This is a genomic window from Rufibacter radiotolerans (assembly GCF_001078055.1).
In the GTDB taxonomy this organism is placed as follows: Bacteria; Bacteroidota; Bacteroidia; order Cytophagales; family Hymenobacteraceae; genus Nibribacter; species Nibribacter radiotolerans.
The window spans coordinates 1-57,671 of record NZ_CP010777.1; the positions used below are offsets into that span (position 1 = coordinate 1).

Below are 57,671 nucleotides of genomic sequence, written 5' to 3' on the forward strand. Positions count from 1 at the left end.
TGGCAAGGTTAAGCGTCTCAAGACGCGGAGCCGCAGCGAAAGCGAGTCTGAACAGGGCGCACAGTCAGGGGGGGTAGACGCGAAACTTTGTGATCTACCCTTGGGCAGGATGAAGTTGCGGTAACACGCAATGGAGGTCCGAACCAGTTTCCGTTGAAAAGGATTTGGATGACCTGAGGGTAGGGGTGAAAGGCCAATCAAACTGAGAAATAGCTCGTACTCCCCGAAATGCCTTTAGGGGCAGCGTCGAGGTTGAGTCTCGTGGAGGTAGAGCTACCGATAGGACTAGGGGGAGTCAAATCCTACCGAATCCTGACGAACTCCGAATGCCACGTGACATACTCGGCAGTGAGGCTTGGGGTGCTAAGGTCCCAAGCCGAGAGGGAAAGAACCCAGACCATCAGCTAAGGTCCCTAAATCTATGCTAAGTTGAACAAAGGAGGTCCAGTTGCCCAGACAGCCAGGATGTTGGCTTGGAAGCAGCCATTCATTTAAAGAGTGCGTAACAGCTCACTGGTCGAGCGACAGGGCATCGATAATAATCGGGCATCAAGCATAGTACCGAAGCTATGGATTGTATTTATAATACAGTGGTAGGGGAGCATTCCCGTCTGCGTAGAAGGTACCTGGTAATGGGTATTGGAGCGTCGGGAAAAGCAAATGTAGGCATAAGTAACGATAATGCGGGCGAGAAACCCGCACACCGAAAGACTAAGGTTTCCTGATCAACGCTAATCGGATCAGGGTTAGTCGGGTCCTAAGGCTGACGCGAAGGCTAAGGTCGATGGACAACTGGTTAATATTCCAGTACTAGCGTAACCCAGTGATGCGGTGACGGAGTAGTGAAAGGCCCGCCTGGTGACGGAATACCAGGTTAAAGCACGTAGTTATAGAGACGGTAGTCAAGTACGCCGACTTTGATGAAATGCGATAGTACCCCAAGCCCCCGGGCGAGGGGATAGCGGCCCTAATCAGACTTCCAAGAAAACCCGCTAAGCGTTTAAGGTTACGCTACCCGTACCGCAATCCGACACAGGTAGTCGAGGAGAGAATCCTAAGGTGCTCGAGTGAATCACGGCCAAGGAACTCGGCAAAATGGCCCTGTAACTTCGGGAGAAGGGGCGCTTCCTCCAGCGATGGAGAAGCCGCAGTGAAGAGGCCCAGGCGACTGTTTAACAAAAACACATGGCTATGCGAAATCGAAAGATGAGGTATATGGCCTGACACCTGCCCGGTGCCGGAAGGTTAAGAGGGGATGTTAGCCGCAAGGCGAGGCATTGAATCGAAGCCCCGGTAAACGGCGGCCGTAACTATAACGGTCCTAAGGTAGCGAAATTCCTTGTCGGGTAAGTTCCGACCTGCACGAATGGTGTAACGATCTGGGCGCTGTCTCAGCCGTGAGCTCGGTGAAATTGTAGTCTCGGTGAAGATGCCGAGTACCCGCTACGGGACGGAAAGACCCCGTGCACCTTTACTATAGCTTAACATTGACTCTGGGCAACTCATGTGTAGGATAGGTGGGAGCCTCTGATCCGGCGTCGCTAGGCGTCGGTTAGGCAACGTTGAAATACCACCCTTGAGTTGTTTGGAGCCTAATCCCTGAGCGGGAGACATTGTTTGGTGGGTAGTTTGACTGGGGTGGTCGCCTCCAAAAGAGTAACGGAGGCTTTCAAAGGTACCCTCAGCACGCTTGGTAACCGTGCGCAGAGCGCAATAGCAGAAGGGTGCTTGACTGTGAGGCCCACAAGCCGAGCAGGGCCGAAAGGCGGATATAGTGATCCGGTGGTTCCGCATGGAAGGGCCATCGCTCAAAGGATAAAAGGTACGCCGGGGATAACAGGCTGATCTCCCCCAAGAGCTCATATCGACGGGGAGGTTTGGCACCTCGATGTCGGCTCGTCACGTCCTGGGGCTGGAGAAGGTCCCAAGGGTTGAGCTGTTCGCTCATTAAAGTGGCACGCGAGCTGGGTTCAGAACGTCGTGAGACAGTTCGGTCCCTATCTGTAGTGGGCGTTGGATTTTTGAGGGGACCTGTCCTTAGTACGAGAGGACCGGGATGGACGAGCCTCTGGTGGACCTGTTGTGGCGCCAGCCGCAGCGCAGGGTAGCTACGCTCGGATGAGATAAGCGCTGAAAGCATCTAAGTGCGAAACTCACCCCAAGATGAGAAATCCCTTTAAGGGCCGTGGGAGACGACCACGTCGATAGGCGGCAGGTGTAAAGGCGGAAACGTCATAGCCGAGCCGTACTAATTGCCCGAGAGCTTTCCCGCCGAACCAAGGCGCGTACCCTACTTGTTCTCTTTCTTCCCATGTATATCAAAGCACCCCCCGACATCATTGAGCACGCGTAGCGATACCGTGCGGTAGGCAGAGATGCCTCAAGGCAATGGTGGCTATGTCGCGGGTGTCCACCTCTTCCCATTCCGAACAGAGAAGTTAAGCCCCGCCGAGCCGATGGTACTGCGGTCACACGCGGGAGAGTAGGTAGCCGCCAACCCCCAACAACCCCCGAGGGCCCCCCAGCGATGGACGGGCCCTCGAGGCGTTTTGGGGAAGGGGAACGGGGTAAAGAGAGGGTAGATGGGAGCTGTCATTGATGTCTTAGACTTACATCAAAGCAAAACAAATTAGTTAAATGCTTGATTATAAAAAGTAAGAGGCCCGGTTATCTTATGTAACCGGGCCTCTTCTTTTGGAAAGTTCTCTAACTGCGCAGGGGGATTCAAAAGCTTTTGGATTTTGCTTCAATAAATCAGTGGGTTTATTTTTTAGGAAATGCTACCCAGTGGTTAGTACTTTCTTTGCCCTTTGATAATTCATTTATCTATAAGCTTTAATTAAATTGTGAGTCCAATTATTTTAGCGGTTATGATAGCTGACTTCCGGAAAGATGAAGGCTCCTCATTAGCTTTCTTATATGCTAAATATTTAACTTTAAATAGTGAAAGGCTATCAGCTTGAATCTACTTTTGCTTACTTATAATTTAGAATTGTTCATGGCAATCTCTTTAAGCTAAAATGCCTTGGCTAATTATTTAACCAAGGCATTTTAGCTTAAAGAGATTAAGTTATACTTATCCCTTAGGTGTTCCGCCCGTTACTACTTTAAAGAAATCCTCTTCGGAAAGGTAATTTTTGGCTGCCTCCTTTAATTGGTCAGCGCTTAGGCTTTGAATCTCCTTTAATAGGTTTGTGTAAAAATCAGCAGGGAGTCTTAGGAGTACATTAGATTTATATTTATCCATTTTGTCAAACAAAGTGGCATGGTCTGATAAGAACTTTCCGGCAAGGTGTTTTTTAACAGTGGTCAGTTCCTCTTCTGTCACTTCCTCCTGCTTTAGCTTATCCAGCTCTTTAGAAATCTCCTCTAGTGTTTCTTCTATCTTGTCTCCTTTGATATCTGTTCCAAGGGAAAATAGGGAGTCATGCTCTTTCTGGGATAAGGAAGAATAGACGCCATAGGTATAGCCTTTTTCTTCCCGTATGTTTTTCATTAACCTAGACCCAAAGTATCCGCCTAAAGTATGGTTAAGCAAGTATAGTGCAGGGTAATCTGGGTGAGTAGGTTTAATGATAGACTTCCCAACTCGTATAGCGGCCTGCATCTGATTAGAGGTTGGATCAATAATCAACCTTGGAGATAATGCCTTGGCCGCTATAAGGGGTTCTTCTAAAGTCTGAGATGATGAAGCGTTAAGCTTTTCTAGTATTGCAGAAAAGGCCTGGTTATTTATATCGCCGGTAATGAAGACCTCCGCCGTTGAATAATTATAGGCCTTTTGATGGAAAGATGCTAAGCTCTCTTTCTGGACCGCTGCCACTTCTTCCTCTGACGTGAAGGTGGCGTAAGGATGGCCTTTCCCATAAATAGCCGTCGTGAAAGTCTCTGTGGAGAGGTAGCTGTTCTTTTGCTTATCAACGGCTAAGGATTGTATGATCCTTTGCTTTAATAAGTCAAACTCTTCCTGCGGAAAAGACGGCTGTTCAATAATTTCAAACGTGAGCGGCAAAAGATCAGGAAGGAACTTAGAGAGACAGTACAAGGTCACCGTGGTTCTGTCAAAGCCATGAGAGACTTCCAGGGAGGCCCCATAGAAATCAGTGATATCCGCAATCTGTTTAGCAGAGTGATGGAGGGTGCCTTCTTTCAGCATTTTAGCCGTTAAGGAAGCAACGCCAGGAAAGGGCTGATACCATTTACCTCCTTTGAAGACAAACTCAATTCTGATGACCGGTTGCACCGAATTTTGGAACACGTGTAAACGTGCGCCTGAAGGAGTAATTAAAACTTCAGGGTGAACAGATAAATCACTTGAAAGCTCAGCAATAGCTGGAGCTACGGTACGGATCAAAGTCATAAATGATTATTCGGCTCCGTCTAATTTAAAGTGAAGCGAGAAACGGATGGTTTGCGCTAATGGGCTGTTTTGTTCATTAGGTACCATATAGGCTGCATCTACGCCAAATTTCTGATATCTGATACCAAGGCCCATGGCCAGAAACTGACGACCTCCTTTAAGCTCATTCTCAAAGAAATATCCTGCCCGTGCCGCAAACATGTTATCATACCAGTATTCTAAACCGGTAGAAAGGGTCACTTCCTTTAACTCCTCGCTGCCACCGCCCGGGGCGTCTGTAAAGGATTTGAAAATACCTGAGAAGACATTGGTTTGGTCATTGGCTGAGGCATCATCTGGTCTTGAATAAGGTACCAGTAATTTATTACCATCAATGGCCAGGGTGAGTTTGTTGTAAGGATCAAGCTCCATAGTAATGGCAGTACCCAAGCGAAGATTGGTAGGCAGGAAATCTTTACGGCCAGCGGTAGAATAAGAAATCTTAGCGCCCACGTTAGAGATATTTCCACCTAAGGCCAAGTTGTAGTTCTTGCTACCTAAGGCAAGATCTTTGGTGTAATAGATACCTAGGTCTACAGAGGCAGAATTACCAGGCGTTGACTCAAAGTTGCCGCTGGGGCTCACCACATTGGTATTACCAGCTAAGTTAGATCTAATATACCGGGCTCCCACGCCAAGGCTTAAGTTCTCGCTCAGTTTTTGGCCATAAGAAAGGTTAATGGCATACTCCTTCGGGTTGAAGGGCTGGAAGTCATTGCCGGTCTGTGAAAAAACAATTTCTCCCAAATCAAAATACAGCATAGACAGCGCTATAGAGGAGTTAGGGCTTAGTTTCTTATGGGCAGACAGGTACGCCAGGTACATATCATCTACTACATTCCGTAACCAGGGAGTGTAAGACAAGGAGGCTTCAAAGTCTGACTCTAGAAAGCCAAGCTTGGCCGGGTTCCAGTGAGGGGAATTAACATCTGGTGATGTGGCCACACCTGCATCTCCCATCGCTGCCGCACGGGCATCTGGGGCTACTAATAATACTGGAACAGCAGTGGTAATAGGACGGTAGTCTTGGTTCTGACCAATGGAGTTTTGTGCCAACGCCGAAAGGCCAGAGAAAGAGACTAACAGAATACCCAGAATAGTAGATCTGATAAAGGTGTAGTTCATGTGGTAGAAGTTGATGTAATAGCAGATACGTTATTTTAGTAAAACTAGCTTTTCAAAACGGGAAGTTGTTGCTCCATCCAATCGAGAACGAATATTTACTTTATAAATATATACACCTTTCGCTAAATTATCATGGTGGTCATCTTTACCGTCCCAGGTAATGTCAGAAAAGTGGGTATTTCCGTTGCTGAACCCATGCAACGTTTTAACCATTTTACCAGAAACGGTGAAAATCTGAATAAGGATATCTAATTCTTGCCCCGGCCGGTTATGGTCAAAATGGAAGGTAGTTTTGTGTAGGAACGGGTTAGGTATATTGTAAACATGGTCTAACGTAAGCTTTTCAGAGGATGCCACAATAAACTCCAGTTTACTGGTACTGGAGTTGTTATGGGTATCCCAGGCCTTGAGGGTAAGGGTGTGCGGCCCCGGCGTTAAGTTCTTGAGCGCATAGCGCACCTTCCCAGATTGGTAGGAATCCACATCTGCCGTATAGAACTCATTCAGGACAATAGGGTTTTCCGTTTTCTCATCCAGAATGGCGATAATCTCATGCCCTATGCCTGCCCCAGCCGTATTGATTCCGTTCTCATCAAATAAATGCGCTAAAAAAGTGGCCTCAGTGCCGGCCAATCCCCCTGATACAAAGGATTCATCATTTAGAAACAGCTTCAGCTGCGGAGGCGTGTTATCTGCTGATACGTTAGCATTTGCACCCCCAACCGGCACTGGCGTAGCACCATGCGCGTCTGAAGAGGGGGAGAAGGCATATAAGTGGATGCTTCCGGCCCCAATCTGATAATTAATGTCCTTAGGCACCACCATGGCTATTTCAAACACGCCGTTCTTCACCGAAGCCAGACCGTCATATAATACATTGTTTCGGCTGAGTACTTGGCGTTTTGGGTTCTGGTCTCCCAGCGTGGTAAGAGGCGCTCGCTTGTCATACACCGTTACCTGAACCTGCCCCTGGAAGTCTGTAGCTACCTGCTGCTGGCTGTTTCTTACATAACCTTCCAGACGTACCGTAGAAAGCGCCTTAAGCGTATCTGAGGCGGCGGCAGAGAATGGTTTGCCATTCAGTTTGGAAAGCAGCACCTCCTGCGCCGGATAGGCCAGCCGCATGGAAGGGTCACCCAGCAAGGCGAAGTTCCGGTTGTTTACCCCAAACAAACTGGCATTCTTGGTTTGGTTCATGAGCACCCCCAGCGTAGGCATAGCACCGTTCGCAAGCGGCTTGAACAGGAACTGAAAAAAATTGGTATTCAAGGCCCGGTTGCCGTCTGAGTACACAGGGCGGGTAGTCGTAAGAAGTCCCACGGCCCCACCATCCGGGTGGAAAAGGGCGGTTTCAGCACCTGAGTTGCGGCGTGGGTCATCATAGCGCCCAAACTCACAGGTAGCGGTCAGGAAAAAGGTGAGGCGGTTGGCATTCTTCCAATCCAGTATTTCAGGTATGGTCACAATCTGCTCATCTGCCAGGCTTAAAGCATTACCGTGGCCTGTGTAATTGGTCACCAGCGCTCCCTTTTCAATGGCTTCGCGCAAGGCCTTATTGGTTTCTGGCGACCGCTGCCCGTTAGGCACGGAAATCTGCGGGTACAGATCTAGGTAAATCTTTTGGGGCAGATACGCGGGGTAATTTCGCTCTACAAACTCGGCCAGGTAATCGGCGTCATTTAGGTGTTCGTTGGTGTCCCCGTCATCGGCCAGGAAAATGAGGCGCTTCCGCCAGTTGCCCAAGGCTTGCTCGCTTTCATACCGGATGATCTTATCTATGATCAGGTCTGCTTCAGCCGCAGACTTAACTGGAAGCCTGCCAATGCCCACATCCAGCAAGTGGCTAAGCGAAAAATTCACCTCAGACCATTCGCCTTCCTCCTCATCCAGAAAACCGATGTAGTCATCTGAAGAGTAAGACGTGATAGGGTCCAAGGATTGCCTGGACTCATAAATGGGAATGAAGTTAGTGTTCTGCGGGAGCCGTCGCTTGGGGTCAAAAGAGGCATCGCCCAGCAGAATCACCTGCAGCAGGTCATCACCCTGTTTATTGCTGCGGGTATGCAGCATCTTTAAAAAATCGCGCAAGGCGGTAATGTCCGGTTTACCCGAAGAGAACTCCTCATAGATTTTAGAAAGCTGCACCACCTCCACCTGCAACCCGTTCCGGCTACTGCGGTGGCTGGCCAGACGCTGGGCCTGCGCGGCGAAGGCGGCAGGGGTAATGATCACCACGTCCAGTTTGCCGTCCAGGTTCAGGCTGTGCAGGTTCTGGTTGGCTACTTTGCCGTGCAGGCTGGGAGCAGGAAAGGTGTTCCACTGGAACACGACATATTCCTGCAGTAGCTGGCTGGCCGCCGAAAAAGAAGCTATACTGTTGTTGATAGAAAGCGCTTGCCTGTAAGGTTTGAGCGGGTCGGTCACGTTCCACACCTGCGCCTCTGCAGAGACGCCACTGATCTGAAAAGTGCTGGCAGGATTCTGCCGGCTGGCCAGGGACCGGAACCCGGTTTGGTTCCCGTACAGCTTCAGTTGCCGCTGCGAGGAAAGCGTGAAGTAATTCAGGTAGCCCGTAGCCGAGGAAGAGCCGCCGGGTTGATAGGTATAGGAAACCGCCAGGTCATTGGTATAGCCCAAAGAGCCCAAGGCTGGAGAAAACTGCAGGACGTGGTTCACGCCTTCGGGGTGATAACTAAAAGAACCCCTGCCTGAGATGTCATGGATGCCTTGCACGGCCCCGTTCAATCGCACCGTAAAGGAACTGTTCAAAGGAGAGTTGGCCATTACCGCCGAGGTAAGCCAAACGGTGCTGTTAGAAACGAGGTCTGAGGCCGGAACCGTGAAGTTTTGCTGCGGGGCAAAAGAAGTGAATTCCTCGCCGTACCATTCGCGGCCAGAGTTGACCATGTTGCGCAGGTCTGCCTCATGGAACCACCGCTCATCATACGAGGTAATGACCGGGAAAGAGCCTGCCAGGGAAGCCTGTTGCCCCACCCGTAGTCCCGCTGTGGAGCCCACGGTGACATAGTAATAAGTGGTATCTGTATACAGGTTGAACGAATGGAGGAACGGGTTTTGCCCGGTCACGTTATTCACTGCCCAGGTATGCGGCCCTTGCCCATAAAACAGGAGGTAGTCATTGGCGTCAAAGCTGCCGTCCTGCTCGCCTTCTACCCAAATGGCATTCTCTACCAGGTCATCGGGGCGGGGAGCCGCATTGGGTTGGGGAAGCATACCGCCCCCGTTGCCATACAGCTTGAGGTTGCGTGGGTTCAGGCCCTGCAGGTTAACCCCCAAGGACTGCAGCGCCGCCCGGTCCAGTTTATAGAGGCCATTGGCAGGCACGCCAATCTTAAACCAGTCGCCGGTGCTTAAAACAGAGCGAGAGGCATAGGTGCGAAGCGGAGCGGATTGGCCCGGCGCTTTTCTGGCAGTACTGCCGGAAGTGGAAAACCTATACCCAAAAGAAAGAAGCTTTTCAACGGCCCCGGTCTGCGGGTTTAGCCGGAAAGGCTGAAAGGCAACTACGGAATGAGGGACCCGGTTAGAAATACCCGAACTTATAGAAAAAGAGATTTCCGTTTTAAGCCCGTTTTTTGGAAAAGAGCGCAATTCTGGCTCTGTTAAAGGGGCAAACTCTACTTGGGTAAATTCAAAAGAACGGACGCTTGTGTTGGGGATAGGCAGCAGCAGGTAAGGAATTTCTTCCCGGTTCAGAAAGGCGGCCTCCTCAAAGGTGGGCATTACCGAAGCTACGGGAGCACCGGCCGCCGGGCTAGCCGCAACTGCTTGCCACCGCACGGTGTAGGTAGCCTCAGATTGGGCCCAAGCGGCAACAGCCATCACCCAAAAGCTTACGGCAAGCAGAAACGTTCTTACAAGATGCATGTACGCGGGTAAAATAACTCACTTCGCAACATAGTACCACACGCTTAGGTTCAGGCGGCAAAGCCTTAGAACCTGGTGGGTATACTTAATTGGCAGTGAGGTGATAAGATAAGGATTCAGGCTCATTTTTGCCACTCCTTGCATCAAAAACCTGGCTCTGGCCTAAATGTTCTGCTCCCCACCTGATTGCTTCCCGCTGGGGCATGATTTTATGCTGGGCGGTAAGATTTAAATGGCAGAGGGTTTCAAGAAGGATAACAGAATGTATAAACCAATGATAAGCGGAATGGCGGTAACATTAAGCCCTATCAGAAACAGAACCGCAAGGCCTAAAAAAATAAACCTGATCTCATTTCCCTTCCAGGCGAAGCTTTTGAACTTAAGCGCAAACAGGGGTAACTCCGCTACCAGCAAATAAGAGAAAAGCAGCGTAATGCCCAGCAACACATAAGGGTTCAGAATCACGCTTGTCAGCCCGAAGGCGTCATAGCCCAGAATAAGCGGCAGGGAGATGACAAAGAGCGTGGAGGCCGGCGTGGGTACTCCAATGAAAGAGGACGTCTGGCGGGTGTCAATGTTGAACTTGGCCAGCCGCAGACCAGAGAAAATGGTGATGATGAACCCGGTAAACGGGAGCCAGAAAGGCAAATCAGTGCCCGCCGGTGATTCCTCTAAACTTCTGGTCATCAACTGCAGCATCATGGCGCCGGGCACTACCCCAAAAGACACCATGTCTGCCAGTGAGTCCAGTTGCTTTCCTATTTCTGAGTAGGCATGCAGCACGCGGGCAACCATGCCGTCCATGAAGTCAAGCACAGCTGCCAGCACCACCAGGTAAGCGGCAGTGGTCAGGTCATTGTGTTTGAGGATAAAGTAGATAGCCAGACAACCACAAAGCAGGTTCAGGCAGGTGATAAAGTTGGGGATATGTTTCTTCATAGAGGCGGGTAGAGCGTTTTGAGCCTGTTTTCCTGAAATCAGCGCAAAAACGGATTGCTGGCTTTTTCTTCCCCAATAGTGGTGGAAGGGCCGTGCCCAGGGTGTACGGTCACCTCGTCTGGCAGGATGAATAATTTAGTTTTGATGCTTTGGATAAGGGTATCATAATCGCCGCCCGGCAGGTCTGTGCGGCCAATGCTGCGCTGGAACAGCACATCGCCGCCCACTACGTTCTGGCTTTCTGCGTGGTAAAACACCACATGGCCCGGCGCATGGCCTGGGGTAAGGAGCACTTGCAACCTGGTGTTCCCAAACGCCACGTCCTCCCCTTCCTTCAGAAACTTCTCAGGCAGAATTTCCTGGTACTGCGGAAAGCCATAGGCCACCGAATAGGTAGGCACTGAGCGCAGCACCGGCAAATCGTCTTCATGGATTTCCAGCGGTACGCCATAGGTATCGGCCACGAATTTGTTGCCCAGCACATGGTCAATGTGGCAATGGGTATTGAGCAAGCGCACCACTTTCAGTTCATTGGTTTTGATAAAGTCCTGCAGTTCCTGCTGCTCGGTTTTGTTGGAGCAGCCGGGGTCAATCACCACGCACTCCTTGGTGTCATCATACAACACGTAGGTGTTCTCTGAAAACGGATTAAACGTGAAGCTTTCTATCTTAAAGGTGGTGGCAGGCATGGGCGTATTCTCTTATTTTGATGGAGCTAAGTTACAGATTTCAGCGGCACAAGCCGTACCTTGCCGCATGATTTATGATTATCTGGTAGTAGGGCACGGCCTGGCCGGTGCCATTTTAACCTGTTTTCTGGAGAAGAACGGAAAAACGGTGCTGGTGTTTGATGTGCCTAAAGAAAACGCCGCCTCCAGAGTGGCGGCCGGGCTTATTAATCCGGTGGCTGGCAAGCGCTTTGCCAAAAGCTGGCAGGTAGACGCCTTTCTCCCCGCCGCCGAGAACTTCTACCAGGAAATTGAAGAGCGCTACCAGACCCCTTTGTTCCACCGCAAGCCTATCTTAAAGCTGTTCTCCACCCCTGAGGAACAGAACAACTGGATGGGCAAAAGCGCAGACCCCGCCTGGGACGGCTACATAGAAACCACGCACCTGCAACTCCCGTCCTCTGAAAACGTTCATCAGGAACTGGGCGGGCTACTCATTCAGAAAGGCGGGTACGTAGCCCTGCGGCCGTTCCTGCAAAACCGGGAAAACGACCTGGCCCAGCGGGGACTTTTGCGCACAAATTCGTTTGATATTTCACAGTTGGAGGTGTCGCCGGAAGGGGTGAAATACCAGGATGTGCAGGCCCGTAAAATCATTTTCTGCGAAGGGGCGCAGGCGGCTCAGAACCCGTATTTCAGCTGGCTTCCTTTTTCTTTGAACAAAGGGGAGATTTTAGACATAAATGTGCCTGATTTTGAGGCTTCTTATATCTATAATAAAGCCGTTTACGTTGTTCCTTTAGGACAATATTCCTACCGCATAGGCGCTACGTACAATTGGCGCGAAGTAAACGAGGACATCACCCCGGAAGCCCGCGAGGAACTAACGGAGAAAACAAAAGACATCCTGAAAAAACCGTTTACCGTGACAAAACAGTATGTAGGAATCAGGCCGGCGGTGAGGGACCGAAAACCTTTGATAGGCCTGCATCCGGTGCTGCCGCAGATAGGGGTTTTCAACGGGATGGGGTCTAAGGGAGTATTGATGGCGCCGTTGCTGGCCCAACAGTTTGTTTCTGCCCTGGAGCAGGAAGGGCAACTGTGGCCAGAGGTGAGCATTGCCCGGTATTTTTCTTTATATTTAGCATCTACGCCAAACACATGAGTCAACTCTCTACTCGCTTCTCACACGTGTGCCGGTTACTGTTGTTGCTCCTGGGCCTGGGGGCACCTGCCTCTGCTTGGGCACAGACCACCGCGCCAGATGACTTTGGGCAGAACCGTATCCAGTACAAGCGTTTCAACTGGGAATTCTACAGCACTCAGAATTTCAATATCTACTACTCGCAGAACGGCAAGGAACTGGCCCGCAATGCCGCCGAGCACGCCGAGAAAGAACTCAAGAGAATCACCTCACTCATAGGGTATTATCCCTATTCCAAAATCACCATCATTGTCTACAACTCTGTTTCAGACATGAAGCAGAGCAACATTGGCCTGATTGATGATCCCTACAAAGGCGGCAACGATGCCCTGTTTGTGAAGAGCAAGATTGAGGTGGCGTTTGAAGGCGCGCAGACCGAGTTCAAGCGCCAGATGACCTACCGCATCTCAGAGCTGCTGCTCTCAGACATGATGTACGGCGGCAGCCTGAAGGAAGTAATCCAGAGCAATTACCTGCTGCGCCTGCCCGAATGGTTTGTGTCTGGGGCCGCGGCCTACCTCTCTGAAGGCTGGAGTGTGGAGATGGATGACTACATGCGCGACATGATCCAGAAGACGGGGGGCAAACGCTCAGAACCATTGTTCGCGCGTAACCAGCGCCTTACCGGCCAGGCCATCTGGAACTACATCACAGAGCGCCACGGCACCGCCGCCATCCAGAACATCCTTAACCTCACGCGCATTACCCGTGACATTGAGATAGGCATTGCCAGCAGCCTGAACATGCCCTACAAGCGGTTTACCCGCGACTGGTTCGCCTACTACACCCAGATGAACACCTTCGCCGATGGGTCTATGCCCTCCCCGGACAAAGACCGCAAGGTGAAGAAGACCAACGGCCGCAATTACCTGTACTCAGAGCCCGCCTTCAGCCCCAGCGGCCAGCAGCTGGCGTATGTGATTTATGACCGGGGCGCCTACAAAGTGATGGTGCGCAACCTGGCCAACAAAGGGCACCGCATGGTGTACCGCGGAGGGTATAAAATGCCTAACCTGGCGGTTGACCACACCGTGCCGCTGGTTTCCTGGCGCACCGAGTCGCAACTGGGTATCTCAGATGTGCGCAGAGGCAAGCTGCAGATTAAATTACAGGCTGCCACCGCGCGGTATTTCCCGGGAGTGGCTACCATCAAAGCCCTGCTGGGCGATAATTCCAACATCATCCCACTGGGCGCCTATAGCCAGGTGGCCGGGCTAGACTTTTCTGAAGACGGGCAAATGATGGTGCTAAGTGCCGTGAAGAATGGGCAGAGCGATCTGTACCTGTACCGCGGCAGCCGCCTGTCTCAGCAACTCACTAATGACATCTATGATGACCTGTCTCCGTCGTTCCTGCCGGGTACCGGTAACCGACTGGTGTTCAGTTCTAACCGGTTGCCAGATTCATTGCAGTCTAGCCGGGGCAAGTTTGCGAATGTGGGCAGCAATTATGACGTGTACCTGTATGACCCTACCAATACCCACAGCCGTTTCTGGCAGTTAACCTACACTCCCGCCAATGAAGGGCAACCCATTGGCCTGTCTGAAGACGAGATCATGTACGTAGGCGAGGAGACAGGCATTAAATCTCTGTACCGTCATAACATCAAAAACGGGCAGATAGACCGCGTCACAGATTTCCGGCAGAACATCAAGTCTTTTGACTACAACGTGCGTACCGGCAACCTTACATTTGTGGCCAATGACCGCGCCAAGGAATACCTGTACTGGTACCCTAATAACCCGTTGCAGCCCATAGCCAACACTGGCTTCAAGACCAAGCGCCAGCAGGTGCTGGAGGCCAATCTGCAGCGTCGCCTGCAGCAGGAACGTGACCGGATAGCCGCGGCCCTGGCAGCCAAAGCGGCGGCAGATTCCCTGGCGGCCATTCAGGTGCCCCAGGACTCGCTTGGCACGGACAGCACGGCTGTTCCGGCTCCAAAACCACCCGTGGCCGCCCCTAGGGCAAAAAGGGTGTTGGCCATGGCCACGCCAGACTCGCTTATCTTAAACTATCCTAAGCCCTATGACCTGCGCTTTGGGGTGAACAACATTGTCTCTTCCATTCACGCAGATCCTTTGCTGGGCTTCGGGTTTGTGATGGAGGTAGGCATGGCTGATCTGTTTGAGGATTATCGCATACGTGGCGGCGTGTTCGCGCTTACAGACCTGGAGACCAACAATTTCTACGCTGAGTATTCCAACCTCAAGAACCGGTATGACTATCGGATAGGCTACCAGAAGCAAAGCATCCGTCAGGGGTCTAATACAGGCATAGAACGGCGGTTAGGGAAGCATGAGATTCTGCCAGCCCTCAGCTACCCTTTGACCAATGCCTTAAGCGTGAAGTTTTTGCCCCGGTACGCTAACCTACGCTACACCATCATTGAGCGCTTTGACGTGCCAGACGTGGTTATGGACTTTGCCGGTATTGGAGGGGAACTGGTGTTTGACAACTCGGTGGTGACGGGCATGAACATGCGCGAAGGCACCAGAATGAAAGTGGGCATTACGCGCATGTACGGACTGGGCGCCAGCGAGACGGGCTTCGGGAAATTCTACGTAGACCTGCGGCATTACCAGAAAATTCACCGGCAGTTTGTCTGGGCCAACCGCCTGAGCTACGGACATTCCTTTGGGCCATCGCCTAAGAAATACCTGCTGGGTGGGGTAGACAACTGGATCAACGCCGAGCAGGACAACACCCAGATCTGGGGCGATGACCTGACCATAGATACCTATCCGGCCGAGTTCTTCTACCTGGATTACGCCATGCCGCTGCGGGGCTTCAACTACAACGCCCGTAACGGAAGCCGCTATGTGCTCTGGAACACCGAGTTGAGGTTGCCGCTCTTCCAGTACCTATTTGAGGGCCCTATCAACTCCGGCTTCTTCCGGAACCTGCAGATGGTGGGCTTCTTTGACACCGGTACGGCCTACAACAGCGGTAACCCCTTCAGCGATGATAACTCCGTGAACACGCAACCCGTGCCACGCCCGCCGTTTGAGGTGATTGTGCGTAACTTCCGTAACCCTTTCATGTACGGCTACGGCTTTGGCGCCCGCACCACCTTGCTGGGCGTTTACGGCCGGTTTGACATGGCCTGGGGCGAGAAAGACCTCAAGCGCGAAGGACCTAAATTCTACTTCTCCATGGGCTATGATTTCTAACCGAACGCTTAGCCTGTTTTAGGGCTGTTTTCACGAAAACTGCTTCAAAACGGAATCGCCGCCTCTTATTGAAAAGAGGCGGCGATTTTTGTTTTTATTGGGAGTATAAGCCTGAACTGCACCAGAGCAGAAAGCCGTTTCAGGCCCGTTTTCCGGAAAATGGCCCTGAAACAGAATCTCTTGGCCAGGCACAGGCTTCTATCCCCGGAGGCACAGCTGCCCCACTATACTAAGGTCCGGACGCTGCAAGGCAGCTTGGTTGGAGGTAGAACCCGAAGAAATTACTACTTCAGATGTGTGACCCAAAATTCTTCCGGTGAGTGAGTGCTCCTGACCCAAGGGCATTAGTACTTAAGATAGGGAGACTGGCCCTTTTTTGTTAAATTTACTTTTTACCACTTTATCCCTGACGTATGTTACTATCCATGACCGGTTTTGGGTCCGCCCAACTGGAGACCGAGGCTTTTACCCTGAGCATTGAGCTGAAATCGCTGAATTCTAAATCCATGGATCTGAGCCTGCGCATTCCGCGGAGCTTATCTGACAAAGAGCTGGAAATCCGCAACATCATCAGCAAAAGCCTGGTGCGCGGCAAGGTGAACCTGACCATTGAGGTGAGCCGCAACAAAGGGGCCGCCGGCCGCAGCCGAATCAACATTGAGCTGCTCACGCAGTATTACCAGGAAATGGACCAAGCCGCCAAACGCCTGGGTGCGCAGTCACCAGATTTATTCAGGTTGGCCCTGCACATGCCAGACGTGATGCAGACAGACGCCACCGAAGACACCAAGACCGAAGACGTGACCTGGGAGCAGGTGCAGCCGCTCTTGATGGAGGCCATTGAGAACTTTAACACCTTTAGGGTAGACGAAGGCAAGGCGCTCACCAATGAGATTATCTCCTATATAGATCGTATTAGAATCCTGCTGGCCGAGGTGGACAAATATGACCCCACCCGCGTAGAGAACATCCGGCAGCGTATCCAGAGCCACCTGGAGGAGATCTCTTCTTCTGAGTCTTTTAACCAGAACCGGTTTGAGCAGGAGATGATCTATTACATTGAGAAACTGGACATTGCCGAAGAGAAAGTACGCTTGGTCAACCACCTGCATTATTTTACAGAAACCGTGTATCTGCCTGAACCAACCGGCAAGAAACTGGCGTTCATCTCGCAGGAGATAGGCCGGGAAATCAACACCATCGGCTCCAAAGCCAATGACTCTACCGTCCAGCACCTGGTGGTGGAAATGAAAGAGGAACTGGAGAAGATAAAGGAGCAGCTCAACAACATTCTGTAGGCTGGTTTTCTGTTTTGGGTCTCTTTTCGCTAAAACACCGCGTAAACGCACGCCTTATGATAACACGAGTACTTGCCTGCCTCTTTCTTCTGGTCATAGGAATGAGCGCCGCTGTAGCCCAGAACCGTACCTGCGGCACCATGGACTATGTGCGGCTGCTGGAGCGGGAGCGGCCCAACCTGCGGGCACAGTTGCAGTTGCAGGCCCGGGAGGCCAACACCTTGAAAGGGCGCTATGAGAACCGGGCGCTGGGCGGCGTCACCACCATACCCGTGGTGGTGCACGTGGTGTACAACGGCACCAGCCAGAACATCTCCAATGTTCAGATCCAGACCCAGATTGCGGCCTTAAACAAAGATTTCAGGAAACTCAACGGCGATACCGCCAGCATTCCGGCGGCCTTTAAAGGCCTGGCCGGCGATGCCGGGATAGAGTTCTGCCTGGCGCAGCGCACCCCAGACGGAGAGCCTACCAACGGCATTACCCGTACCCAAACCAGCGTAAACGGCTTCAAGATTGACAATTCTATGAAGTTTACGACCTCGGGTGGCAAAGACATCTGGGACCCCAGTAAATATCTCAACATCTGGGTGGTGGCCCTCTCTTCTGAAGAAAGCGTCTTGGGCTACGCCCAGTTCCCTAACTCAGGATCACCGGCCACCGACGGTGTGGTAGTGGATTACCGCTGCTTTGGCACCACCGGTACCGCCGTTCGGCCCTTCAACAAAGGCCGTACCGCCACCCATGAGATAGGCCACTGGCTTAACCTGTTTCATATCTGGGGAGATGAGTCCTGCGGCAATGACCAGGTAGAAGACACGCCCACCCAGGAAGAGGAGAACGGAGGCTGCCCCGTGTACCCCAGCCCCTCCTGCTCCAACACCAGTGACATGTTCATGAACTACATGGACTACACAGATGACGCGTGTATGTATATGTTCACCAATGGGCAGGTAAACGTGATGCAGACGGCTATTACCAGATACCGGCCCACGCTGCTTACCTCACAGGGCTGCGCCGTGGTACAGGTACCAGACCTGGAGGCCGCCCTGATAGAAGTAACCTCGCCAAGCAAAATCATTTGCGCTACCTCGGTTTCCCCTAAGGTGGTCCTGCGCAACCGGGGGGCACAGACGCTTACCTCAGCGCAGATCCAGTACCGGGTAGACAACGGGCCCGCCCAGACCTATACCTGGACCGGCTCACTGGCGTCTTTCACCAACGTGACGGTTTCCCTCCCTGCATTTACCGTGCCGGCTGGCGCCCATACTATTTCTTATTCCCTGGTGAGCCGCAACAATGCCGCCACCGACGCAGATGCCACCAATGACGCGATCTCGGCCTCGTTTCAGGTCCAGGGCTCAGCTTTGCCGCTGGCCGAAGGCTTTGAGGGTACTGCTTTCCCTCCGGCCGGCTGGGCTATCCTGAACCCGAACCAGGATCTTACCTGGGCCCGAACCACTAAGGCAGCCAAGACCGGCAGCGCCTCGGCATTCATGCAGAACATACAATACACCAGCAATGGTCTGGTAGACGAACTGGTGCTTCCGCCGCTGGATCTAACCTCGCGCACGGCACCTACCATGACGTTCCAGGTGGCGTACTCGCTGCTGTCAGAGAGCGGTTTTTCAGATACGCTGGAGGTGTGGGTGTCTACCAACTGCGGGGAGTCTTTCCAGCGGGTGTACCGCAAATTTGACCGTGATCTGGTCACAGCATCGCCCGCCTTCCGGGAAACGGAGTTTATTCCCACCGCTTCTGAATGGCGCCTGGAAACCATAGACCTAGCGGCTTTCGCCACGGCCAAAACGGCAATCCTTAAATTCCGGCACATCACAGACTATGAGAACAACCTGTACCTGGATGACGTGAAGGTAGATGGCGTGCCCATGGCCGCCGAAGAGGAACGAGCCCAGCAGGCCGTGCAGGTAACGCCTAACCCTACCACCGGTATGCTGTACGTCTCTTCGCCGGAAGCCCGAATTACCCGCGTGCAGGTCTGTGACGCCGTAGGCAAAATACTGCAAGACCTGGAACCGCGTCATGTAAAAGGCCAGCCCCTGAAACTTATGCTGCCCCAAGCCTCCAACGGAGTCTACTTCCTTAAAATGACCACTGATAAAGGCCCGGTGGTGCGCCGCGTAATGCTGGTGCGGTAACCAATTTCCTTTTCAAAGAGAAACCCGTTTTGGGGCCGTTTTCCGGAAAACGGCCCCAAAACGGGTTTCTCTTTTTATGGGGGTTCTTACAGGGCCTTGACAAAGGCGGTGATGAGTGCCATCACTTCCTTGAACTTGGTCAGCGGCAGGGTGTCTGCGGTGTCTTTGGGGTGATGGTACTCAGTGGTGGTGCCGCCCAAGGTGTAGAAAAAGAAAGCCGGCACGCCCTTCTCTGAGAAATAGTAATGGTCTGAGTTGGCTGCCTTGCCCCGGCTTTTAAGGACCGTCAAATAGCTGTGTTGTTTGTTCAATTGCTGCAACAAACTAAACTGCTTGGGGAAGACCGTAGCATTAACCACCATCATACCTTCTTCGCCGGTGCTCATTAGGTCCAGGTTCAGGAGAAACTTGATGTTGCCCAGCGGGAAGAGCGGGTTTTCTGTGTAATACTTGGAGCCCAGCAGTCCGGCCTCCTCCCCGGCGAAGGCCATAAAGGCAATGGAATAGTCAGGCGTGTTCTGCGGCTGCGCGTACCAGCGGGCCAGTTCCAGGAGCATGGCCGTACCGCTGGCATTGTCATGGGCGCCCGGGAAGAACAGGTCCTTGCCCTGGTGGCCCAGATGGTCATAATGCGCCGTGACCACCACAAAGGAATCTGGTTTGATACGGCCGGGCACAAACCCGATCACGTTCTGGCTTTTGTAGTCGGTCTCCAGCCGGGCGTCTACGTGGAACTCAATCTCTTTGGCATTCTTGGGCCAGGCTTTCTCCAGCACCTCCAGCACCGGGAACGGCAGCTGCTCGGTGCGCACCGTGGCCATGAGCTTAGGCCCGGGCTGCCGTACTATCACGGCGCGGGCCCTGAGCAACTGGCTGTGGAGCGGCTCCGGCAAGGCCAGCAATTCTTTGAAGTGGCGCTGGTAGACCACCAATACCTTGTTTTTGAGGTTATTGGTCAGGAACTGCTGCGCGGCGTCTACGTCTTGCAGCAGCAGGGTATCTAGCTCATATGCTTTGCCTTCGCCTTTTCCGGGCCCCGTAGCACCATGAGCAATAAAGTCTATGCCGGGCGTCAATTCCTTGTCATTGATCTCCAGTTTGAGATGATTGTCCAGGATGTTGATGGGGAAGGAGAATTCCTGCCGGTAATTGTGGGAGAGGGGCTTCAGGCCGATCGCGGCGTACTGCTGCTGCAGGTAGCTGGCGGCAATACTATCGCCTTTAAAGGCATAGCCGCGGCCGTGCATGGCAGGGGCGGCCAGGTCTGCAATGGTCTGCCGTACCCGGTTCAAGTCCTGGGCAAAACCCGAAAAGCTAAATAGAAAAAGAAGGAAAGAGAGGGAAAGCCGCGGTGCCATACCAAAACGTTTTAGGTCTGTTTTGGTGAAAATAGGCTAAAAACGGCCTCTAAGCAAAAGCCAGGTGAAAAGACCCAGCACGCAGCCAATGGCGTTGCTCAAGGCATCTACCGGGTCTGGTGCCCTACCCATGGCCATGGCTCCCTGCAACACTTCTACCAACCCGCCAAACAGCACCACGGCCAGAAAGGCGCCGGCCACCAACCAGGGGGTTAAAGAAAGGGAAGGATCTCTAAGGAGTGCCAGGAGAAGCAGGAACAGCTGGGTGCCAAACAGCACCGCGTGCACCAGAGAATCAAAGGTGAGAAAATCCCATTGCGGGGTAGGGGGTAACGCATTGGCGGGCAGAAGCGTCCCTATCAGGATCACCACTGCCCACCCCAGCGCCAGTGCATAGTAAGCGTTACGCACTGAAAGGAATTTAAGCACCCACCAGCTCTTTGTACTCAGCGGCCGAAAGCAGCTCGCCTACTTCAGATTGGTTCGCGATAGACATCTTGATCATCCAGCCATCGCCGTAGGCATCAGAGTTCACCAGCTCAGGGGCGCCGTCCAGTTTCTCGTTGATCTCCAATACAGTGCCAGTCAAAGGGCTGAACAGATCAGAAACGGTTTTCACCGCTTCAACGGTGCCAAACACTTCTTCTCTGGCTACTTCTTTGTCCAGGGTGTCAATGTCTACATACACAATGTCCCCCAGCTCGCGCTGCGCGAAATCTGTGATGCCTACATAGGCTACATCGCCGTCAATCTTGATCCACTCGTGGTCTTTGGTGTATTTCAGTTCCTCAGGGAAGTTCATAGTTGTTTATTTAAGTTCGACTCAAAAATACATTCTTTTTGGTTGGTGCCACAACCCTTAGTCAGATAAACTGAACCGAAGCTGGATACCACCCTCGGTCACGGTGTTCCGGAACGCGTTGGCTACCTTGGGCTCGTTGATGTTCTTGGTGAAATAGAACTGCAGGTTCAGGCGCTGGCTTACCACGTAGTCAATGGTAGGGCGTATCTGCACTTGCAGGGCGCCGGAGGTAGTCAGGTTGTTCTGGTACTCGTTGCCGTCTGTGTCTACCGCAATGGTACGCTGAATGGTCTCATTGTCTCTGATGGTAAAGTCCAGGCGCATGGTCAGCTCGTTCTCCAGGGTTTTGCGGGAGCCGCCAATCTTAAACGGCACCCGGAAGTTAGTGGTAGTGTAGCCCAGGCCTACCACCACGTCTTTCACGCCGTTCTCGGTTACCTGTGCGTTGGTCATGTTCAAAAGCAGGTTGCGTTGGGTCTTGTACTCCAAACGCCCGGTGATCTGGCCCTTGGTCCTGAAGTTCACCCCAATCAGCGGCGACATACTTTCCGTGATAGCTACCTGGCTCACCACGTAATACGGGATGATCTCGCCCTGCTCGTTGGTGGCATCCGGGAAGCCGGACGGCTCAAAGTTGTAGTTCAACGCCGTACTGAAGTTGGCTACCGTAAAGTTAGACTGGTAGGCGTGGTTCAGGGTAAACGAACTGAAGTACTGCTGGAAGAACGGCACCGAGGACAGCCCGTTGTAGACCACGTTCCAGTTGGGCAGCGGAATAGCGTCAAACGGACCGGTAGGCTTGGCCTCAAACCCATCTACGCTCTTGCCCTGGTAGGCCCGCAGGAAGGAAGGGATCAAGACGTCCTGGGCATTCACGCCATAGACGCCCGGACCATTATTGGCCTCGTTTAAGCGGCTGGCAATGGCGGCCCGGTTCCTGATAAAGTTCTCAAACGCATCTGACCGGTTCCCCGAGCCAGATTCAAACAAGGTCTGCACCGAGATAAAGGACACGCGGTAAGAGCCGGTGGTGAACGGGTTTTGGCGCTGCACGGTCAAGGCAGAGTCACGGCGGTAGAAGACCTCGTCAATCTCAGATTTGTTCACGGCCCCGTCCAGGGTAATGATGAAATTACGGATTGGTTCTATAGTGGCCCGGGCCGTGAAGTTGACAGATTTAAGGGAGCTTAACGGGGTGTTCAGGTACTGGCTGCTGTCCGTGTACCAGCCCTCGCGGTTGGCCCGCTGGAAGAGCTCATCCAGTTCATATTGCCGGCCCAGCACAAAGTCCAGCCCGGGTGCCCCGAATCCATCGGCTAAGCCGAAGTTCTGCGCCCTTGGCAGGAAGCCCGGCAGCAAGGTACCCTCAGTGCGGGCATAGGTAAAGTTCACAGATCTGGCCGACATCAACGTCCGCAGCACCCCGTTCATCACTTGTCTGCCACCACTTCGGGTAGAATCAGACACGGGTGGTTGCCCGGGCTTGGCCGACTGGTTGCGCACGCCCGGGTTAGGGGATGCCTCGTTGGCCGCTTTCAGGAACCGCACCTTGTTGTAAAGGCGCACCAGATCAAACTTACCGCTCAAGCTGGTTTCCACGCTATTTTCTATGGTGTTCCCCAGTTGCAGGGTGTCATTGTTGCTTAGGGCGGTAGAAGCCGAGGTCCAGGTGAAACCGGCCTGGTACCGGGCGTCTGCCGAGACAAAGTCCGTGAGCGGGAATTTATCCAGGGGCAGGCGGTAGGTAAGGGCCACAGTCTGGTTGAAGTTGGTGTTACGACCAAAGCGGCGCAGGTTGTGCCAGATTACCTCATTCTTGTAACGCAGGGAATCCACGTCTTCGTTAATGCGGCCATTGGGTTCGTCTACCACCGCCCGGTTGCTGGCGGTATAGTCTAAGGTCAGGCTCTTGGTCAGGTCCCACTTCACGTCATAAATCCGATTAAAGAAAAATGCTTTCTGGAACGTAGGCAGGAACCCGGCAGTGTCTGGCAGGCTGTACGCCGAAGTTCGCCCTTGCAGGAACGTCTCATTGTAGCGGCGGTCCAGGTCGGCGCGGACGGCAATGCGGCTCGGCTGCAGCGCAAAGTTGAATTCCTTCAGCCATTTCAGGTACGGCGACTGGAACGCCTTCACTTCGGCAAAAGGAGTGTAGCTCTTCGGGTTGTTGTTATAGGTATATGCCACGCCCCCGTTGTAGGTCTTGGTGTAATTGCGGTCCGTGGAGATGTCGGTGTGCAGGACCTCAGTGTAGGCATAGGAGAAGGAAAGGTTCTCCACGTCATACACCCGGCTTTTGGCCTCGGGGTCGGTTTTCTCTTTCCGAACGTTCAGCAGGTTTACGCTCTTGGTAGTGGTCTTACTGACGACTTCATTCCGGTAGTTCTCCTTTTCTGCCCCGTCAAACTTCTCCAGTGAGAGGTCCAGTTCAGTGTCACGGTCCAGCGGGTCAAAGCGCGGCTCACTGATGGTAGTCCCGTACTGCACCGATACCGGCACCACCAACCCCAACTTAGAAGGCAAAAGTTTCTCGGCGGCTATGTTCGCGGCAATGTCAAACTGGCCGGTGTTCTCGCGGGCCCGCTGGGCAGCGCGCTCCTGTATGCCGCCAAAGCCAACGGCGGTGTAAGAACCGGTGGCCGTCAGGTTAGCGAAGTCGGCTAGTTTCACGTTGGCGCGGGCGGTGGCGGCCCAGCCGGCGGTGCGGTCAAAGTCAGAGACGCGCAGTTCGTTCACCCACAAGCAAACCGACTGCGAGGCGCGGTCTGGGGTGGCCGGGTTCTCCAGACCAATCATGAGACTTTGCACGTCACTGAAATCGGGGTTACCCACCACCCTGAAGACCTTGCCGTCTTCCCGGGTTTCCATGTACACCTGGTTCAGGGGGAAACTGGCCTGGTTTCTTCTGGATTTCAGTTTCACAAACTCCTCAAACGCCACGTCTATGAAGTTCTGCTCGTTCCATATCTGGTACGGGTCACGGCTGCCCTGCGGCGTCATCTTTAACGGGATGGAATACTCATAGTAGTTCTGGGTGAAGTCGGTACCTATGCGCACGAAGGCGTTGACCTCATTGTCCTGGGTACCGCTGGGGCTCTGGGCGTGCACGTACATTTTCAGGCGCTTGTAGATGAGCATGTCCTGCGACACGTTCTTGTACACGGCCTTGCTAAAAGAGTCTCTCAGGTTCTCCACGCACAACTGCAAGGACTGCTCATTCTGGCGACGGTTGTTGGCCGAGGAGTAATCCCGCTGGCGCTCAACCCCAGGCGGAACCACATACGGAATAGTCCCCGCATCTACCTCGCCGTTCTCCTCAATGCTCACTGACGACACGTTGAAGGCAGAGGCGTCAGAATCACAGTCACCTACGCAAGGCGCGCCGTTAGACAGCACCGAGTTGTAGGTGCGCCACTGGTTAGAGACAAATTGCATCTGGACAAAGCGCAGCACCACCGGCTGCTCAAACTGGGTCATGTACATCCGCATGAACCGGATGGACTTGAAGCCCTGCATGTTGTTCACGTTGCTGGTCGGCTTTCTCACCGGAATCCGGAACTGGTACCAGCTCACCTTGTTGCCGCCTGCGTCTACCGTGTCTACCTTGTCTACTATGTAGTTATTGCCTACGGTAAGCTGGTTAGGTCTGAGGTTGATCTTGTACTCATAGTACTGCTCCAGGTCACTGATGACGTTGTCTTTGTTAAGGTCTTCCTTGTCTGGGAACGCATTAGAAGAGAGGTTGCTGTTCACCGGCGAGTTACCCTCCATGCCATTGAAATTTTTGTACCGGCCCAGCACCCCAATGCGGCGGGAGTCATAGTCGCCGTCCAGGTGGTGCTTGAAGTTGTCTGCGGAAGGGTCTTGCAGTGAGGCGTAAATGCCCAGGCCCTGGAAGAATTCCCGTTCCTCGTTGTCGTTCAATCCGTCCAGCCCTATATCCTGGAAGGGACGGGCGCTGGGCTCACTGTCAAAGGCATCTGTCAGGAACTGGTTGCGGGTCACACGGCCCCAGGCAGTGGCTTCGGTGGCCTGGCGGCTGCCATCAGAGGGCAGGCCGTTCTCAAACTCATAGCGTTGGTCTTTGAGCAGGTCTTCTGAAACGTTCCCTAAGTTAATGAAGAAATCACCCCCAGTGGTGTTGTTCTGGGCATTGCCCTCGCCGTCAATCACCTTTCCGCGGTCTCCATTAATGAAGGGGTCCAGCATCCAGAACTCCAGGTACTCAATGTTGGCGTTGTCAAAGTTATTGTCAAAGGAAATCTCCCGGCTAATACCGCCCCAGTTGTTGCGCACGCTGCCGGTGAGCAAGCGCCCGTCATTGCTTACATTGGGGGCATAGTTGTACTGGCCGCGCTCCTGGGGGTAGTAGGCCAGGTCAAAGGTGTACTCAAAGGTGTTGTTGGTCTCCGGGTCACGGTTAGGGAAGATCTCACGGCGCTGTACCCCACGCACATAGTGGTTTTCCAGTTCCTCGCGGGAGATGTTGCTGGGGCGCAGGCTATTGGCCGAGTAATAGATCTGATCAATGGTATACCAGGCCAGCTTGGCGCGGTTGTAGGCATAGGCCAGGCCGGTTCGGCCGTTCACCAGCGGCGCCGGGGTAGAAGCCAGCCGCCAGGCATTGGTGTTGAAACCGCCTAAGGAATAAGGGGTCTTGGCATTCTCAAAGTCATCTATGTAGGAAACACCGTTCTCGCCCACAAACTCCGTTTTCTTGGGCACCAATTGGGCTACCTCGGCTCCCAGCGTGACAGAGGAGGGGGCCTTGGTCTCTAAGAACGGCAGTTTATCTGTGAGGCGGGTGAGCAGGCGCGAATCACGGCGGTAGTTCACGTCAAAGCCATAGACGGTATTGTTGCTGGGCTCATCGCCTATGTTTACCCGCTGAATGAAAGGCCGCTCGCCCTGGTGTAGCACAGTGGCCCCCAAAATGAGGTCATTGTCCACGCGGTAATCAAAGCGGGCGCCCATGAGGGTGCGGGGCTGCACGCTCAGGATGTCTGCCTTCTCATAGGTGATGCGCAGGTTGCTGGCGCTGTTCAGGTAGCTGGGATTGAGAATCTTTACCCGGCCTAGGTCATAGAACACCTGGTAATCCTGGCCTTCCACCAAACGCGTGCCGCCAGAGAAGACCGCCACGGAGCCTTCCGCAATGCGGATGCCGGGCAGGGTGATCTCATCGGTGCTGCTGGCCTGGTAACGGCCCTGTATGAAGAACTTGTTTTTCTGGGAGAACTGCTGGGCATCGGTCTGGATGGAGTCATACAGTTCCTGGAACACATATTTGTTGATGTACTGGTCTTCCTGGCCCACCGTAAAGCGGGACCGAAGGTACGACCCAAAAGGCTCTACCTGCGGGAAGAAAATACGGCCCGACTCAGGGTCAATGGTGATACCGGATAGAAAGTCAAAGTTACCGTCGCGCGGGCGGTCATTGTTGGTATTCACGTTGTCCAGGTTGAAGACCTGAATCAGGGGAATGCCTTTCAGCCGTGACTCATCCTGCAGACTGGTGAGGTCGCCGCCGGTGGCATCGTCTTTATAGACCACGTTCAGCTGGAAGTTCTGGCGGTCAATCTGGTTGGCGTTGAGGGCGTAGACGTTTTTCATCATCAGGTCCCAGGTAGGGGTGTTCAGGCCCGGGTTGGTGGCGCGTAACATTTTCAGAAAAATGACCTGGTCCTCGGGTACGTTCTGGTAGTCTTCCTGCAACTCACCTACTTTATAAGTGCGGCCGTTAAGTGTGTACTCAAAGGCCACGCCCAATACCTGCTCCGGTAACAAAGCAGCGTTCAGAGAGATATACCCCAACTGCGGGTTGAATTTGTATTCAGACTGGTCCAGGCGGCGCGCGCGCACGTGCTCAAAGTCCACAGCCTTACGCAGACCAAAACTCTCCAGGAAATTGTCTATCTGGTTGTTGTTTCTGACGGTGAGGCTACGGTAGAGGCTGTTCTGCCCGTTGCCGGCACCGGAGCCGGCCGGAAGGTTCTGGCTGAACTGGGCCCGGAAAGGATTCGGTTCACCAAGGTCCATCAGGGCGACCACGTTTCTGAGGTTGGTGGTGGCGCGGTTGTCATTGGTGATGTAGACCTCCATGCGGCGCACCACAATACCCGAGTTTACCAATGGCAGGTTGCGCAAGGTCTGATCATAGCGGTCCCTGAAGAACTGGGCCAGGAAGAAGTGGCGGTCACGGTCATATTCATCTGCCCTGATTTCAAAGCGCCGGTTCTGGGCCCCGTTCTGGATGTCAATGGCGTCAATGCTCCCGCGCTGGTTGGCGGCAATGGCAGTCACGGAGAGTTTGCCCAACTGCAGCTGCGCCTTCAACCCGAAGAGGTTCTGCCCGCCAGAGATGAGGGAGTTATTGAGAGGCAGGCTTACGTTACCGGCTTCAATTTTCTGGATGATCTCCTCGGGATAGCCGGTGTATTCCAGTTTGAGGTTGTTCTCAAAGTCAAAGTTGGCCTTAGTGTCCCAGTTGGCCGTGATGCGCATTTTCTCACCAATGCGGCCGTCAATGTTCAGGGCGATGCTCTGGTCAAACTCAAAGTCGCCAATGCTCTGCTGCCGAAGCGGGATGGCCGGGTTCTCATTCTTGTTGAAGAGCGCCCCAAACTTAAGCGTGGCCAGGCCGTTGGGCCGGATGTCTACCGTATTGCCGCCAAACAAACGGTCAAATGTACGGCCTCCCACGTCAATGGTAGGCACCAAACGCCGGCTGGGGGCGGCAGGGTTCTGCTCATCCAGGCTCGCCGATTTTGCCCGCCAATACTCCCTGATGGATTTCTGCTGCTGGTAGCGCGAGTACTCCTCAAAGGTCATGGTGCTGGGATCGCGGTAGTCATAGCCGCCAATCTGCTCCGTGATCTCGTAGCGCTTTAGGCTGTCATCTGGCACCACCTGCAGTTGCACGTTGCTGGGCAGCGGAAGCAGCAGGGGAGATATGGTGGTTCTATTGGAGAAAGGATCGCCGCGGCGGTCTTCAAATAGTAGCTTGGGGCGCCGCGAGGGAATATATTGCTGGTTCTTGGTTGTGTCTTGGGCTTCCTTCTTTCCGGGCAACACCGAAGCCGCGGCACGCAGGCCGGGCATGGTAAACTCACTTGGCTCTGCTTGGGTAAGCCAGGCCATCAACGACACCAACCCTACCGCGGTTGCAAGAATGGGATGCTTTTTTGTATAAAACACAAATAGTAAAGAAGTTACTTAGGAAGACTTCAAAGCAAACTTAATCATATCTTCTACAGTTAGGCTAGCGCCCTCCCGTTTGATAATAGCATCTAAGGTTTTTTCGGCCACATTCTTCGCGAAGCCTAGCGTGACTAATGCAGATAACGCCTCCTCTCTGGACGTATTGTGTGCCGCGCCAAAGGTGACACTTACCGCATCTGGGCCCAGGCCTTTCCTGAATTTATCGCGCAGTTCCAGGATAATCCGCTGGGCGGTTTTGGCCCCAATTCCCTTTACCTGCTGGATGGTGCGCACGTCTTCCCGCACAATGGCCTGCTGCACTTCCTGCACCGTAAGCGAGGAAAGGATCATAAGGCCGGTGTTGGGGCCCACACCCGAAATAGAGATCAGATGCAGAAAGGCGCTTTTCTCCGCGATGGTGGCAAAGCCATACAACGTGTGGGCGTCTTCTTTGATGTGCTGGTGCGTGAACAGCTTGCAGCGCTCACCGGTGGGTAGCTGCCCGTACGTGTTCAAGGAGATGCGGAGCTCATAGCCCACGCCGCCCACATCAATAATGACAAAAGTGGGGTCTTTCTGGGCTAGTTTGCCGTCTAAATAAGCGATCATGAGACCAGCGTTACAAAAGGTAAGTAATAGAATTTTATATACTTAGATTCCGTTTTGGGGCTGTTTTTGAGAAAACGGCCCCAAAACGGAATAAATATTTAATAGTAGCTATTGAGTGCTTTTTAGGGAGAGCAACAAAGGCAGTACGTACTGGTACTATTTAGAGTTTAGCTTTGCACTTCTGCGCGTCTACCACGGCAATGGCCACCATATTGATGATCTCCCGCACCGAGGAGCCTAACTGCAAGATATGCACCGGCTTACGCATCCCCATCAGAATAGGCCCAATGGTTTCTGCCCCGCCCATTTCCTGTAAAAGTTTATAGGCAATATTACCAGCGGCCAAACCCGGGAATATTAAGGTGTTGGCGCCCACGTTGGCTAGTTCACTGAATGGATAATGCTCGCGCAGTAAGTCTGTGTTGAGGGCGGTATTGGCCTGCATCTCGCCGTCTATCAACAGGTCTGGGTAACGCAGCTTGGCCATTCGGGTAGCTTCGCGGGTTTTGGTGGGCACCTGACCTTCGCTTGACCCGAAGTTGGAGTACGAAAGCATGGCAATGCGCGGCTCCTGGTCAAAGAAGCGCACATAGCGGGCTGTCAGTCCCACAATATCCACCAGGTCATCTGCGGTAGGCTGCAGGTTCACGGTGGTGTCTGCAAAGAAGTAAGGCTCTTTCTTGTTCTGGATGATGTACATGCCCGCCACCTTGTTCACGCCCTCTTCCACGCCAATCACGTGCAAAGCTGGCTTAATGGTGCTGGAGTAGTCGCGGGTAAGGCCGGAAATGAGGGCATCGGCCTCGCCGGTTTCCACCATCATACAGCCAAAGTAGTTTCTGATGCGCACCAGCTTGCGGCAGTCAAACAGGGTCATGCCTTTGCGCTTGCGCTTCTCATAGAGCAAGTGCGCATATTTCTCGCATTTGGCGTCTTCTTCCCTTGGATCAATGATAGGGCAGCCTTCCAGCTCATGTTCCATTTTAAACTCCCTGATCATCTCCTGGATCACGGCACGCTCGCCTAACAGAATAGGGTAGGCCAGTTTCTGCTCTACCACGGTAGAGGCCGCTTTCAGGATCTTGTAGTTGTCCGCCTCGGCGAAGACCACGGTTTTTGGGTTCTGCCGTGCCTGCGTAAGAATGCGGTTCATCAGTTTCTGGTCAATGCCAATGCGGGCCTGCAGTTCCTGGTGGTAGCGCTCCCAATTCTGGATAGGGTAGCGGGCCACCCCAGACTCCATGGCGGCCTTTGCCACCGCCGGACTGATGGTGGTGATAAGGCGCGGGTCCAAGGGTTTTGGGATCAAATAGGTGCGGCCAAAGGCGATGGTGTTATCGCCGTAGGCTTTGTGCACCAGGTCCGGAACGCCTTCTTTGGCCAGGTCTGCCAGGGCGTAAACGGCTGCCAGCTTCATGGCCTCGTTGATCTCGGTGGCGCGCACGTCTAAGGCTCCCCTGAAAATGTAAGGGAAACCCAGCACGTTGTTTACTTGGTTAGGATGGTCTGAACGGCCGGTGGCCATGATCAGGTCCTCACGGGTGGCCATGGCCACGTCATAAGGAATCTCAGGGTCTGGGTTGGCCAGCGCGAAGATGATTGGGTCAGGCGCCATCAGTTTCACCAGCTCCGGGGCCAGTACGTTGCCGGCACTCAGGCCCACAAACACATCGGCGTCTTCCATGGCCTGGGCCAGGGTGGTGATCTTGCGCATGGTCACAAACTGGGCCCGGTAAATGTCCAGGTCATTGCGCTCTGGGTTAATGATGCCGTCTTTGTCAAACATGACAATGTTGTCAATGTTCACGCCCAGGGCGAGGTAGAGTTTGGAGCAGGCAATGGCCGCGGCACCGGCACCATTGATCACCATTTTAATCTTGGAGATGTCTTTGCCTACCACTTCCAGGGCATTGAGCAACGCGGCGCTGGAGATGATGGCGGTGCCGTGTTGGTCATCATGCATGAGCGGGATGTTCATCTGCTCGCGCAGGGCATTCTCTATCTTAAAGCTTTCCGGAGCCTTGATGTCTTCCAGGTTAATGCCGCCGAAAGTGGGCTCCAGGGACTTTACAATCTGGATGAATTTGTCGGGGTCGGTTTCATTGATCTCAATATCAAACACATCTATGCCGGCAAATTTCTTGAAAAGAACGCCTTTTCCTTCCATCACGGGCTTAGAGGCCTCGGGACCGATGTTGCCCAGGCCCAGTACGGCTGTGCCGTTGGTAATCACGCCCACCAGGTTTCCCTTGGCGGTATATTTATAAACGTCTTCTGGGTTGGCGGCAATCTCTTTGCAGGGTTCCGCTACGCCCGGGGAGTAGGCCAGGGCTAAGTCCATCTGGGTACTTACCATTTTGGTAGGCACTACTTCTATCTTGCCGGGTTGCCCCTGGCTATGATAATTGAGGGCGTCCTGCTTGTTGATTTTAATCATTTCCTTGAACTCTTGGGTTGTGTTCTACTAGTATCCCTGCGTGCATTTTACCGTTTGCAGGGTGAAAAATTCAAATTGTTAAGATTTTTCCGGTTGGGCAAGTAATTGTGCCTTTCCCCGGAAAGGTGTTTTGAGGCCGTTTTTGGCAAAGTAGCTAAAAAACAAAAAGCATCCCGGGCCTAGACCCGAGATGCCGTACATTTCTTTGCGACCAGATCAGCCTACAATCAGCTTCATGCCGGGTTTCAACTCATCGCCTTTCAGCTTGTTGGCTTTTCTTAGTTGCTCCACGCTCACGTTGTTGTACCGCTTGGAGATATTCCAGAGGGTGTCACCGGGCTGCACGTGGTGCACCTTTGGTTTTTCAATAATAGCTGCTTTTTTGGCCGGGGTTTTCTTAGGCGTTACTACCGCCATGGCCGCGCCCTCTTTGGGCATGCCTTCGGCGTTAGGGCCTGAGGTTTTGCCTACTGCGGTGCCAGGCTCTTCTGCAGAAGCAAGCAAGGTGTTCTCTACCAGGGAATCTGTTTTCAGAGAACCGTTAAGTTCTCCTGGAGTGCCAGGTTTAAAGACCACCAGCTTTTGCTGGGCCACCAGTGTGTTGCCGGAAATCTTGTTCCAGGACTTTAACTGCGCCACGGTCACATTCTGCGCCTGGGCAATCTTGGAGAGGTTATCGCCGCGGCGCACGGTGTAATAAGACTTAGCCGTAGGATTGGTTTCTTTGCCTGCGGTGTCTTTTACCACGGGCTCTGCTTTGGCCAGCATAGTGGTTGGGGCCAGCGGGGCTATAGTAGGCGTCTTCTTCCTTACTGGAGATTTGTAGCGTGCCGAGTCCAGTACCGCCAGGCGGTTCTCCGCCAGGAAAGGCCGTACGTCAGCCGGAATGCGGAGCGGGAAATTGGTCACGTTCTCCGGGATGTGCTTCAGCTTCAAGGCCGGGTTCAGGTTGGCGATCTGGTCTTCAGGCAGGTTCAGCTGCAGGGCCAGCAATTTCAGGTCCAACGGTTGGCTGATCAGCAGCGTGTCCAGGGCGATAGGCAACTGTGGGTTGGCGGCGCGGAGGTTGTGGTCCTGGGCGTGGTTCAGGGTGTACACCAGGGCCGTGAAAGACGGTACGTAGCTGCGGGTCTCTTTAGGCAGGTAAGGATAAATACCCCAGAAGGTTTTCTTTCCGCCGGAGCGGGCAATGGCTTTCTTTACGTTGCCCGGACCGCAGTTATAGGCGGCCAGCGCCATTTCCCAGCTCCCGAACATGCGGTGCAGCTGCTTCAGGAATTTGCAGGCCGCCTCGGTTGATTTCTCGGGGTCCATACGCTCGTCCAGATAATGGTTCTGCACCAGCCTGAAATCATTGGCTGTGGGCGTCATGAACTGCCACAGACCTACCGCCTTTGCCGAAGACACTGCCTTGGGCAGCAAGGCAGATTCCACCACCGCCAGGTACTTGAGCTCATCTGGCATGCCGTGCTTGGCCAGGTACTTCTCAAACATAGGGAAGTACAGCGGCTGCCGGTCCAGCACCCGCTTGGTGTACTTGCGGTTCCTAATGGTGAAATAGTCAATTAACCCTCTTACCTGCTTGTTGAACTCCAGCGGAATTTCCTGCTCCAGACAGCTCAGGCGGTCCTGGATAAGTTCATCGGTTTCTACCGGAATGAACTCAATGGAGTCAGTGAATACCTTAAGGGAGTCTTTTACTTGCAGTACCGGAAGCTCCGGTACGGTGGCCTGGCGGGCTTGGGTAGCAGAGGCCAGGCCCAATGTAAGTACAAGGCCAGTAAGAAAGGTAAATTTGTGCATTAGGCGGTTACTTGTGGTTGATGGTTCATCAGTTGTTTGGAGAACGCAAACAATTGCTCTTCCCCAAAAGCTTTGGTCATCACTTGCACCCCAATTGGTAGCCCTGCGGCGTCATGCCCAATTGGTAACGAAATAGCCGGAATGCCTGCCAGGTTTGCCTGTACCGTGTAAATGTCTTCCAGGTACATGGCCAGCGGGTCTTTGGTGTTTTCCCCTATCTTAAAGGCCGTGGTAGGGGTGGTAGGTACAATCAGAAAATCGTATTGGCTTAAGAGCTCATCGGTTTTCTCTTTGATAAGGCGGCGTACCTGTTGCGCCTTGGTATAATAAGCGTCATAATAATCAGCGGAGAGCACAAACGTACCCAGCATAATGCGGCGCTGCACCTCTTTCCCGAACCCTTCAGAACGGGTTTTCTTGTACATAGACGCCAGGTCCGTGGAATTCTCGCTCCGGAACCCGTACTTCACCCCGTCATACCGGCCTAGGTTAGAACTGGCCTCGGCGGTGGTAAGAATGTAGTAGGTGGGGACAATATAGTCTAAAAATGGGAATTCTACGGGCTCTACCGTATGGCCTTCCGCCTTTAACTGATCCAGGACACCCTGCACAGCCGTTTTCACCTCAGCATTTAAGCCGGGGCTGTCAAAAGAATCACTGATGAAGCCAATGCGGGCCGGGCGGTCAAAGGAAAGGTTCTGGCTGTAGGCCGGCACGGGGCGCTGGCTTACGGTGGCGTCAAATTCATCGGCGCCCGCCATTACTTCTAATAACAAAGCGGCATCTTCCACGCTGTGGGTCATGACGCCAATCTGGTCAAAAGAAGAAGCATAGGCAATAAGCCCGTAGCGCGAGATGCGTGAATAGGTAGGTTTCATGCCCACCACGCCGCAATAGGCCGCGGGTTGGCGCACAGAGCCGCCGGTGTCTGAACCGATGGAGGCGAGGCAAAGGTCTGCCTGCACCGCCACCGCCGATCCGCCGGAAGAACCGCCCGGCACGCGGGTGTTATCTACGTCATTGAGCGCTGGACCGAACGAGGAATTCTCGTTGGAACCGCCCATGGCAAACTCGTCACAGTTCTGACGGCCAATGATAATGGCGTCTTCCTGCAACAGGCGCTGCACGGCAGTAGCAGTGTAAAGGGATTGGAAACCGTTCAGGATCTGGCTGGCGGCCTGCAGCGTGTGGCCCTCATAGGCCAGCACGTCTTTGATGCCAATCACCATTCCGGCCAGTTTTCCGGCGGTGCCGGCTTGTATTTTGGCATCCACTTCTTCGGCTTGCCGAAGGGCCTCTTCTTCAAACACCTCCAGAAACGCGTTCAAATGGCGTTTGGCGGCTATGTTCTGCAGGTAACGTTCCACCAGAAGACGGCAGGAGAGCGAACCTCTGCCTATCTCCTCGCGGATAGCGTCAAGGGATGTATAGCGCATGAATTAAACGTTCGGGTTGTGGGGAGTAGGGTTCACGGGCGCGTTTTCAGGAGTACCAGTATTGGTATATGGCGCGTTACCGTTGTTGTATGGGGCATTGTTATTATAACCTGGGCCTGGGTTGGTGTAGCCGGGGCCGTTGTTATAATTGTTTCTGTTCTGGGTATTGGAATAGCGGTCCTCAGTTGAGGCGTTCTCAATATCGTTCTTGATCTCTTTGGTGGCGTCTTTGAACTCCCGGATACCTTTTCCTAAGCCACGGGCCAGGTCTGGAATACGCTTGGCACCAAACAACAACAAAACGATCAAGACAAGAACAATGATTTCGCCGGTGCCCAGATTACCGATAAATAAAAGGTTGGATAACAACATAGCTGTACTAATAAGGTGTTAAGAATGTAAAATTAGGGTATAATTTTCAATTACTGCGCACATTTTCTGAAGATTAAACGCATGGTCGGTGCCGTTAGTACAGAAGGTACTGGTGTTTGCGTTCCCGTTTAGCGGCTGTTTTACTCAAAGTGGCGGTAAATGAGGTTGAACCTACGTTTTTTTATTAGCCTGCGGTTTTTTGCGTAGGTTTACTTCTGTCTTTTAACTTTTACCTGTGTTTAGGAAGTTCCTGTCTTTTCTTACGGCGCTGTCTACCGGCTGGCTTTTACTGGGGGTGCTCTGCCAGTACGTGCCGCCGCACCTTTTCTGGCCCGCCGGGTTTATTGCCATGTCGTTGCCGGGCGCCCTGGTCCTGAACGCGGTGTTGCTGCTGCTCTGGCTCTGGCAACGGCCGCTCTGGGCTTTGCTGCCTTTGCTGCTTCTGGTTTTGACCTGGAGCCAGCACACCCGTTACTTTACCCTCAACACCCCAGACGCGCAGCCGGAGCCTGAGGACCAACGCATAAAAGTGTTGAGCTACAACGTGCGGGTCTTTAATGTGTACGGCCACCTGCACGCCCATGACCCGGGCCTGCCCGAAAAGGAAATGACCTGGGTAGCTGAACACCCCGCCGATATTCTCTGCCTGCAGGAGTTCTACCATGACAAAACAGACCGCACCTACAACAGCCGCAAGCGGATTGGCAAGGAGCAGGGGCGGGAGGTCTACGTAGGCAAAGCGTTAGTGAATCACATTGGCGCCGAGTTTGGGTTAGCTATTTTTACCCGCTTCCCAGTGCTCAGCAAAGGAACCGTGACCTTTGACCGGCCCACCAAGAACCAGGTGATTTACGTGGATGTGAAGTTGCCCTCAGAAGACACCCTGCGCGTGTACAACATGCACCTGGAGTCTATGGCAATAGAAGAGAAAGACGTGGCGGAGGCCGTGCAGAGTGAGACAGGCCTCAAAACCAAAGGCCGCAACATTGCCCGCCGTTTAAAGGGGGGCTTCATTGCCCGCAGCCACCAGGTTCAGCGCCTGCTGGAACACATAGAGGCCAGCCCCTACCCGGTGCTCCTTTGCGGCGACCTGAATGATATTCCCAGCTCCTATACCTACCAGCAACTGCGCCGCCAATTGAATAACAGCTTTGAGGCCGGCGGAAGCGGCTTCGGGTTCACCTATAACGGCAGCCTGCCGCTCCGCATAGACAACCAGTTCTTCAGCCCTGAACTGGAACTGCTTCAATTTGACGTGCGCCAGCAGATCCAGTTCACCGACCATTTTCCGGTAGAGGCCACCTATTTGCTCACCCGGAAGGATTTTTAGGGAGGAAGGTTTTTTCGTTTTGAGGCTGTTTTTTGAAAAACAGCTCCAAAACGGTTTTATCTGCAAAATTGGGTCATCCCCCTACCCCCTTCAAAGGGGGACGAAATGCGTGGTTAGCTTTTTCCCATGGCGCGGATTGACTTCCGTGCCTTTTTTAATTTTAGTTATTCACTCTGCAGATGTGCTCTCTTGTGTAAACACCCCTCTGCGCTCCCCTCAAGGGGAGAGTCTGCGTCGAAGAGGTGGGACAGCGCTTTAGGCCTGTTTTCCGGAAAACGTGCTGAAAACGCCCTAATCCAATCCCCAGCATTCCCCGATTCCAGTCTTTACCTCGAGCGCCTCGCTTGTGGCCCTGCAACAGCTCTAGCTAAGAGCAGAAGGCAAAGCGGCCGCAAGGGCAGTGCGAGGGGGAAAGACGGGGCCCCGCGGCCGTGAGCGCTCGGAGGGAAAAAATGAAACATTACAGCATAAGGACTCAGGCATTAGCGGCCAATCCAAGGCAATTGCAGAATGGGCAACACGAAAATCATCAGCAGCCACTAAGTCATCAAAAGCGGGATTGCATGCACAAAACCAAAACTCTGTTTTAAGCCTGTTTTCCTGAAAACACCCTCAAAAGAGACTGCCCACCTCAAAACGCAAAGAAAAAAGCAGCGAAAGCACCAGAACCGCGTACCGTTACTACAAGTACCAGTAAGTTTTATAATTTTGCCGCATGAACCACCCGTTATCTCTATATAATACGCTTACCCGCACCAAGGAAAAGTTTGAGCCCCTGCATGCTCCGTTTGTGGGGCTGTATGTCTGCGGACCCACGGTGTATGGGCACGCGCATTTGGGCCACGCCCGGCCCTATATCACCTTTGACGTGCTTCGTAGGTACATGCAGTACCTGGGCTACAAGGTGCGCTACGTGCGCAACATCACAGATGTAGGCCACCTGCAGAATGACGCCGACGAGGGAGAGGATAAGATTGAGAAATATGCCAAGGCGCACCAGCTGGAGCCCATGGAGGTGGTGCAGCAGTACACCAACAGCTTCCATGAAGACATGGCCCGCCTGAACGTATTGCCCCCAGACATTGAGCCCCGCGCCTCGGGCCACATCATTGAGCAGATTGAGATGATCCAAGAGATTCTGGCCAACGGGCTGGCCTATGAAGTAAACGGGTCTGTGTATTTTGACGTGCCGGCCTATAACAAAGAACACCATTACGGAAAGCTTTCGGGCCGCGTGGTGGAGGATCTGATGAATAACACCCGTGAGCTGGAAGGGCAGCAGGAGAAAAAATCGCCGCTGGATTTCGCGCTCTGGAAGAAGGCTTCGGCCAGCCACATCATGCGCTGGAGTTCGCCCTGGTCAGACGGGTTCCCGGGCTGGCACCTGGAATGCTCGGCCATGAGCCGGAAATACCTGGGCCAGCAGTTTGACATCCATGGCGGCGGATTGGACCTCATGTTCCCGCACCACGAGTGCGAGATTGCCCAAAGCCAGGCCAGCGACAACCACACCGATGCCGCCCGCTTCTGGATGCACAACAACCTCATCACCATCAACGGGAAGAAGATGGGCAAGTCACTCAACAACTTCATCACGCTGGGCGAGTTGTTTACCGGTACTCATGAGTTGTTGCAGCAGGCGTATTCACCCATGACGGTGCGCTTCTTTATTCTGCAGGCGCATTACCGCAGCACCTTAGACTTCAGTAATGAAGGCTTGCAGGCGGCCCGCAAAGGCTACCTGAAAGTGATGAATGGCCTGCGTATTTTGGACCAGCTGCAGTACCCGGCCGGCGCCGGAGCCGTAGACGCCCAAGCCGATGAGGAAATCCAAAAGCTCACCGCTGAGCTGCTCGCGCCGCTTAATGATGACCTGAACACGGCCAAAACCATTGCGGCGCTGTTCAACCTGCTTAAGAAAATCAACAGCATGCATACCGGCGGCTTTAAGCTGGAAACCATTTCTGAGGAGACTTTCACCCAAATGCGCGCCCAATACCGCACCACGGTGCTTGACATCCTGGGCCTCAAGGAAGAACAGACCACCGATGCGCAGGCGCTGCTCAACGTGGTGCTAGGGTTTTACAAAGAAGCCAAGGAAAGCAAAGACTACGGTCGGGTAGACGTCATCAGGGCGCAGCTCAAAGCGCAGGGCATTGTAATCAAAGACATGAAAACCGGAATTGACTGGGCCTATGAAGAATAATATGAAAACACTGGCCTTTGGGCTCATCTTAGCCGCCAGCCTTCCCGCCTGCGACAAATCTGCCAAACAGGAAACGGGCCCGGTCGGGGAAACTACTACTGCGGAGGCGGCCACCGTGAATGTTCCCTCGTTTAACGCTGACTCGGCGTACCAGTTTGTGCAGAAGCAGGTCTCGTTTGGGCCGCGGGTACCCAACACGCCCGCTCATGAGGCCGCCGGCGATTACCTGATTACTACCTTGAAAGGCTACGGGGCCAATGTGCTGGTGCAGTCCTTCACGGCCAAGGCCTATAACGGCACGGTCCTAAACCTGCGCAATATTATGGGGCAGATCAACCCTAAGGCTAGCAAGCGCATTTTGCTAGCCGCGCACTGGGACACCCGCCACGTAGCCGACAAGGACCCTAAGAACCCCACCAAACCCATAGACGGTGCCAATGACGGGGCCAGCGGGGTAGGGGTTTTGTTGGAGATTGCCCGGCAGTTGCAGGCTAACCCCTTGCCAGAGAACGTGGGGGTAGACCTCATGCTGTTTGACGGCGAAGACTACGGTCAACCTGACAATACCGGCCCTTACCAGGAAGACACCTGGTGCCTGGGCTCCCAGTACTGGGCGCAGAACCTGTTGCCTAAAGGCTATTCGGCTAACTACGGTATCTTGCTGGACATGGTAGGCGCCAAAAACGCCCGCTTCGCCCGTGAGGAGACCAGCCGCGCCTATGCCGGTGATGTGGTGGAGAAAGTGTGGCGCACGGCCCAGAAAATTGGCTACTCAGACTACTTCCCGTTTGTGGATAGCCCGGGCATCACCGATGACCACACCTACGTGATCAAGCACACCAACATCAGAATGATAGACATTATCGCCTATGACCCCACCAGCCCAGACGGGTTCTTTGGGCCGTACCACCATAGGCATACAGATAATATGGATGTCATTGACCGCAATACCTTAAAGGCCGTGGGACAGACCCTGCTGCACGTGGTGATGACCGAGAAATAGGAAACTAAAATAAAAGCTGCCGTAAAGCCGTTTTCTGGAAAATATCCGGGGAACGGCTTTTTTTGGCTTTGGCTAGAACAAAAACGATCCCTATTGGTTATACACTCCGTAAGTGTCCTGGCCTGTTTTAACAGATAGTCCTTTGACCTTAGCCTGGTCAGAACTTCCCCAAGGGAGCGCGTAAAAGCCAGGCTTTTGTTTTCTATAACTGCTTTCCAGGAGAAGCTAACTCCCTCTTAATTTACTTTTTCGCATGTCATATCATTCTACCACCCAAGATCTTTACCGTGATGCCGCTTTAACACCAGATGTGGGGCTTTGCTGCACCACCACCCCTATTTGGCAGCTGCCCGGGCTGTCTATACCTAAAAGGATGCAGCAAATGAATTATGGCTGCGGCAGTACAGTACACCCCCGTGACCTGGTGAACAACCCTAAAATTCTTTACGTGGGCGTTGGGGGCGGAATGGAGCTTCTGCAGTTCGCTTATTTTAATAGGCAGGCGGGCGGCGTGATTGGCGTAGACGTGGTAGATGAAATGCTGCAGGCCAGCGAAGAGAATTTCAAGCTAGCCGAAAAAGAAAACGACTGGTTCAAATCTGATTTTGTAGAACTGCGCCACGGCGATGCCCTGGAGTTGCCGGTAGAAGACGAAAGCATAGACGTGGCCGCCCAGAACTGCCTGTTCAATATTTTCAAGACCGATGACCTGAAAAAGGCGCTGCAAGAAATGTACCGGGTATTAAAGCCAAACGGCCGCCTTATCCTCTCAGATCCCATCTGTGACGGGGGCATGCCCGCTAACCTGACGGAAGACAGCCGCCTTAGAGCCCTATGCCTGAGCGGCGCCCTTCCCCTGCAGGAATACATCAAGGCCCTCACGGATGTGGGCTTCGGGACGATTGAGGTGAGGGCCCGGAGGCCTTACCGGGTGCTGGCCCCTGGTCAGTATAAGACCGATAAACTGGTTTTTATTGAGAGCGTTGAGGTCTGCGCCATCAAAGACCCCATGCCCGCCGATGGCCCCTGCGTGTTCACCGGTAAAACAGCTTTCTACTTCGGGGACCAGGAATACCTGGACGACCAGAAAGGCCACGTGCTCCTCAACAACCAGCCCCTGGCCGTCTGTGACAAGACCGCCGGCGCCTTGGCTTCTTTAAACCGCCAGGACCTGTTCATCACTGATTCTACTTTCTTCTATGACGGCGGCGGTTGCTGCTAGGTAAACGCAGGAATTGGCTAATTGGCTTTTTGCCGAAATCTTTCAGGTAATAGCGGCTCTCATGACGCAAGCGTCCGCTGGTGTTCGTATGCCTGATTGAATACTAACCTTCCTTTTTATTTTATTTTGTCATCCTGAAAGGACCTTGTGGGCAAACGGCAGTAGCGGTTAATTACTGCCATTACCGTTCGCTACCAAGATCCTTCCAGGATGACAGAGAGGAAGAGAAAGGACAGAAGGAAAAGAGGGAAATGAATAAAAAGAAGGTTAAGGATAAACCAATCCAACTCCCGACACCAGTGATCGCTTACACCATCTCTATTTTGAGAAAGGTTTTAGGAAAGGGAGGAGGTATATGTAAGTGTGCCGCCTTCTTGGGTGACCTGCAGCGTAGCCTCCCGGCCCACCACCAAAGCCAGGTTCCGGTCTACGTGCCCTACCGGGAAATCAAAGCAGATGGGGTAGCCGTAGGGGCCGCAATGCTCCAGAATAATTTGGGGCACGTCCTTCCCGAAGGGCACGGCCGTGTCTTTCATGTCTGAGAATTGCCCAACCACCAGGCCGGCCAATTTCTGCAAACGGCCCAGGCGGCGCTGGTGCACCAGTACGCGGTCAAGGTTGTAGTAATGCTCTCCCACATCTTCCAGAAACAGAATCTTGCCTGCGTAATCTATGTCTGAGGCGGTGCCGGTAATGGTGTCCAGCAGGATAAGGTTACCGCCTACCAGTTGGCCGGTGGAAGTACCCAGTACGTTATGAGGGGTTGGCGGAATAGTGTAGGAAAGGGGCTCCTGAAAAAGAATTCTGCGTAAAGACTCATCAGCTTCCTGGGTGTCTGGCTTACCCATGAGCAGCGGCATGGTACCATGCACACTCTCCAGGCCCAGCGCGTGCAGGTGGCAAAGCATAGCCGTCACATCACTGAAACCAATGACCCATTTAGGGTTGGTTTTCAGACTGCTGAAGTTTAGCTGGTCAATGATGCGGGTGGTGCCGTAGCCGCCTCTGGCCGAGAAAATGGCTTTTACCTCAGGATTGTCCAGCATCTGTTGGAAGTCTGCCGTGCGCAAGGCATCGGGCCCGCCTAGGTAACCGTCCTCGGCCCCAACGCTTTGGCCCAATATTACCTTCAGCCCCCAGGCTTCCAGCAACCGTACTCCATCCTGAATGTCTTCCAGGCTTACTTTTCGGGCTAAACAAGCTATGCCAACGGTATCTCCTTTTTGCAGGGCAGGTGTATTCACGGTATTTTCTTCGATAATGGACCCTAAAGTATGAAATTGTTATGAATAGGGCCAATAGGGGTTGGTAAGTACTTATGGGTTAGTAAATTACTTAATAGTAAGTATTTAGCCTTGTTGTATATTCAGTAAGTTTGAAAAATAAAAATTTACCAAGAAAATATTTACTAAAAAGAAGGACCTTAAAGGAAAAACTATGGTTAAATTTTACAAAAAGAACATAGCCCCCATTTGGTACAAAGTATTTGTACTCAGTATCCTATTTCTGATTTTAACCTTGGCCAGCTTTGCCGGCGGAAGAAAAAGTAACCCTTCCGGTATTTCGGCCAGAAAAGGAGAAACTACCAAAGCACTTAACTTGAAAACCTTTGGCACCGTTGGTCCGCCAAGCCTACGGACTGGGGAAACCTGGAAACCCCGTAATGCGACCGTGTATATGTGGATGTATGACTCATGGGATCTGGACATCAAGTATGAGTTAATATATGATGCCCAGGGGCGCCTAATTGAGGAGAAAGGCATCAATCCTTTTGAAAACGTAAATTTTAGTCGCACCACCTTTGCCTTTGATAGCCGGGGCAATGAAACAGAGGCATTATCATACCAATGGGTTAATAATGCATGGGTTTTAAAGGGAGGTTCAAAGTCAACTTATACGTATACTAATAACAAACTCACGCAATATGTGAGTCAGTACTACAACGGGCAGGCCTGGGTAAGCAATGAAAAGTATGAATACACCTATAATGCGTCTGGTAATATAGAGAGTGAAGCCTTTTACTACTGGGAAAATAATGCATGGGTTCCCAACTTGAAATTCGTCTACCAATACACCAATGCAACCCAACCGCCTACTACTGTATTGCTACAAGCAAAACAAGGTGAAGCTTGGGTGACTTTACGGCAGGTAATAGATATCCAGTGGCATGCGTCAACCATTGCGTCAAAAAACTATTTCGGCCTTTTTGTAGGTCAAGAACCAGGAAGCTTCTTAGTTCAAAACCCCAGTGGAAGTAACTGGGTGAATTATTTCCGGCAGAGCACTACCTATAGTGCTAACGACAGCTATGTTATCACTACTGAGGAGTTCAGCAACCAAAACTGGGTGTTTGATGAAAGGACCACCATGCAGTTTGATAGCCACAAGAACCTGGTTGTAATGCAAGAGGAGGAATACACCGCGGGGCAGTGGGTTGTGACCTCTGGCAGTAAATATGCCAACACCTATGATGGTGATAAATTAACAGAACTCATTTATCAAGCGTGGGATAAAACTTCCAAGACTTATAAAAACAACCAGCGTATTGTGTTCAGCAACTTTCAGGCTATTCTTTCTGCTAAAGAGGAATTGCAGTTAGCCGCGCAAGTGTACCCTAACCCCGTACAGGACAGATTCTCTCTTAAACTGGATCAGAACACCGGAGGTTTGGTGAAAGTGGTAAGCCTGGCGGGCAAGACCTTGCTCAGCACCGAACTCAGCAGAAGCGCCGGAGAGCAGGAAATCAATATCGCAGGCCTGCCTGCAGGTACCTATATTTTGCAGATCCATTCCAAAGCCGGGGTGCGCACCAAGAAAATCACCAAGCTGTAACATCAGCAAACCCCAATAGAGGCAGCCCCGGTTCTGAAAAGAGCTGGGGCTGTTTTTTGCCCGTTTTCCCCAAAACAGCCTTAAAACGCTTTCCTATACTTCACGTGATTCACCACTTTCACTTATCTTCCCATTCTTGATTCGTAATTATTAATTCTTAATTAAATAAAGTGGCCCGCATCAAAATAGACCTCCCCGCGCATTTCTCTTTCCAGACCGAGCTCCCCATCAGAATCAGCGACCTCAATTACGGCGGGCACCTGGGCAACGACGCCCTACTGAGTTTGCTGCATGAGGCCCGTGTAAGGTTTCTAAAACAGCACGGATATTCAGAGATGGATTTCGGTGGAGCCGGGTTGATCATGGCCGATGTGGGCATTGTCTACAAAGGCGAAGGTTTCTACGGAGATACGCTCACGGTGCAGGTACAGGCCACGGAGTTTAACAAGTACGGGTTTGATCTGGTGTATAGGCTCACCAACCAAAACGGCAAAGAAATAGCCCAGGCCAAGACCGGTATGCTGTGCTTTGACTACACCGCCCGCAAATTACAGTCGGTGCCCCAGGAAGCCCTGCAGCGTCTGGAAACTAAAGCGTAAGATATTTTGTACCTTTGTGGTATGAGTATGCCTTTGATCCAAGATATAGAGATCCTGAACAAGCAGGATATAAGAAAGCTAACCCTGGACCAGCTCAAAGCCTGGATGGTGGAGCAGGGCGAGAAGCCTTTCCGCGCCAAGCAGGTCTATGAGTGGATCTGGAAACTTACCGCCACTTCTTTCACAGAAATGAACAACATTGCCTTGCCGCTGCGGGAGAAAATGGAGCGCTTCTTCACCATTAACACGGTAGAGGTGAACACCAGCCAGATGAGCGAGGACTATACCATCAAGTCTACCTTCAGGCTGTATGACGGCAACATTGTGGAAGGCGTGCTTATTCCGCACCCTAAGCGGATGACTGCCTGCGTGAGTAGCCAGGTGGGCTGCTCTCTCACCTGCTCTTTCTGCGCCACCGGCAAGATGGACCGCATTAGAAACCTCAACGCCGATGAGATCTATGACCAGGTAGTGCGCATAAAGGAGCAGACCGAAAGTAATTACAACCGCCCGCTCACCAACATTGTGTACATGGGTATGGGCGAGCCTCTCTTGAACTACGCCAACGTGATGAAGAGCATTGAGCGCATTACCGCGCCAGACGGCCTCAACATGGCCGCGCGCCGCATTACGGTCTCTACCGCCGGTATTGCCAAGATGATCAAGAAGATGGCCGATGACGGCATCAAAGCCAACCTGGCCCTGAGTCTGCACGCCGCCAATGACGTGAAGCGCAACGAGATCATGCCCATCAATGAGACTAACTCCCTGGAGGCCCTCAAAGACGCGCTGGTGTATTACCACAACAAATCTGGCCGCAAGGTCACTTACGAGTATATTTTGCTCAGCCACTTCAATGACAACATTGACGATGCCAAGGAGCTGCTGGAGTTCTCCAAGCTCATTCCCTGCAAGGTGAACATCATTGAGTACAACCCTATTGGCGACGGCATGTTCCAAAAATCTGAGGACGACCGCCTGGAGCCGTTCATGCGCTACCTGGCAGACCGCGGGGTGCAGGTGAACGTGCGCCGCAGCCGGGGCAAAGACATTGACGCCGCCTGCGGGCAGTTGGCACTCAAAGACAAGAAAGAGGAAGAAGCCTAAGCTGAAAGTACTCTCCGTTAAAACAGAAAGCGCACCCCAAAAGGTGCGCTTTCTGTTTTTAGCCTGTTTTTAGGAAATAAGCCCTAAAACGGGTTTTGCTTACACAACCGGCTTAGTGCGTATAGCGTCTCTGATTTCAGTCAAAAGCACTTCTTCTTTGGTAGGGGCCGGCGGTACACCCGGTGACGCCGCTTTCTTGCGGTTAAGGGTGTTCATCAGCTTGATCATCAGAAAGATGGCAAACGCGATAATCATGAAGTCTACCAGGCTCTGGATGAAGTTACCGTAGTTAAGGGTCACGTCTGTGATTTTGCCTTCGGCATCAACGGCACCTTGCTTTAAAACCATTTTCAGGTCTTTGAAGTCAACCCCGCCTAGCATTATCCCTAGGGGCGGCATGAGAATGTCATCTACGAACGAGGAAACCACTTTCCCGAAAGCGGCTCCAATGACCACACCCACTGCCAGATCGATCACGTTGCCACGCATGGCAAATTCCTTGAATTCTTTAATCATTGACATACTAGTACTGGTAAAAGAAGCGCTTCTGATAGAGTCCTGCTTCGGGTTAGAAAATAATTTTAAAGAAAGACGCAAGAGGGCTTTCTAGCGGGTTTTCACCACCAGCGTGCTGGCAATTTTATCATGCAAGGCTTGCTTGCGCGAAGAAAATGCCGCCATGATGTAGCCAATAAACAAAATAAAGGCAGAGATAAAAGTAGCCAGGGTTCTGCCCAAAGACCGTAAGAAGGAAATCCGGTGGCCTTGCTCATCGGTTACTTTCAGGTTCAAGGCTTTTTTGCCAATGGTGGCCTGCCAGGAAGAGCTTTCCAGGATAGACTTATACAACAGGTTTATTAAAGAGGTGAGGCCTATAGAGCCAGACATGGCCGCCATCATGGCATAGGGGTTGTTCTCCAGGTCGGTGGCCAGGGCCGTGCCACCCATGAAAACGGCACTGATGATCCAGTTAGGGATAGCCAGGACGAAGGCATCAATCACCCAAGCCACAAGTCTAATCCAGAAGCCGGCATACTCCACCGTGGCAGAGGTCTCATAGATGTCAGAGAAAAAAGAGTCGTTGGTAGCTGTGTTATCCATGTGATAATTGTTTGTTAGATAGTAGTTTGGTTTAGTGAGAAGTGAATATACTACTATTTTTCTGGAGAACAAGCCCTTAGCCGCTGGGGGTCTACTTTTTCCGTTTGGTCGTCTGCTTCAGGAACAACTCCAGCCCCTTGCGTATTTGCTCGGCCATGTCTTTTTGGAAATCTGGGTTAATCAGTTTCTGCTCATCTTCGGGGTTAGACGCGAACGCGGTTTCCACCAGCGCGTTGGGGAACTCGGTGGGCGCGTTCAGGGCGAAGTTGAAGCCACCAATGTTCCCGAATTCCTTTAAATCCAGTTTCAGAACCTCTTTGTATAAAGCCTGTGACAACGGCCGGAACGCCAGGTGCCGGTAATAGGTGCTGGTTCCTTTCACCTCGGGCCGGCCCGCCGAGTTCACATGGATGCTTACCAGCAGGTCTGGCTGCGCCTGCCTGAGCGTTTGCACCCTTGCGGAGTTGTCCACGCTCACATCGGCCTCGCGGGTCATGATCACCTTGGCACCTTTTTTCTCCAGTTCCTTTTTTAACTGCTGGGCAATCTTAAGTGTGATTTCCTTTTCGGGGATGCCCGTTTTGCCGGTGGCGCCGTTGTTGGTACCGCCGTGGCCGGCGTCTACGGCAATGGTGAGGTGCCTGAGCTTCAGTTTCTCCGGCTGCCGCTTTACCTTAATGACCAACGAGTTGCCCTGGTAGCCTACGCTGTAGCCCCAGGCCTGCGGGTGGCACAGGTCAATGGTGACCCTAAACACGTCTGATGAAATTTGCTGGTACTGCACATTGGTGACTTCCTTTAAGGTGCGGTGCTGCGTGATCCAATTGGAGTTTGACACGGCGCCGTAGATATCCACCACAATCCTTGACGGACTCACTTCCATGTAAGAAGTGTAAGGCAGCCGTTGGCCCACGGCCACGCGCACGTAGTCATACTTACCGTTGGCATCATCGCCGGTCACGCTCCAGGAACTGGTCAGGCTCTCGCCGGTGTAGAGAGACGGGCCTTCCAACTGCACCTGCTGCACGGGTATATAGGCATTGAGCGTGTTAGAGAGTTTAATGCGGTAATCACGGCCCATTTTACCGGTTACCTGCACCCGCACTAGTGAATCCAGGAAACCCATCTTGGCGCCACCCAGCCGATCTTCGCCCAGGCCATAGTTCATATAAGCGGTATTGGTTTTGGTGAGTCCGTAAATGGGCTGCGCCGGATTGAGAATAGTAACCTTGGTAGTAGAATAATGAGTGGCCGCGGTAAACACAGTGGTGGTGTCATCTACCAGTACCTCCAGAAACTGGTCCTTGAGCTTGTCTGCCGCCTGCACAATATAAGAACCCACATACAGTCCGGCCACACCTTTGTTCTGCGCCGCCGGAAGCTCTTGCAGCGGGTGTTGGTTCCAGAGACTTACCTTAAGGCCAGGCTGTGCTTTTACCCGCACATTCAGGCGGTCGCCGTGCAATACCCACAAGTCTGCATTGGGCTCCGTGCGCACATATTCCACCTGCACCGAATCTATTTTCATAGAATCTGGAACGGCAACAGTTTTAACTGGAGCGGCTTTTTTAGGAGGTGTTTTCTGCGCCAGGGCGGCTTGGCCCAGCAGGCAAATAAACAGGAGCGGGAAGAAGGCTTTCATATATGGAGAAGGTGAATCCTCCAAGATAGTGGTTCTTTAATGTCTCTGCCAATGTTCCAGGTGATGATTCTCTGTTTTAAGCCCGTTTTGGCCAAAACGGGCCTAAAACAGAACTCCCGCCGCTATCACAGCGGCGGGAGTTCAAAAGGTGCATTGAGCTTAGGAAAGAAGGCTAGGTTCTTTACTTCGTCTCTTTCTTGTCTTTAAGCATGATAGCGTCTACGTTCTTACTCTTGATAAGCTGATTGAGGGCCGGCAGGTCAGTAGTGAAGACCTGGTTTAGTTTCTGCAGTTGGGCATCTATCTGGGCCGTTACTTCTTTCTGGAACGCATACATCTGGTCTGTAGGCTTGAAGTCGCCCACTGAGGCCTGCGAGGCCAGGTTAGCCAGTTTGTTGTTCAACCGGATGGGGAAGTTCAAGGGATCCTGGCCGCTGCGGTTCTTGGTCTGGTACAGCGTTTCCTCTACTTCAGTCATTTTCTTGTTCATTGCCTTGGCCGCCTCCAGCACGTCTTTCATGTTCTCCTGGCCCTGGAACCTTGAGGTGACGGTGTTGATCTGGGTGCGGGCCTCACGTATTTTGCTGATAGCGTCGTTGGTCTCGGTTAGTTTGTCGCGCACCTGTAGCAGGAACGTTTTCTGGGCCTGAAGATCTGCCAGCGGGGTCTTGCTGCGCGGGTCCTGCAGGATCTCAAACTCGGTTTCCTGGGGTTGGCCGTTCACGGTGAGGCGCGCCTTGTAGGTGCCCGGAATAGCCCTTGGGCCCTGAGTGCCGCCGCCCCACAGAATCATGCCTTCAAACTTGGAGGCCTCTGGGTAACTCATGTTCCAGACAAAACGGTTCAGGCCTTCTTTGGCGTCCAGTTTGCTGGCGGCCTCTTTAGCGCCGTACGTGTATTTTTTAACCAGCTTGCCGTCTTTCTCCAGAATCTCCAACGTCATTTTGGAGGTGGTATCTGGGGCGGTGGGCAGGTAGAAATGCACCATCACGCCGCCGGGGTGGTTCTGGCCCTCAAACTTGGTGTTAGCCATGTTGCCGCCGTTCATCTTGTAAGATGGCATGGGCTTGTAGAGATGGAACTTGCTACTGGCAATGGCAGGGGTAAGCTGGTGCAGCAGGGTCAGGTCATCAATGATCCAGAAGCTTCGGCCTTGGGTGGCGGCAATTAGGTTGTCCTCCTTAATGGTAAGGTCGGTGATGGGCACCAGCGGAAGGTTCTGCTGGAACTTCTGCCAGTTGGCGCCGTCATTGAATGACACGTACATGCCGTACTCGGTGCCCGCATATAGCAAGCCGGGGCGTTTAGGGTCTACGCGCACTACCCTAGTGAAATGGGTGGCCGGTATGCCGTTGGTGATCTTGGTCCAGGTCTTGCCGTAATCTGTGGTCTTGAAAAGCAGCGGCTGGAAATCGCCGGTCTTGTACAGGGTGGCGGCAAAATACATGGTGCCTTTCTGGGTAGGGTGCGGCTCCACGCTGTTGATCATGCTCCACTCGGGCAGCGCCTTGGGCGTGACGTTGTTCCAAGACTTTCCGCCGTCGCGGGTCACATGCACCAGACCGTCATCAGAACCTGTCCAGATCACGCCTTCCTCCGCCGGAGATTCCATGGCCGCGAAGATTGTGCCATAGTACTCCACGCTGGTGTTGTCTTTGGTGATAGGTCCACCGGACGGCCCCAGTTTAGACTTGTCATTGCGGGTCAGATCAGGGCTGATCACTTCCCAGCTCTGGCCTTCATTGGTGGTCACGTGCACGTGGTTAGAGGTGGTATACAACCGGTTAGCATTGTGCGGCGAGAAGAAGATAGGGAAGTTCCACTGGAAGCGGTATTTCATGCCTTCGGCGCCGTGGCCCATAGGGTTGTCTGGCCACACATTGATGGTGCGCTCAAAGCCGGTCTTGTGGTCTACGCGGGCCAAAAAGCCGCCGTAGTTTCCGCCGTACACAATCTCCGGGTCTTTGGGGTTCACGGCCAGGTGAGCACTTTCGGCGCCCGCCGTTTCTTCCCAGTCATGAATGCCAATGCTGCGGCCGGTGGTGCGGTGCGCAATTCTAAGGGTAGAGTTATCTTGCTGCGCGCCGTAAATGCGGTACGGGAAAGCGTTATCCGTTACTACCCGGTAAAACTGGCCGGTAGGCTGGTTGTCCATGGTGCTCCAGTTTTGGCCGCCGTCAAAGCTTACCTGGGCGCCGCCGTCATCGGCTATGATCATGCGCTTGGGGTCTTCTGGGGCAATCCAGAGATCATGGTGATCGCCGTGGGGGGCGTTGTAACTTTTAAAGGTGCGGCCACCGTCGGTGGAGTGGTGGTAACTCACGTTCATGACGTAAACGCCGTCCTCGTTTTTAGGATCTGCGGTCACGCGGGTGTAGTACCAGGCGCGCTGGCGCAGGTTACGGTCATCATTGAGCTTGGCCCAGTTCTGGCCGCCGTCATCAGACCGGAACAGACCGCCGTCCTCGGCTTCCACCATGGCCCACACGCGCTGGTTGTTCACCGGAGAAACGGCTACGCCGATGATCCCCAAGGTGCCCTTCGGCAGACCGGTATTGCGGGAAATCTCTTTCCAGGTGTCGCCGCCGTCAGTACTTTTCCAGATACCGGAACCAGCCCCGCCTGAGGAGAAGCTGTACGGCGTGCGCTGCATGCGCCAGGTGGTGGCATACAGGTTGCGCGGGTTCACGGGGTCAATGATCAGGTCAAAGGCGCCTACTTCCTTGTTCACGAACAGAACGCGCTCCCAGTTCTTGCCCCCGTCTTTGGAGCGGTACACGCCCCGCATCTCATTGGGTGCGTAGATATTGCCCAGCACCGCGGCATACACCAGGTCTGGATTTTTAGGGTGAATACGTACCCTTGGGATATGCTTGGAGTCTTTCAAGCCGATGTGCTGCCAGGTCTGCCCCGCGTCCACTGATTTCCACATGCCAAAGCCCGAGGACACGTTGCCGCGCACCGTTTTCTCGCCTTCGCCCACGTAGATCACGTTAGGGTCTGCCTCGCTTACGGCCACGGCGCCAATAGAGCCCCCGAAGAATTTGTCTGAAATGTTTTCCCAGCTGGAGCCGCCGTCTTTGGTGCGCCACACGCCCCCGCCGGTGGCCCCGAAATAGAACAGATTGGGCTGGCCGGGTACGCCGGTCACGGTGCCGGACCGGCCGCCTCGGTAAGGCCCTATGGAGCGCCAAGTAAGGCCGCTATAGAGTTTTTCTGGGTAAAGCTCCTGGGAGCCTTTTTTGGTTTTAGAGGATTTGCTACTTTTCTCTTTTTTCTGGGCCTCAGCGGTAACGGGGGCCAGCAGCGTAAGGCCGCCCAACAAAAGGGGCAGGCACTGCCTGAAAAGCCGCGCGGGTGAAAGGTGTTGCATGTTGTGTTAGCTTGGTATAGGGTGTTTGATGGAGTAAGCTACTGAAAAAACAGAAGCAATGGGAGCGGGACTGGCTGTTTTTGAGGCGTTTTTAGAAAAACAGGCTCAAAACGCTTTAAAAAGTATGCACTACTTCTGCAGAGGAAAATAAGATACCTGTTTTAAAATCTCTGATAGGAAAGGAGAATCTGATAAAGTGGCCTTCTTCTATTGGAATAGGCTCAGGAAAGGGAGTAAGAAAAATGGTAGTACCCGATTGCATGGGTGCCCTTGCTACAACGGTACCTTTCTTATCATACACCTCAACATCGAAAAATCCGCCGGCACGGTAACGCTTAGGAAGTGGTTTACCTGTGCTTTTGTCAAATAAGCCAAAACGTAGTCTTTGGTGTTTGGCGTACTCATTTTTCAAAAGCCGTACTTCCACCAGTGGCGTAACTATGGCCTCAAATGTGCTGGTTTCAGTCTTGAAGCTCTTTTGTCCCTGAGTGCAAACTTCAGCCTGAACTATCACCGGACCTGCTGCATCTGGTATGAGATAGTAGGTATAGGAATCCTCGGGGTTTAAAAGCAGAGAATCAATTTTGCCATTTTGTATTAAGAGACTCCCTGCCGCAATTCTCTTGCCTAACTGGAAGTTAATTTCATTTTGCTGGTCCACTGCCAAATACCTTCTAGGCCCCTTCAACGGATAGCCATCGTCTTCTTGGATGATGATAAATGGCTCTTGTGCAAAGGCATAGCATGAAAAGAAAAGAGTGAAAGCGAGCAAAGTTTTCTTTCTCATCCCTGCTTCTTCTTCTCCATATCCCGTAGCAACTTTACCGTCATATACCCCAACCCCAACGCCAGCAGCGCAATGGCTGCCCAAATCAGCAGCTTAGACCCGCGCGACCCCGGGGCTTTTTTAAGTTTGAGGGCCTTTGCCTGCTCTGGAATCAAGAGCGGGAGAGTTTGCGGGATGCTGTCCTGGAAGTAAGCCAGGTCAAAGTTGGGGGCCGAGAGTTTTTCATCGCCGTACCGTAGGGTGTAGGTTTGCCCGGAGTCTAAAGAGGCCACCAGGTAGCGGTTAAGCTGCAGCACCTGCACTGAGTCAATGGTCAGGCCCGGACTGTCTCCGTTTTCAATCTGCAGCTCCAGTTCTTCTACCCGCTGGCGCGGAAAATCTACCAAAGCCGGGGCGTTGGAACTAAGCAACAACGGCACCGAGATTTCCTGCAGGCGCGAGCGGCGGCGTCTTGGTTTGCCCCGGCGGTTATACACCCGTTTTTTGCCCAGCACTACCTTTCCGGGCCTATGGTAGAAATCAGGCCCTGAAATGTGCACCGCAACCTGGTCTGGGTACACCGGCTGCCCGAACGTCAGGCGCAGGTAGGTAATATGGGTGCCAGCGCTGTCTTTGCGGGAGAAAGACAAGACCGGGATGCGGGTATACTTTCCGGCTTCTGAATAGGTGTCATAGTAGCCGGCTTTCAGGATGTTGAGCGGGGCGCTGGTTGAGTCATTCAGCTGCAGCCTGAAATACCGGTACTTGCTCAGCGGGAAGTCCAGCAGTTTCACCTCGGCGGTGCGCTGGGTGTTCTGGATGGCGTACAACCAATCCCGCTCCTTAAGCACGTACCAGTTCTGCTGGTCATCGCTGCCGCTTAAAGAGACCTGTTTCCTTACTTCGGCGTTGCCGATGAGCAGGCTGATATTGTTGATGGCGCGCTGCTGCGGGTTGTGCACCAGCACCTCAGACATGCCCCCAGGTCGGCGGGTGTAGCGCAGAATCTGGTAGGGCTTGAAGAGGCGCTTGTACTGCACGGGCACCTCGGCACGCAGCAGATAGGGCACGGTTTGGCCGGCTTGGTTGAAGAGCCGGACGTCTTCCAGGCCCGGTTGTAGACGTCCTATGATCTCTGGGGTAAGCAGCAGGCGGTGGTAGCCTTTTTGCGTGGCGGGCAGTATTTGGGCCTGCCAGGAAAAGTCCTGCGCCTCGGCTTGCTGCCAGAGCAGGCAACACCCCACCAAAAGAAACAGCAGCTTACGCTTCATGGGATAAAGAGCTTGAAGGTTTGTCTTGAGGAGGGGTATCTTCCAGGATCATGTTTTTCAGTTTCTGGTACATGAACGAAATCACCAGTAACAGCACGCCCAGGCAGATGAACGCGGCAATCTTCCCGCCCTCAGACATATCCCGCACATCAAAAATAAACAGCTTGAGCAGCGCCACCGAAAACAGGGTGAGCGAGATAATTCTTAGGGTTTTCAGCTTTCGGGCCATGCCCAGGACCATCAAGACAAATGAACATACGCCCCAGAGAATAGGGAAGCCAATTTTGTAGACCTGCCGCTGGGTGTGGTACAGAAGCTCAGAGGAAGGATGGGCCGCCAGCAGCCACAGGTGCTCCAACTCAAAGCTCAGGAGAATCACCGCCGCCGCGCTGGCCAGCCACAGACTAATCTTGCCTAAAAGGCTGGTAAACGTGTCTGTTTTCTGAATACGCCGCAGCACCACGGCCATGACCACTAATAGCGTGAGCAGCGGTAAATAATGACTCAGAAACGCTGCTAATGTTTCTGTCTGGGGAAACAAATAGCCGTTCCGGAGGTGCGTGGTGGCCGGCTGCAGGTTGGTCATGTAGGCCAGCACCGCCACTAAGGAAAGGGCCATGGCGGCCCGCGCATAGATAGGCGGCGCTAACCGGTGCGCTCGCCAGAGCAGCCCCAGCAGGTACAGGAAATGGAAGAAGCCCAGGAAGATAATTTGCGCATCGGGACTCAGGCTGGAGTGCTCCAGTTGGTGTTGCAGCTCCAGCAGGAGTACCAGGTACAGCAAAAACACGAACAGCAGGCCTATGAGGGTGCGGTAGTTTTTCAGGAGACGGCCGGGCAGCGCGCCCGGTTTCTCCTTCCGCAGCAGCCACCAGGTACCTGCCACCGACGCCACCGACACGATGCCCGTGATGAAGAGCTTGTTCAGAAGCAGAGGCAGGCCTTCGCGGGAGAGGGTGTATTCCATCCAGTCCATCATCAGGCTCACCAGCATAAGGCCCAGCACCAGCATAGAGGCGTATTTGATGAGCGTAATGCCCGACCGCTGCGAAAGCCACAGCAACAGCACCGCCTCCAGCGCCCAGAACAGCGTAATGTAATTTCCCTCCAACTGAATAGGCGCCGAAAGACTCAGGAACGTAAGCACCAGCCCAATGAGCAGGTACACCAAGTTGCGGTCAACGCGGTTGCTGCGGTACAAGGCAAAGGCAAACGCAAAATTGAAAACACCCAGCAGAATGGTGAACAGCCCTTTGTAGTCGCCCCCGGCGAGGTGGTACATCACGTACATGCCCGCCGCGTAGTACAAGAACGTATTGCTCAGCAGGATCATGATCTCCGGGGCGGTAAACCGGCGGCGCTCCTTCACATTGTAGATAATGTTCATCAGAAAGAACACCAGGTAGAACAGGGTGGCGAACACCAATGCGCCTACAAACGGGGCCGTGGGCGTGTCTACCACCCGGGTGCCAAACCAGCTGCCGTACAGGATAATGGTGAACACATAGGCAATGACGTTGAGCAGGTTCCATTTCTTGAAGTACGCCAGCACCAGAATGCCCACGTTCAGCAGCAGAATGAACACAAACAGCACCACGTAATTCCCCTCGCCGGTACTCACCATGAACGGACTGCCGAAGCCGCCAATCAAGGCCAGCACCGCCAGCTCCATGCGGTCATAGGCAATAGCCAGGAAAATGGTAAAGGCCGTAATGCCCACCATCAAGAGAAACGCCACCGTCTGACTGAAAATCTGGTACTCATGAAAAGCAATGGCGATGGTAAAATACAGCACCGCCATGCCGCCGCCAATCAACACCGAACTGAAAGCCTTATATTCCCTGCGTAACCTATGCGCCACGGCCAGCAGTGCCCCGCCCGCCAGCAACCCAATGGCCACGCGGCCTATCTCGTTGATCCAGTCCTGGTCAATGGCGTACTTCACGAAGAACCCAATGCCCAGCACCAGAATGGCAATGCCCAGCTTATTGATCAGGTTTTCGCCAATGAATTTCTCCCAGTCCAGGGTGCGGGAGAAGAAAGAAGGTTTGGCAGGTTCTTGCTCCAATTCCTCAAAAACCGAAGGCTTTTCTGCGGCCTTGAAAGCCGCCATGGCGGGAATTTCCGGCACCGGCTCTGGTTTCGGAGGGGCCGCGGTAACTGGCGGCGAAGGGACAATCAAAGGCTGCGCAGGAGCCGGGACTGCCGGGGCTTCAGGCGTAATAAGTGGAGCAGGGGAGACACTTCGGGCGGGGCCCGATTCTCCTTCTCTAGAGGGGCGTTGCATCTGTTCCCGTAGCCGGGCCAGTTCTTCCTGCAGGAGGTGCAGGTCCTGGCGATGCAGCCTTACGTCGGTGCTTATCCGGTTGCCAAACCAGATGACCAGTACCACCAGCACCAAAAGCAGAAGCAACTCCATAAAGACCTGTGAATAGTGAAGGCACTATATTACAATTTTATCCGCTAAAATCCTGTAGCCACCCCAGGGATAGCCGGTTTCCGGTCAAGGCGCTTTAAGCCCGTTTTCAGGAAAACAGGCTTAAAGCGCAATGCACAAATCAAGGCCTGGCGTGGGGGAGGGTAAAGTCATTGCACAAAAAAAGCCCCACCTTTTCAGGTGAGGCATTAGAATATATTAGCAACTATTGCTTAGCCGTTGGCCTGGGCGTAGCGGCGATTTACTTCATCCCAGTTGATCAGGTTGAAGAAAGAGGCGATATATTCTGGACGACGGTTCTGGTATTTCAGGTAGTACGCGTGCTCCCACACGTCAATGCCTAAGATAGGAACGCCGCCGCAAGAGTCAACGCCTTCCATTAACGGGTTGTCCTGGTTGGCGGTAGAGCAGATCTGTACAGAACCGCCTTCTACGGCACACAGCCAGGCCCAGCCAGACCCAAAGCGGGTGGTGGCAGATTTGGTCAGTTCCTCTTTGAATGCGTCATAAGACCCGAAGGCTTTGTCAATGGCCTCGGCCACTGGACCGGTAGCCGGACCGCCGCCGTTAGGGCTCAGAATGGTCCAGAACAGGTTGTGGTTATAGTACCCGCCGCCGTTGTTTCTGATGGCCGGGGTCTTGGCTGCGTCACGCAGGATCTCCTCAATAGACTGGTTTTCTTTCTCCGTGCCCTGGATAGCATTGTTCAGGTTAGTGGTATAGGCCTGGTGGTGCTTGGTATGGTGGATCTCCATGGTCTGACGGTCAATGTGCGGCTCAAGCGCATCATACGCATACGGAAGTTGCGGAAGTTCAAATGCCATAGTTTTTTGTGTTATAGGTTAGAAAATATAAGGTTCTGTCTTTACATACGGAACAGGCCAAAGATAAACTAAATTCTTTTGGCTCTAAAAAAGTCACTCATCAATTGCGCGCACTCGTGGGCCAGTATGCCGGTGACCAGTTCGGTCTTGGGGTGGAGCAGGTTCACGCCGGTTCGGCGGTAGCCGCGTTTCTCATCATTGGTGGCGTAGACAATGCGCTTAAGCTGGCTCCAGTAGCTGGCGCCGGCGCACATCACGCAGGGTTCCACGGTCACGTACAGGGTGCAGTCATGCAGGTATTTGTTGCCCAGGTGGTTGGCGGCGGCGGTAAATGCCAGCATTTCGGCGTGGGCGGTCACGTCGTTCAGTTTCTCGGTTTGGTTGTAGGCGCGGGCAATAATCTTGTTCTGGCAGACCACCACGGCGCCAATAGGAATCTCGCCCTCTTCCTGGGCGTAGAGCGCTTGCTTGTAGGCCTCGCGCATGAAGTGTTCATCTGAATGGATGCTAAGCACTGGGTTGGGGTTTATAAAATGAAAACGGGTGGCTCTTTTCTACTGCCACCCGTTCTGCAATGTTACAAAATGCGTTTTGGGGCTGTTTTACGGAAAACGGCCCCAAAACAGGAATCCTTACTTGACGTGGGCGCTGGCCATTACCTGTTGGGCGGTTTCCTGCCACTCTTTCTGCAGTTGCACCGGGGCGTTAAAGCTGAAGATGAGCATCTCGTCCTTCAGAAAGGTGTACTGGATGTAGGTGTACTTGCGCACCGGCGCCATGTTGCGGCTCTTGCGCTCATCGCGCACGGTAGAGACAAACTCATAGACCAGGAAATCTCGGCCGTTTATGGTCTTTTTCTCCTGGCGCAGGAACTGCACCTCCGTAAACATGCGCTGGATAGACGCCTTGTAGAAAGGGAGCAGGATGGTGATGTCATTGGTAGGGAAGGTGCTGGGGCGCTGGTTCACGCTGATGTCTACCTGTCCGTCTGGGCTGGTGTACACGGCCAGGGGCTTGCGGGCCGCCGGGTACTCGCGGGCAATACCGTCATCGGGCATCACGTCAAAGGTCTGAGGTATGGACAGGGTCAC

The 57,671-nt window shown here is 53.1% G+C and carries 36 protein-coding genes and 2 rRNA genes (1 of these 38 running past the window's edge); 13 read left to right on the forward strand and 25 right to left on the reverse strand.

The genetic code is table 11. The annotated features are described in order from the left end of the window. Both TH63_RS00005 and rrf read left to right on the forward strand, forming a co-directional pair. Positions 1-2,273, forward strand: a 23S ribosomal RNA gene (locus TH63_RS00005). A gap of 114 nt (positions 2,274-2,387) precedes the next feature. Next, positions 2,388-2,499: ribosomal RNA gene (gene rrf, locus TH63_RS00010) — 5S ribosomal RNA — on the forward strand. A 577-nt stretch (positions 2,500-3,076) separates the two neighbouring features. Here the strand turns inward: rrf and TH63_RS00015 are convergent. The 5 genes from TH63_RS00015 to TH63_RS00035 all read right to left on the reverse strand — a co-directional run bounded on the left by TH63_RS00015 (position 3,077) and on the right by TH63_RS00035 (position 11,040). Continuing rightward, a complete protein-coding gene (locus TH63_RS00015; protein ID WP_197088604.1) occupies positions 3,077-4,354 on the reverse strand; it encodes a M16 family metallopeptidase in 1,278 nt (425 codons plus the stop codon). Positions 4,355-4,366: 12 nt separating this feature from the next. After that, entirely contained in the window at positions 4,367-5,524 is a 1,158-nt protein-coding gene (gene porV, locus TH63_RS00020; protein ID WP_048919118.1) for a type IX secretion system outer membrane channel protein PorV, read from the reverse strand. A gap of 30 nt (positions 5,525-5,554) precedes the next feature. Beyond that, positions 5,555-9,412, reverse strand: coding sequence for a type IX secretion system sortase PorU (gene porU / locus TH63_RS00025; protein ID WP_048919119.1), 3,858 nt, complete (start codon positions 9,410-9,412; stop codon positions 5,555-5,557). Between the two features lie 228 nt (positions 9,413-9,640). Next, a complete protein-coding gene (locus tag TH63_RS00030) occupies positions 9,641-10,351 on the reverse strand; it encodes a CDP-alcohol phosphatidyltransferase family protein (RefSeq protein ID WP_048919120.1) in 711 nt (236 codons plus the stop codon). Between the two features lie 38 nt (positions 10,352-10,389). After that, positions 10,390-11,040, reverse strand: a complete 651-nt coding sequence (locus TH63_RS00035) for an MBL fold metallo-hydrolase (protein WP_048919121.1) — start codon at positions 11,038-11,040, stop codon at positions 10,390-10,392. Positions 11,041-11,107: 67 nt separating this feature from the next. On the opposite strand from TH63_RS00035, the gene TH63_RS00040 reads away from it, so the two are divergent. From TH63_RS00040 to TH63_RS20440, 4 genes are all read left to right on the forward strand, one after another. Further along, positions 11,108-12,184, forward strand: coding sequence for an NAD(P)/FAD-dependent oxidoreductase (locus TH63_RS00040; RefSeq protein WP_048922473.1), 1,077 nt, complete (start codon positions 11,108-11,110; stop codon positions 12,182-12,184). Next, positions 12,181-15,393, forward strand: coding sequence for a hypothetical protein (locus TH63_RS00045; RefSeq protein ID WP_156180255.1), 3,213 nt, complete (start codon positions 12,181-12,183; stop codon positions 15,391-15,393). The genes TH63_RS00040 and TH63_RS00045 overlap by 4 nt, the downstream gene beginning before the upstream one ends. 413 nt (positions 15,394-15,806) lie before the next feature. Further along, the gene (locus TH63_RS00050; RefSeq protein ID WP_048919123.1) at positions 15,807-16,691 is read left to right on the forward strand and encodes a YicC/YloC family endoribonuclease; all 885 of its coding nucleotides are present in this window, start codon (positions 15,807-15,809) and stop codon (positions 16,689-16,691) included. Between the two features lie 56 nt (positions 16,692-16,747). Continuing rightward, on the forward strand, positions 16,748-18,850 hold the full coding sequence (locus TH63_RS20440) for a M43 family zinc metalloprotease (protein ID WP_082161502.1): 2,103 nt from the start codon (positions 16,748-16,750) through the stop codon (positions 18,848-18,850). An 86-nt stretch (positions 18,851-18,936) separates the two neighbouring features. Here the strand turns inward: TH63_RS20440 and TH63_RS19735 are convergent, their stop codons facing one another. From TH63_RS19735 to TH63_RS20830, 9 genes are all read right to left on the reverse strand, one after another. After that, on the reverse strand, positions 18,937-20,208 hold the full coding sequence (locus tag TH63_RS19735) for a M28 family metallopeptidase (RefSeq protein WP_053093708.1): 1,272 nt from the start codon (positions 20,206-20,208) through the stop codon (positions 18,937-18,939). 36 nt (positions 20,209-20,244) lie between these two features. Further along, on the reverse strand, positions 20,245-20,619 hold the full coding sequence (locus TH63_RS00065; protein WP_156180257.1) for a VanZ family protein: 375 nt from the start codon (positions 20,617-20,619) through the stop codon (positions 20,245-20,247). 10 nt (positions 20,620-20,629) lie between these two features. After that, complete coding sequence (gcvH, locus tag TH63_RS00070; RefSeq protein ID WP_048919125.1) at positions 20,630-21,010, reverse strand: glycine cleavage system protein GcvH; 381 nt, start codon at positions 21,008-21,010, stop codon at positions 20,630-20,632. A 57-nt stretch (positions 21,011-21,067) separates the two neighbouring features. Continuing rightward, positions 21,068-28,207: a T9SS outer membrane translocon Sov/SprA gene (gene sov, locus TH63_RS00075; RefSeq protein ID WP_053093709.1), complete on the reverse strand. Its 7,140-nt coding sequence runs from the start codon at positions 28,205-28,207 to the stop codon at positions 21,068-21,070. An 18-nt stretch (positions 28,208-28,225) separates the two neighbouring features. Continuing rightward, complete coding sequence (ruvA, locus tag TH63_RS00080) at positions 28,226-28,819, reverse strand: Holliday junction branch migration protein RuvA (protein ID WP_048919126.1); 594 nt, start codon at positions 28,817-28,819, stop codon at positions 28,226-28,228. A gap of 160 nt (positions 28,820-28,979) precedes the next feature. After that, a complete protein-coding gene (locus TH63_RS00085) occupies positions 28,980-31,256 on the reverse strand; it encodes an NADP-dependent malic enzyme (protein ID WP_197088605.1) in 2,277 nt (758 codons plus the stop codon). Positions 31,257-31,472: 216 nt separating this feature from the next. After that, positions 31,473-33,059: a lytic transglycosylase domain-containing protein gene (locus tag TH63_RS00090; RefSeq protein WP_082161503.1), complete on the reverse strand. Its 1,587-nt coding sequence runs from the start codon at positions 33,057-33,059 to the stop codon at positions 31,473-31,475. Then, entirely contained in the window at positions 33,059-34,495 is a 1,437-nt protein-coding gene (gene gatA / locus TH63_RS00095; protein ID WP_048919128.1) for an Asp-tRNA(Asn)/Glu-tRNA(Gln) amidotransferase subunit GatA, read from the reverse strand. The genes TH63_RS00090 and gatA overlap by 1 nt, the downstream gene beginning before the upstream one ends. A 3-nt stretch (positions 34,496-34,498) precedes the next feature. Beyond that, the gene (locus tag TH63_RS20830) at positions 34,499-34,867 is read right to left on the reverse strand and encodes a Sec-independent protein translocase subunit TatA/TatB (RefSeq protein ID WP_082161504.1); all 369 of its coding nucleotides are present in this window, start codon (positions 34,865-34,867) and stop codon (positions 34,499-34,501) included. Between the two features lie 235 nt (positions 34,868-35,102). On the opposite strand from TH63_RS20830, the gene TH63_RS00105 reads away from it, so the two are divergent. From TH63_RS00105 to arsM, 4 genes are all read left to right on the forward strand, one after another. Further along, a complete protein-coding gene (locus TH63_RS00105) occupies positions 35,103-36,197 on the forward strand; it encodes an endonuclease/exonuclease/phosphatase family protein (RefSeq protein ID WP_048919129.1) in 1,095 nt (364 codons plus the stop codon). A 715-nt stretch (positions 36,198-36,912) separates the two neighbouring features. After that, a complete protein-coding gene (gene cysS / locus TH63_RS00110) occupies positions 36,913-38,403 on the forward strand; it encodes a cysteine--tRNA ligase (protein WP_048919130.1) in 1,491 nt (496 codons plus the stop codon). Between the two features lies 1 nt (position 38,404). After that, positions 38,405-39,406, forward strand: a complete 1,002-nt coding sequence (locus TH63_RS00115) for a M28 family peptidase (protein WP_048919131.1) — start codon at positions 38,405-38,407, stop codon at positions 39,404-39,406. A gap of 253 nt (positions 39,407-39,659) precedes the next feature. Next, positions 39,660-40,628 carry an arsenosugar biosynthesis arsenite methyltransferase ArsM gene (gene arsM / locus TH63_RS00120; RefSeq protein ID WP_048919132.1) on the forward strand — a complete coding sequence of 323 codons (969 nt, stop codon included), beginning with the start codon at positions 39,660-39,662 and terminating at the stop codon, positions 40,626-40,628. Positions 40,629-40,963: 335 nt separating this feature from the next. Here the strand turns inward: arsM and TH63_RS00125 are convergent, their stop codons facing one another. Further along, positions 40,964-41,872, reverse strand: a complete 909-nt coding sequence (locus TH63_RS00125) for a S66 peptidase family protein (RefSeq protein ID WP_048919133.1) — start codon at positions 41,870-41,872, stop codon at positions 40,964-40,966. Between the two features lie 274 nt (positions 41,873-42,146). Between TH63_RS00125 and TH63_RS00130 the strand changes: the two genes are divergently transcribed. From TH63_RS00130 to rlmN, 3 genes are all read left to right on the forward strand, one after another. Beyond that, positions 42,147-43,460, forward strand: a complete 1,314-nt coding sequence (locus TH63_RS00130) for a T9SS type A sorting domain-containing protein (protein ID WP_197088606.1) — start codon at positions 42,147-42,149, stop codon at positions 43,458-43,460. Positions 43,461-43,630: 170 nt separating this feature from the next. Continuing rightward, the gene (locus tag TH63_RS00135) at positions 43,631-44,059 is read left to right on the forward strand and encodes an acyl-CoA thioesterase (protein ID WP_048919135.1); all 429 of its coding nucleotides are present in this window, start codon (positions 43,631-43,633) and stop codon (positions 44,057-44,059) included. A gap of 27 nt (positions 44,060-44,086) precedes the next feature. Further along, complete coding sequence (gene rlmN, locus TH63_RS00140; protein ID WP_048919136.1) at positions 44,087-45,166, forward strand: 23S rRNA (adenine(2503)-C(2))-methyltransferase RlmN; 1,080 nt, start codon at positions 44,087-44,089, stop codon at positions 45,164-45,166. A 99-nt stretch (positions 45,167-45,265) separates the two neighbouring features. Here the strand turns inward: rlmN and mscL are convergent, their stop codons facing one another. From mscL to TH63_RS00190, 10 genes are all read right to left on the reverse strand, one after another. Then, positions 45,266-45,688 carry a large-conductance mechanosensitive channel protein MscL gene (gene mscL, locus TH63_RS00145; RefSeq protein ID WP_048919137.1) on the reverse strand — a complete coding sequence of 141 codons (423 nt, stop codon included), beginning with the start codon at positions 45,686-45,688 and terminating at the stop codon, positions 45,266-45,268. An 84-nt stretch (positions 45,689-45,772) separates the two neighbouring features. Beyond that, positions 45,773-46,267: an RDD family protein gene (locus tag TH63_RS00150; RefSeq protein WP_048919138.1), complete on the reverse strand. Its 495-nt coding sequence runs from the start codon at positions 46,265-46,267 to the stop codon at positions 45,773-45,775. A gap of 91 nt (positions 46,268-46,358) precedes the next feature. Further along, entirely contained in the window at positions 46,359-47,909 is a 1,551-nt protein-coding gene (locus TH63_RS00155; RefSeq protein WP_048919139.1) for an N-acetylmuramoyl-L-alanine amidase, read from the reverse strand. Between the two features lie 181 nt (positions 47,910-48,090). Further along, entirely contained in the window at positions 48,091-51,282 is a 3,192-nt protein-coding gene (locus TH63_RS00160) for a WD40/YVTN/BNR-like repeat-containing protein (RefSeq protein WP_048919140.1), read from the reverse strand. Between the two features lie 115 nt (positions 51,283-51,397). Continuing rightward, on the reverse strand, positions 51,398-52,069 hold the full coding sequence (locus TH63_RS00165) for a hypothetical protein (RefSeq protein WP_048919141.1): 672 nt from the start codon (positions 52,067-52,069) through the stop codon (positions 51,398-51,400). Then, a complete protein-coding gene (locus TH63_RS00170; protein ID WP_048919142.1) occupies positions 52,066-53,319 on the reverse strand; it encodes a hypothetical protein in 1,254 nt (417 codons plus the stop codon). Before TH63_RS00170 ends, TH63_RS00165 begins: the two co-directional genes overlap by 4 nt. Further along, a complete protein-coding gene (locus TH63_RS00175; protein WP_053093710.1) occupies positions 53,309-55,738 on the reverse strand; it encodes a DUF2339 domain-containing protein in 2,430 nt (809 codons plus the stop codon). Before TH63_RS00175 ends, TH63_RS00170 begins: the two co-directional genes overlap by 11 nt. Before the next feature lie 230 nt (positions 55,739-55,968). Continuing rightward, positions 55,969-56,580: a superoxide dismutase gene (locus tag TH63_RS00180; RefSeq protein ID WP_048919143.1), complete on the reverse strand. Its 612-nt coding sequence runs from the start codon at positions 56,578-56,580 to the stop codon at positions 55,969-55,971. A gap of 68 nt (positions 56,581-56,648) precedes the next feature. Continuing rightward, on the reverse strand, positions 56,649-57,095 hold the full coding sequence (locus TH63_RS00185; RefSeq protein WP_231583517.1) for a nucleoside deaminase: 447 nt from the start codon (positions 57,093-57,095) through the stop codon (positions 56,649-56,651). 117 nt (positions 57,096-57,212) lie between these two features. Further along, positions 57,213-57,671, reverse strand: the 3' portion of a protein-coding gene (locus TH63_RS00190) for a hypothetical protein (RefSeq protein WP_076606558.1). The gene runs 93 nt beyond the window's last position; only the last 459 of its 552 coding nucleotides appear in the window; its start codon lies off the right edge, out of view; it ends in the stop codon at positions 57,213-57,215.

Bases quoted from the DNA above. Each gene is read 5' to 3' on its own strand.
- porV (WP_048919118.1), bottom strand. From the start codon at position 5,524: ATGAACTACACCTTTATCAGATCTACTATTCTGGGTATTCTGTTAGTC.
- porU (WP_048919119.1), bottom strand. From the start codon at position 9,412: ATGCATCTTGTAAGAACGTTTCTGCTTGCCGTAAGCTTTTGGGTGATG.
- TH63_RS00030 (WP_048919120.1), bottom strand. From the start codon at position 10,351: ATGAAGAAACATATCCCCAACTTTATCACCTGCCTGAACCTGCTTTGT.
- TH63_RS00035 (WP_048919121.1), bottom strand. From the start codon at position 11,040: ATGCCTGCCACCACCTTTAAGATAGAAAGCTTCACGTTTAATCCGTTT.
- TH63_RS00040 (WP_048922473.1), top strand. From the start codon at position 11,108: ATGATTTATGATTATCTGGTAGTAGGGCACGGCCTGGCCGGTGCCATT.
- TH63_RS00045 (WP_156180255.1), top strand. From the start codon at position 12,181: ATGAGTCAACTCTCTACTCGCTTCTCACACGTGTGCCGGTTACTGTTG.
- TH63_RS00050 (WP_048919123.1), top strand. From the start codon at position 15,807: ATGTTACTATCCATGACCGGTTTTGGGTCCGCCCAACTGGAGACCGAG.
- TH63_RS20440 (WP_082161502.1), top strand. From the start codon at position 16,748: ATGATAACACGAGTACTTGCCTGCCTCTTTCTTCTGGTCATAGGAATG.
- TH63_RS19735 (WP_053093708.1), bottom strand. From the start codon at position 20,208: ATGGCACCGCGGCTTTCCCTCTCTTTCCTTCTTTTTCTATTTAGCTTT.
- gcvH (WP_048919125.1), bottom strand. From the start codon at position 21,010: ATGAACTTCCCTGAGGAACTGAAATACACCAAAGACCACGAGTGGATC.
- ruvA (WP_048919126.1), bottom strand. From the start codon at position 28,819: ATGATCGCTTATTTAGACGGCAAACTAGCCCAGAAAGACCCCACTTTT.
- TH63_RS00085 (WP_197088605.1), bottom strand. From the start codon at position 31,256: ATGATTAAAATCAACAAGCAGGACGCCCTCAATTATCATAGCCAGGGG.
- TH63_RS00090 (WP_082161503.1), bottom strand. From the start codon at position 33,059: ATGCACAAATTTACCTTTCTTACTGGCCTTGTACTTACATTGGGCCTG.
- gatA (WP_048919128.1), bottom strand. From the start codon at position 34,495: ATGCGCTATACATCCCTTGACGCTATCCGCGAGGAGATAGGCAGAGGT.
- TH63_RS20830 (WP_082161504.1), bottom strand. From the start codon at position 34,867: ATGTTGTTATCCAACCTTTTATTTATCGGTAATCTGGGCACCGGCGAA.
- cysS (WP_048919130.1), top strand. From the start codon at position 36,913: ATGAACCACCCGTTATCTCTATATAATACGCTTACCCGCACCAAGGAA.
- TH63_RS00115 (WP_048919131.1), top strand. From the start codon at position 38,405: ATGAAAACACTGGCCTTTGGGCTCATCTTAGCCGCCAGCCTTCCCGCC.
- arsM (WP_048919132.1), top strand. From the start codon at position 39,660: ATGTCATATCATTCTACCACCCAAGATCTTTACCGTGATGCCGCTTTA.
- rlmN (WP_048919136.1), top strand. From the start codon at position 44,087: ATGCCTTTGATCCAAGATATAGAGATCCTGAACAAGCAGGATATAAGA.
- mscL (WP_048919137.1), bottom strand. From the start codon at position 45,688: ATGTCAATGATTAAAGAATTCAAGGAATTTGCCATGCGTGGCAACGTG.
- TH63_RS00150 (WP_048919138.1), bottom strand. From the start codon at position 46,267: ATGGATAACACAGCTACCAACGACTCTTTTTTCTCTGACATCTATGAG.
- TH63_RS00155 (WP_048919139.1), bottom strand. From the start codon at position 47,909: ATGAAAGCCTTCTTCCCGCTCCTGTTTATTTGCCTGCTGGGCCAAGCC.
- TH63_RS00160 (WP_048919140.1), bottom strand. From the start codon at position 51,282: ATGCAACACCTTTCACCCGCGCGGCTTTTCAGGCAGTGCCTGCCCCTT.
- TH63_RS00165 (WP_048919141.1), bottom strand. From the start codon at position 52,069: ATGAGAAAGAAAACTTTGCTCGCTTTCACTCTTTTCTTTTCATGCTAT.
- TH63_RS00170 (WP_048919142.1), bottom strand. From the start codon at position 53,319: ATGAAGCGTAAGCTGCTGTTTCTTTTGGTGGGGTGTTGCCTGCTCTGG.
- TH63_RS00175 (WP_053093710.1), bottom strand. From the start codon at position 55,738: ATGGAGTTGCTTCTGCTTTTGGTGCTGGTGGTACTGGTCATCTGGTTT.
- TH63_RS00180 (WP_048919143.1), bottom strand. From the start codon at position 56,580: ATGGCATTTGAACTTCCGCAACTTCCGTATGCGTATGATGCGCTTGAG.